The organism is Curtobacterium sp. MCBA15_008, from assembly GCF_001865065.1.
Taxonomy (GTDB): Bacteria; Actinomycetota; Actinomycetes; order Actinomycetales; family Microbacteriaceae; genus Curtobacterium.
Window position 1 is genome coordinate 33,256 of the sequence record NZ_MJGN01000022.1, and the last position, 55,161, is coordinate 88,416.

General features: G+C 69.4%; 65 protein-coding genes (1 of these 65 only partly in view). 5 read left to right on the top strand and 60 right to left on the bottom strand.

Annotated features, from left to right (window positions below; all coding sequences use genetic code 11):
* Window positions 1-39 precede the first annotated feature (39 nt).
* On the top strand, window positions 40-984 hold the full coding sequence (gene coaA, locus BIU96_RS10235) for a type I pantothenate kinase (protein WP_071292518.1): 945 nt from the start codon (window positions 40-42) through the stop codon (window positions 982-984).
* 119 nt (window positions 985-1,103) lie between these two features.
* On the opposite strand, the gene glmM is transcribed toward coaA, so the two are convergent.
* The 6 genes from glmM to truA form a co-directional block, all read right to left on the bottom strand.
* Window positions 1,104-2,477, bottom strand: coding sequence for a phosphoglucosamine mutase (gene glmM / locus BIU96_RS10240; protein ID WP_071292519.1), 1,374 nt, complete (start codon window positions 2,475-2,477; stop codon window positions 1,104-1,106).
* A gap of 22 nt (window positions 2,478-2,499) precedes the next feature.
* Window positions 2,500-2,985: a 30S ribosomal protein S9 gene (rpsI, locus tag BIU96_RS10245; protein WP_071292520.1), complete on the bottom strand. Its 486-nt coding sequence runs from the start codon at window positions 2,983-2,985 to the stop codon at window positions 2,500-2,502.
* A gap of 38 nt (window positions 2,986-3,023) precedes the next feature.
* Window positions 3,024-3,470: a 50S ribosomal protein L13 gene (gene rplM, locus BIU96_RS10250; RefSeq protein WP_071292521.1), complete on the bottom strand. Its 447-nt coding sequence runs from the start codon at window positions 3,468-3,470 to the stop codon at window positions 3,024-3,026.
* A gap of 238 nt (window positions 3,471-3,708) precedes the next feature.
* Window positions 3,709-6,411 (bottom strand): ExeM/NucH family extracellular endonuclease, encoded by a 2,703-nt coding sequence (locus BIU96_RS10255; protein ID WP_071292522.1) that lies wholly within the window; start codon window positions 6,409-6,411, stop codon window positions 3,709-3,711.
* A 212-nt stretch (window positions 6,412-6,623) separates the two neighbouring features.
* On the bottom strand, window positions 6,624-7,370 hold the full coding sequence (locus BIU96_RS10260; protein ID WP_071292523.1) for an MBL fold metallo-hydrolase: 747 nt from the start codon (window positions 7,368-7,370) through the stop codon (window positions 6,624-6,626).
* Window positions 7,367-8,272, bottom strand: coding sequence for a tRNA pseudouridine(38-40) synthase TruA (gene truA / locus BIU96_RS10265; RefSeq protein WP_071292524.1), 906 nt, complete (start codon window positions 8,270-8,272; stop codon window positions 7,367-7,369). The genes BIU96_RS10260 and truA overlap by 4 nt, the downstream gene beginning before the upstream one ends.
* A gap of 109 nt (window positions 8,273-8,381) precedes the next feature.
* On the opposite strand from truA, the gene BIU96_RS10270 reads away from it, so the two are divergent.
* Entirely contained in the window at window positions 8,382-9,371 is a 990-nt protein-coding gene (locus BIU96_RS10270; RefSeq protein WP_071292525.1) for an ATP-binding cassette domain-containing protein, read from the top strand.
* Window positions 9,368-10,201, top strand: a complete 834-nt coding sequence (locus BIU96_RS10275) for an ABC transporter permease (RefSeq protein WP_083402810.1) — start codon at window positions 9,368-9,370, stop codon at window positions 10,199-10,201. The genes BIU96_RS10270 and BIU96_RS10275 overlap by 4 nt, the downstream gene beginning before the upstream one ends.
* A gap of 15 nt (window positions 10,202-10,216) precedes the next feature.
* On the opposite strand, the gene BIU96_RS10280 is transcribed toward BIU96_RS10275, so the two are convergent.
* The 10 genes from BIU96_RS10280 to infA all read right to left on the bottom strand — a co-directional run bounded on the left by BIU96_RS10280 (window position 10,217) and on the right by infA (window position 18,954).
* Window positions 10,217-13,426 carry a BTAD domain-containing putative transcriptional regulator gene (locus tag BIU96_RS10280; protein WP_071292526.1) on the bottom strand — a complete coding sequence of 1,070 codons (3,210 nt, stop codon included), beginning with the start codon at window positions 13,424-13,426 and terminating at the stop codon, window positions 10,217-10,219.
* Between the two features lie 47 nt (window positions 13,427-13,473).
* Window positions 13,474-13,962: an SRPBCC family protein gene (locus tag BIU96_RS10285; protein ID WP_071292527.1), complete on the bottom strand. Its 489-nt coding sequence runs from the start codon at window positions 13,960-13,962 to the stop codon at window positions 13,474-13,476.
* A 1-nt stretch (window position 13,963) separates the two neighbouring features.
* Window positions 13,964-14,353 (bottom strand): helix-turn-helix transcriptional regulator, encoded by a 390-nt coding sequence (locus BIU96_RS10290; protein ID WP_071292528.1) that lies wholly within the window; start codon window positions 14,351-14,353, stop codon window positions 13,964-13,966.
* 39 nt (window positions 14,354-14,392) lie between these two features.
* Complete coding sequence (locus BIU96_RS10295; protein ID WP_071292529.1) at window positions 14,393-15,511, bottom strand: aromatic acid exporter family protein; 1,119 nt, start codon at window positions 15,509-15,511, stop codon at window positions 14,393-14,395.
* Window positions 15,512-15,719: 208 nt separating this feature from the next.
* Window positions 15,720-16,301 (bottom strand): 50S ribosomal protein L17, encoded by a 582-nt coding sequence (rplQ, locus tag BIU96_RS10300; protein ID WP_071292530.1) that lies wholly within the window; start codon window positions 16,299-16,301, stop codon window positions 15,720-15,722.
* Window positions 16,302-16,369: 68 nt separating this feature from the next.
* Entirely contained in the window at window positions 16,370-17,365 is a 996-nt protein-coding gene (locus BIU96_RS10305; protein WP_022906362.1) for a DNA-directed RNA polymerase subunit alpha, read from the bottom strand.
* Between the two features lie 205 nt (window positions 17,366-17,570).
* Window positions 17,571-17,969 carry a 30S ribosomal protein S11 gene (rpsK, locus tag BIU96_RS10310; protein WP_017885507.1) on the bottom strand — a complete coding sequence of 133 codons (399 nt, stop codon included), beginning with the start codon at window positions 17,967-17,969 and terminating at the stop codon, window positions 17,571-17,573.
* 9 nt (window positions 17,970-17,978) lie between these two features.
* Complete coding sequence (gene rpsM, locus BIU96_RS10315; protein WP_058728274.1) at window positions 17,979-18,353, bottom strand: 30S ribosomal protein S13; 375 nt, start codon at window positions 18,351-18,353, stop codon at window positions 17,979-17,981.
* Between the two features lie 192 nt (window positions 18,354-18,545).
* A complete protein-coding gene (gene rpmJ / locus BIU96_RS19005; protein ID WP_022903266.1) occupies window positions 18,546-18,662 on the bottom strand; it encodes a 50S ribosomal protein L36 in 117 nt (38 codons plus the stop codon).
* 70 nt (window positions 18,663-18,732) lie between these two features.
* Entirely contained in the window at window positions 18,733-18,954 is a 222-nt protein-coding gene (gene infA / locus BIU96_RS10320) for a translation initiation factor IF-1 (protein ID WP_017885509.1), read from the bottom strand.
* Window positions 18,955-19,257: 303 nt separating this feature from the next.
* Between infA and BIU96_RS10325 the strand changes: the two genes are divergently transcribed.
* The gene (locus BIU96_RS10325; RefSeq protein WP_071292531.1) at window positions 19,258-20,547 is read left to right on the top strand and encodes an LCP family protein; all 1,290 of its coding nucleotides are present in this window, start codon (window positions 19,258-19,260) and stop codon (window positions 20,545-20,547) included.
* A 105-nt stretch (window positions 20,548-20,652) separates the two neighbouring features.
* Here BIU96_RS10325 and map read toward each other — a convergent pair whose 3' ends face one another.
* The 9 genes from map to rpsH form a co-directional block, all read right to left on the bottom strand.
* Window positions 20,653-21,486, bottom strand: a complete 834-nt coding sequence (map, locus tag BIU96_RS10330; RefSeq protein ID WP_083402811.1) for a type I methionyl aminopeptidase — start codon at window positions 21,484-21,486, stop codon at window positions 20,653-20,655.
* A 4-nt stretch (window positions 21,487-21,490) separates the two neighbouring features.
* Window positions 21,491-22,081, bottom strand: a complete 591-nt coding sequence (locus BIU96_RS10335) for an adenylate kinase (protein WP_071292532.1) — start codon at window positions 22,079-22,081, stop codon at window positions 21,491-21,493.
* Window positions 22,078-23,400 carry a preprotein translocase subunit SecY gene (secY, locus tag BIU96_RS10340; protein WP_071292533.1) on the bottom strand — a complete coding sequence of 441 codons (1,323 nt, stop codon included), beginning with the start codon at window positions 23,398-23,400 and terminating at the stop codon, window positions 22,078-22,080. The genes BIU96_RS10335 and secY overlap by 4 nt, the downstream gene beginning before the upstream one ends.
* A 147-nt stretch (window positions 23,401-23,547) precedes the next feature.
* Window positions 23,548-24,012: a 50S ribosomal protein L15 gene (gene rplO, locus BIU96_RS10345; RefSeq protein WP_071292534.1), complete on the bottom strand. Its 465-nt coding sequence runs from the start codon at window positions 24,010-24,012 to the stop codon at window positions 23,548-23,550.
* Complete coding sequence (rpmD, locus tag BIU96_RS10350) at window positions 24,009-24,194, bottom strand: 50S ribosomal protein L30 (protein WP_022906355.1); 186 nt, start codon at window positions 24,192-24,194, stop codon at window positions 24,009-24,011. Before rpmD ends, rplO begins: the two co-directional genes overlap by 4 nt.
* A complete protein-coding gene (gene rpsE, locus BIU96_RS10355; protein WP_071292535.1) occupies window positions 24,194-25,039 on the bottom strand; it encodes a 30S ribosomal protein S5 in 846 nt (281 codons plus the stop codon). Before rpsE ends, rpmD begins: the two co-directional genes overlap by 1 nt.
* On the bottom strand, window positions 25,036-25,407 hold the full coding sequence (gene rplR, locus BIU96_RS10360) for a 50S ribosomal protein L18 (protein WP_071292536.1): 372 nt from the start codon (window positions 25,405-25,407) through the stop codon (window positions 25,036-25,038). Before rplR ends, rpsE begins: the two co-directional genes overlap by 4 nt.
* A 2-nt stretch (window positions 25,408-25,409) precedes the next feature.
* Window positions 25,410-25,946, bottom strand: a complete 537-nt coding sequence (gene rplF, locus BIU96_RS10365; RefSeq protein WP_071292537.1) for a 50S ribosomal protein L6 — start codon at window positions 25,944-25,946, stop codon at window positions 25,410-25,412.
* A 6-nt stretch (window positions 25,947-25,952) separates the two neighbouring features.
* Complete coding sequence (gene rpsH, locus BIU96_RS10370; RefSeq protein ID WP_071292538.1) at window positions 25,953-26,351, bottom strand: 30S ribosomal protein S8; 399 nt, start codon at window positions 26,349-26,351, stop codon at window positions 25,953-25,955.
* Here rpsH and BIU96_RS19830 point away from each other — a divergent pair.
* A complete protein-coding gene (locus BIU96_RS19830) occupies window positions 26,245-26,475 on the top strand; it encodes a hypothetical protein (protein WP_166645607.1) in 231 nt (76 codons plus the stop codon). The two genes, rpsH and BIU96_RS19830, sit on opposite strands and share 107 nt — an antisense overlap.
* Window positions 26,476-26,504: 29 nt before the next feature.
* Here BIU96_RS19830 and rplE read toward each other — a convergent pair whose 3' ends face one another.
* The 35 genes from rplE to BIU96_RS10545 all read right to left on the bottom strand — a co-directional run.
* Entirely contained in the window at window positions 26,505-27,095 is a 591-nt protein-coding gene (gene rplE, locus BIU96_RS10375; protein ID WP_071292539.1) for a 50S ribosomal protein L5, read from the bottom strand.
* Window positions 27,095-27,454 (bottom strand): 50S ribosomal protein L24, encoded by a 360-nt coding sequence (gene rplX, locus BIU96_RS10380; RefSeq protein ID WP_071292540.1) that lies wholly within the window; start codon window positions 27,452-27,454, stop codon window positions 27,095-27,097. The genes rplE and rplX overlap by 1 nt, the downstream gene beginning before the upstream one ends.
* Before the next feature lie 3 nt (window positions 27,455-27,457).
* On the bottom strand, window positions 27,458-27,826 hold the full coding sequence (gene rplN / locus BIU96_RS10385; RefSeq protein WP_071292541.1) for a 50S ribosomal protein L14: 369 nt from the start codon (window positions 27,824-27,826) through the stop codon (window positions 27,458-27,460).
* A 31-nt stretch (window positions 27,827-27,857) separates the two neighbouring features.
* On the bottom strand, window positions 27,858-28,142 hold the full coding sequence (gene rpsQ, locus BIU96_RS10390) for a 30S ribosomal protein S17 (RefSeq protein ID WP_022906348.1): 285 nt from the start codon (window positions 28,140-28,142) through the stop codon (window positions 27,858-27,860).
* Window positions 28,142-28,462, bottom strand: coding sequence for a 50S ribosomal protein L29 (gene rpmC, locus BIU96_RS20405; protein ID WP_071292542.1), 321 nt, complete (start codon window positions 28,460-28,462; stop codon window positions 28,142-28,144). The genes rpsQ and rpmC overlap by 1 nt, the downstream gene beginning before the upstream one ends.
* Window positions 28,462-28,881, bottom strand: a complete 420-nt coding sequence (gene rplP, locus BIU96_RS10400; protein WP_065960031.1) for a 50S ribosomal protein L16 — start codon at window positions 28,879-28,881, stop codon at window positions 28,462-28,464. Before rplP ends, rpmC begins: the two co-directional genes overlap by 1 nt.
* 2 nt (window positions 28,882-28,883) lie before the next feature.
* On the bottom strand, window positions 28,884-29,684 hold the full coding sequence (rpsC, locus tag BIU96_RS10405) for a 30S ribosomal protein S3 (protein ID WP_071292543.1): 801 nt from the start codon (window positions 29,682-29,684) through the stop codon (window positions 28,884-28,886).
* Window positions 29,684-30,076 (bottom strand): 50S ribosomal protein L22, encoded by a 393-nt coding sequence (gene rplV, locus BIU96_RS10410; RefSeq protein WP_022906344.1) that lies wholly within the window; start codon window positions 30,074-30,076, stop codon window positions 29,684-29,686. The genes rpsC and rplV overlap by 1 nt, the downstream gene beginning before the upstream one ends.
* A gap of 25 nt (window positions 30,077-30,101) precedes the next feature.
* Entirely contained in the window at window positions 30,102-30,383 is a 282-nt protein-coding gene (rpsS, locus tag BIU96_RS10415; protein WP_022906343.1) for a 30S ribosomal protein S19, read from the bottom strand.
* Window positions 30,384-30,394: 11 nt separating this feature from the next.
* A complete protein-coding gene (gene rplB / locus BIU96_RS10420) occupies window positions 30,395-31,234 on the bottom strand; it encodes a 50S ribosomal protein L2 (RefSeq protein ID WP_071292544.1) in 840 nt (279 codons plus the stop codon).
* Window positions 31,235-31,252: 18 nt separating this feature from the next.
* Entirely contained in the window at window positions 31,253-31,552 is a 300-nt protein-coding gene (gene rplW, locus BIU96_RS10425; protein ID WP_022903283.1) for a 50S ribosomal protein L23, read from the bottom strand.
* Window positions 31,549-32,208: a 50S ribosomal protein L4 gene (gene rplD, locus BIU96_RS10430; protein WP_071292545.1), complete on the bottom strand. Its 660-nt coding sequence runs from the start codon at window positions 32,206-32,208 to the stop codon at window positions 31,549-31,551. Before rplD ends, rplW begins: the two co-directional genes overlap by 4 nt.
* 2 nt (window positions 32,209-32,210) lie before the next feature.
* Window positions 32,211-32,867 carry a 50S ribosomal protein L3 gene (gene rplC, locus BIU96_RS10435; protein WP_071292546.1) on the bottom strand — a complete coding sequence of 219 codons (657 nt, stop codon included), beginning with the start codon at window positions 32,865-32,867 and terminating at the stop codon, window positions 32,211-32,213.
* 13 nt (window positions 32,868-32,880) lie between these two features.
* Complete coding sequence (gene rpsJ / locus BIU96_RS10440) at window positions 32,881-33,189, bottom strand: 30S ribosomal protein S10 (protein WP_022903286.1); 309 nt, start codon at window positions 33,187-33,189, stop codon at window positions 32,881-32,883.
* A 518-nt stretch (window positions 33,190-33,707) separates the two neighbouring features.
* Window positions 33,708-34,520: a DarT ssDNA thymidine ADP-ribosyltransferase family protein gene (locus BIU96_RS10445; RefSeq protein WP_071292547.1), complete on the bottom strand. Its 813-nt coding sequence runs from the start codon at window positions 34,518-34,520 to the stop codon at window positions 33,708-33,710.
* A gap of 81 nt (window positions 34,521-34,601) precedes the next feature.
* Window positions 34,602-35,579 carry a DNA topoisomerase IB gene (locus BIU96_RS10450; RefSeq protein ID WP_071292548.1) on the bottom strand — a complete coding sequence of 326 codons (978 nt, stop codon included), beginning with the start codon at window positions 35,577-35,579 and terminating at the stop codon, window positions 34,602-34,604.
* 311 nt (window positions 35,580-35,890) lie between these two features.
* Window positions 35,891-36,157: an Rv0909 family putative TA system antitoxin gene (locus BIU96_RS10455; RefSeq protein ID WP_071292549.1), complete on the bottom strand. Its 267-nt coding sequence runs from the start codon at window positions 36,155-36,157 to the stop codon at window positions 35,891-35,893.
* Window positions 36,158-36,333: 176 nt separating this feature from the next.
* The gene (tuf, locus tag BIU96_RS10460; protein WP_071292550.1) at window positions 36,334-37,521 is read right to left on the bottom strand and encodes an elongation factor Tu; all 1,188 of its coding nucleotides are present in this window, start codon (window positions 37,519-37,521) and stop codon (window positions 36,334-36,336) included.
* A 147-nt stretch (window positions 37,522-37,668) separates the two neighbouring features.
* Window positions 37,669-39,786: an elongation factor G gene (gene fusA / locus BIU96_RS10465; RefSeq protein WP_071292551.1), complete on the bottom strand. Its 2,118-nt coding sequence runs from the start codon at window positions 39,784-39,786 to the stop codon at window positions 37,669-37,671.
* A 101-nt stretch (window positions 39,787-39,887) separates the two neighbouring features.
* Window positions 39,888-40,358: a 30S ribosomal protein S7 gene (gene rpsG, locus BIU96_RS10470; RefSeq protein WP_056121395.1), complete on the bottom strand. Its 471-nt coding sequence runs from the start codon at window positions 40,356-40,358 to the stop codon at window positions 39,888-39,890.
* 4 nt (window positions 40,359-40,362) lie between these two features.
* Window positions 40,363-40,731 (bottom strand): 30S ribosomal protein S12, encoded by a 369-nt coding sequence (rpsL, locus tag BIU96_RS10475; protein ID WP_071292552.1) that lies wholly within the window; start codon window positions 40,729-40,731, stop codon window positions 40,363-40,365.
* 411 nt (window positions 40,732-41,142) lie between these two features.
* Entirely contained in the window at window positions 41,143-42,300 is a 1,158-nt protein-coding gene (locus BIU96_RS10480; protein WP_071292553.1) for a hypothetical protein, read from the bottom strand.
* A 38-nt stretch (window positions 42,301-42,338) separates the two neighbouring features.
* Window positions 42,339-42,806, bottom strand: coding sequence for a DUF6121 family protein (locus tag BIU96_RS10485; protein WP_071292554.1), 468 nt, complete (start codon window positions 42,804-42,806; stop codon window positions 42,339-42,341).
* 24 nt (window positions 42,807-42,830) lie between these two features.
* Window positions 42,831-43,511, bottom strand: coding sequence for a hypothetical protein (locus tag BIU96_RS10490; protein WP_139199956.1), 681 nt, complete (start codon window positions 43,509-43,511; stop codon window positions 42,831-42,833).
* A gap of 173 nt (window positions 43,512-43,684) precedes the next feature.
* Complete coding sequence (locus BIU96_RS10495) at window positions 43,685-44,434, bottom strand: hypothetical protein (RefSeq protein WP_071292556.1); 750 nt, start codon at window positions 44,432-44,434, stop codon at window positions 43,685-43,687.
* A complete protein-coding gene (locus BIU96_RS10500) occupies window positions 44,431-45,186 on the bottom strand; it encodes a hypothetical protein (RefSeq protein ID WP_083402812.1) in 756 nt (251 codons plus the stop codon). The genes BIU96_RS10495 and BIU96_RS10500 overlap by 4 nt, the downstream gene beginning before the upstream one ends.
* On the bottom strand, window positions 45,183-46,235 hold the full coding sequence (gene pilM / locus BIU96_RS10505; protein ID WP_071292557.1) for a type IV pilus assembly protein PilM: 1,053 nt from the start codon (window positions 46,233-46,235) through the stop codon (window positions 45,183-45,185). Before pilM ends, BIU96_RS10500 begins: the two co-directional genes overlap by 4 nt.
* A gap of 14 nt (window positions 46,236-46,249) precedes the next feature.
* On the bottom strand, window positions 46,250-47,083 hold the full coding sequence (locus tag BIU96_RS10510; RefSeq protein ID WP_071292558.1) for an A24 family peptidase: 834 nt from the start codon (window positions 47,081-47,083) through the stop codon (window positions 46,250-46,252).
* The gene (locus tag BIU96_RS10515) at window positions 47,080-48,894 is read right to left on the bottom strand and encodes a hypothetical protein (protein ID WP_071292559.1); all 1,815 of its coding nucleotides are present in this window, start codon (window positions 48,892-48,894) and stop codon (window positions 47,080-47,082) included. The genes BIU96_RS10510 and BIU96_RS10515 overlap by 4 nt, the downstream gene beginning before the upstream one ends.
* Before the next feature lie 2 nt (window positions 48,895-48,896).
* Complete coding sequence (locus BIU96_RS10520; RefSeq protein ID WP_139199957.1) at window positions 48,897-49,598, bottom strand: hypothetical protein; 702 nt, start codon at window positions 49,596-49,598, stop codon at window positions 48,897-48,899.
* The gene (locus BIU96_RS10525) at window positions 49,595-50,977 is read right to left on the bottom strand and encodes a prepilin-type N-terminal cleavage/methylation domain-containing protein (RefSeq protein WP_071292561.1); all 1,383 of its coding nucleotides are present in this window, start codon (window positions 50,975-50,977) and stop codon (window positions 49,595-49,597) included. The genes BIU96_RS10520 and BIU96_RS10525 overlap by 4 nt, the downstream gene beginning before the upstream one ends.
* Before the next feature lie 106 nt (window positions 50,978-51,083).
* On the bottom strand, window positions 51,084-51,521 hold the full coding sequence (locus BIU96_RS20495) for a type IV pilin protein (RefSeq protein WP_071292562.1): 438 nt from the start codon (window positions 51,519-51,521) through the stop codon (window positions 51,084-51,086).
* 195 nt (window positions 51,522-51,716) lie between these two features.
* Entirely contained in the window at window positions 51,717-52,940 is a 1,224-nt protein-coding gene (locus tag BIU96_RS10535; protein WP_083402814.1) for a type II secretion system F family protein, read from the bottom strand.
* The gene (locus tag BIU96_RS19010; protein ID WP_083402815.1) at window positions 52,940-54,601 is read right to left on the bottom strand and encodes a type IV pilus twitching motility protein PilT; all 1,662 of its coding nucleotides are present in this window, start codon (window positions 54,599-54,601) and stop codon (window positions 52,940-52,942) included. The genes BIU96_RS10535 and BIU96_RS19010 overlap by 1 nt, the downstream gene beginning before the upstream one ends.
* A 16-nt stretch (window positions 54,602-54,617) precedes the next feature.
* Window positions 54,618-55,161, bottom strand: partial view of a GspE/PulE family protein gene (locus BIU96_RS10545; protein WP_071292563.1) — the end only. It continues 1,127 nt past the right edge of the window; the window shows 544 of its 1,671 coding nt (coding positions 1,128-1,671); its start codon lies off the right edge, out of view; its stop codon occupies window positions 54,618-54,620.

Here is a 55,161-nt window from a genome sequence, read left to right on the forward strand (position 1 = left end):
CTCACGTGCACCGGGCCTCCCGTCTGTACGCTCGATCCCATGCCGTTCTCGGAAACCGCCGTCGCGCACCCGACCCCCTTCGTGGAGATCCCGCGTGGCGAGTGGTCGCAGCTCGCGCCGAAAGAGCACCTCTCCCTGACCGAGACCGAGATCGTGCAGCTGCGCGGTCTCGGCGACCGGTTGGACATGCAGGAGGTGCAGGAGGTCTACCTGCCGCTCTCCCGGCTGCTGACGCTGTACGCGGCCGGCGCGCGGGACCTGCACGCCGAGACGAGCCGGTTCCTCGGTGAGCGCGCCGGACGCACGCCGTTCGTGATCGGCGTCGCGGGCTCCGTCGCGGTCGGCAAGTCCACGGTCGCCCGTCTGCTGCGCGAGCTGACGAAGCGCTGGCCGGACACCCCCCGCGTGGAGCTCGTCACCACCGACGGCTTCCTGTACCCGAACGCCGAGCTCGAACGCCGCGGGATCATGGACCGCAAGGGCTTCCCGGAGTCGTACGACCGCCGCTCCCTGCTGCGCTTCGTGAGCCAGGTGAAGAGCGGCGCGACCGAGGTCCGCGCGCCGTACTACTCGCACCTGGTCTACGACATCGTGCCGGACGCCGAGATCGTGGTCCGGCAGCCGGACGTCCTCATCGTCGAGGGACTGAACGTGCTCGCCCCGCCCGTGCACGGACGACTGGCGCTGTCGGACCTGTTCGACTTCACGATCTACGTCGACGCGAAGACGAAGGACATCGAGGCCTGGTACGTCGACCGGTTCCTGGCTCTGCAGGAAGAGGCGTTCTCGAGCCCGGACTCGTTCTTCCACCGCTTCGCCTCGCTCTCCCGCGAGGACGCGGTGGAGACGGCGACCCAGGTGTGGCGGGCGATCAACGAGCCGAACCTCATCGAGAACGTGCTGCCGACGCGCTCCCGAGCGACCCTCGTGCTGAAGAAGGGCGCGAACCACAAGGTGAACTCGGTGCTGCTCCGCAAGATCTGACGCGGGCGCGGCCGTGCGCCACCGCAAAACGCAACGAAGGCGGTTGCCCGCAGAGGAATACCGCTGCGAGCAACCGCCGAGGTTGCGTTTTGCGAGGGAGAGGGAGCCGGCGCAGCCGCCTACGCGGCGTCGAGCGCCAAGCGCTCCTGCACGACGGCGGCGAGCTCCTCGGCGATGCGCTGGGCGTCGTCCTGCGAAGCCGCCTCGACCATGACCCGCACGACCGGCTCGGTGCCCGACGGACGGAGCAGCACGCGGCCGCTGTCCCCGAGCGCCTCGCTGGCGGCGGCGATGGCGTCCTGCACGCCCTGGTCGGCGAGCCCGTGCCGATCGACACCACGCACGTTGAGCAGCACCTGCGGGAACACCGTCATGCACGCGGCGAGCTCCTGCAGGGACTTGCCGGTGCGGGCCATCTCGGCGACGAGGTGCAGGCCCGTGAGGATGCCGTCACCAGTGGTCGCGAACTCGTTGAAGATGATGTGGCCGGACTGCTCGCCGCCGAGCGAGAAGTCGCCCTCGGTCATCTTCTCGAGCACGTAGCGGTCGCCCACGCCGGCCTCGATCACGGTGATGCCCGCGTCGGCCATGGCGCGCTTCAGCCCGAGGTTCGACATGACCGTCGCGACGAGCGTGTCGTCCTTCAGGCGCCCGCGCTCCTGCAGCGACAGCGCGAGGATCGCCATGATCTGGTCGCCGTCGATCGCGTTGCCCGCGGCGTCGACCGCGAGGCAGCGGTCCGCGTCGCCGTCGTGGGCGATGCCGACGTCCGCTCCGTGCTCGAGCACCGCGCGGGCGAGGTTGTCGATGTGGGTCGAACCGACGCCGTCGTTGATGTTCCAGCCGTCGGGGTCGGCGCCGATGAGCGTCACGCGAGCACCAGCGTTGACGAAGACCTCGGGCGAGACGCCGGCGGCGGCACCGTTCGCGCAGTCGAGTACGACGTGGAGCCCAGAGAGCCGGTGCGGCAACGTGCCGAGCAGGTGCACCACGTAGCGGTCCTCGGCGTCGGCGAACCGCGAGATGCGACCGACGTCGATGCCCGTGGGGGTGGGTGCCGAGTGGTCGTGCATGGCCGCTTCGATGCGGTCCTCGACCTCGTCCGGGAGCTTGCGGCCACCGGCGGCGAAGAACTTGATCCCGTTGTCGGGAGCGGGGTTGTGCGACGCGGAGATCATCACGCCGAAGTCGGCGTCGATGTCCGCGACGAGGAACGCCGCTGCGGGGGTCGGGATGACCCCGGCGTCGAGGACGTCGACGCCTGCGGAGGCGAGCCCGGCCGCGACCGCGGAGCCCAGGAACTCGCCGGAGACGCGCGGGTCGCGCGCGAGGACCGCGCGCGGGCGCGGTCGGCCGGACGCCCGGCGGGCGTCGGCGTGGTGTCCGTGTGTGAGAACGGCCGCGCTCGCCTGGGCAAGACCCAGTGCGAGCGCGGCCGTCAGCTCGCCGTTGGCGAGACCACGAACCCCGTCGGTACCGAACAGACGCGGCATTGCGATCTTCAGCCGGTGGCGACTAGCGCTTCGAGAACTGCGACGCCTTGCGGGCCTTCTTGAGACCGGCCTTCTTGCGCTCGATGACGCGAGCGTCACGGGTGAGGAAGCCGGCCCTCTTGAGGGTCGCGCGGTTGTTCTCGCGGTCGATCTCGTTCAGGGTGCGGGCGATGGCGAGGCGGAGCGCGCCGGCCTGACCCGAGGGGCCGCCACCGGTGATGCGGGCGACGACGTCGTACGAGCCGAGGAGCTCGAGCACCTTGAACGGGTCGTTGATGAGCTGCTGGTGCAGCTTGTTCGGGAAGTAGTCCTCGAGCGTGCGGCCGTTCACCACGAAGGTGCCGGAGCCCGGCACGAGGCGGACGCGCGCGATGGCCTCCTTGCGGCGCCCGACGGCACCGCCGGAGACGTTGAGGATCTGACGGGGAGCAGCCTCGGCAGCGGCGGGTGCGCTCTCCGTGGTGAAGCTCTCCGGGGTCTGGTCGAGGGAATCAGCGATCTGAGCCATGAGTTTTCTCTAGTCCTTGGAAGTCGTCGTGGCCGCTGTTACTGCGAGACCTGGTCGAAGGTGTACGTCTTGGGCTGCTGCGCGGCGTGGGGGTGCTCGGCACCCGCGTACACCTTGAGCTTCTTGAGCTGCTCGCGGCCCAGCGTGTTCTTCGGGAGCATGCCGCGGATCGCCTTCTCGACGGCGCGGGTGGGGTGCTTCTCGAGCATCTCCGGGTAGGAGGTCGCCGTGAGGCCGCCCGGGTAGCCCGAGTGGCGGTAGTAGACCTTCTTCGCGAGCTTGGAACCGGTCAGGGCGACCTTGTCCGCGTTCACGATGATGACGTAGTCACCCATGTCCATGTGCTGGGCGAAGGTGGCCTTGTGCTTGCCGCGGAGGAGTGCGGCGACGTGCGAGGCGAGACGGCCGAGGACGACGTCGGTCGCGTCGATGACGATCCAGTCGTGCTGGACGTCAGCCGGCTTCGGTGAGAACGTGCGAGTCACAGGAGTGCTGCTTTCGTGTCGAGGTGAGGAGTCCGTGAATCCCGCTCCGGTTGGGGTTCAGCGCGGCAGAAGCCGGTGGAACACCCAGGTGGAGGGCCCATCTGACTGTCTAGCGTGCGGGGCACGCAGACCAAGGTGAGAGCCTACCCGACGCGCGTCACGTCGGTCAAACGCGAGCGGACGGGAGGCGCGGTGCCGGCTGGCACCGCGCCTCCCGTCCGACGACTGGTCCGGTCCGTCAGCCGAACAGGCTGCGCAACCAGGCGATGAGCGCCGCGAGTGCGGCGAGCGCGTCCGCGATCGTGCCGCCGCCGTGTCCCGGCTCGCCGCCGTGCCCCGGACCGCCGCCGTGGCCCGGGTGCCCGCCGTCACCCGGGGTGGCGACGCCCGGCAGGTCGATGCCGACCAGGATCGGGTCGTGGTCGCTCGCACGGTAGACGTCGTCCTGGTACAGGTCCGTGACGTTGTAGTCGTAGCGGCTGTACTCCAGGCCGACGGACTCGACCGAGTTGATGTTCCAGATGTCCACGCCGGTCACGGTCTTCAGCGCCGCGGGCGAGGCGAACACGTGGTCGAGCGATCCGCTCAGGCCGCTGAACACGTACGACCACTCGGAGGCGTCCCTCGTCGGCCCGAGGTCGGTGTAGCCGGCCTGGTCGAGGACGGCCACGGGGTCCTCCTGGCTGTAGGCGTTGAAGTCGCCGAGCATGAAGACCTTGTCGGTGCCGGACTGCCGCTGCATCGCGGTCGAGAACGCGACGAGCGCCTTCGACTGCGCGACACGTGAGGCGTTCGAGGCGCCCTGCCCGTCGCCCTGGTCGGCCTCGGCACCCGTGCCGGAGCCCTTCGACTTGAAGTGGTTCGCGATCACCAGGAAAGTGTCCTTCGCGGACGGCTTCGACGGCTTCCCGTTCCCCTTCCCGGGCTTCGCGGTCACCGGGGCGAAGGCCTGCGCGAGCGGCTGGCGCGCGTTCGCGAACGCCGTCGAGTCGGTGAGGATCGTCGACCCGCCGACCGGCTGCACGCGGTCCTTCTTGTAGATGAGCGCGAGGCGGATGACGTCCTCGCTCGCGGGGAGCTTCGACGGCGACTTCGCGTACGCCCACGTGTCCTTGCCGGTCGCCTGGTTGAGCGCGGCGACGAGGGTGGCCACGGCGGCGTCGCGGTCCTGGCCGAAGCGGGCCGAGTTCTCGATCTCCTCGAGGGAGACGACGTCGGCGCCGAGACCGTTGATCGCCTTGACGATCTTCACCTGCTGGCGGGCGAGGTCGTCCGCGTTCGCCGCACCGCGGGCGTCGCAGCCGTCCCGCACCGTGACGGGGTCGCCGTCGCGGTCGGTGTAGTACGTGCAGCCGGTGAGCTGGTCGCCGGTCGTCGGGAAGTAGTTCAGGACGTTGAAGCCGGCGAGGCGGATGTCGCCGCCGACGTTCTCCGGAGCCGTGGTCCGCGCGTTCGAGAACGACGCGGGCAGCTCCGCCTTCGGGGTCGCCCCGGTGATCGGCGACGTCGGCTGGAACTTCCACGAGTCGTTCCGGTAGTCGAGCACGACGGGCTTCGCGAAGGTCGCGCTGGCCCCGACCGTGACCGGGCCCTGGGTGAGCCACGACACCGGGATCGACTGGTTCGCCGCGCTGAGGAAGTTCGTGCTCGCCCCGTCGTCGAGGACGACCTTGCGGGCCGCGTTGTCCGCCGTCACGGCCGCCGCCTCGGCGCTGCCCGGACGGGCGACCTCGGTCGGCTGCAGCAGGCGCTTCGTGCCGGACGCCAGCACGACCTCGCCGTACTGGTTCGTCGTGTAGTTGTCGGCGACCGTGTACGCACCCTGCGGCGCGACGAGCATGCTCTCGAGCGACTCCCGCTGCGCGTCGGTCCGCGGGAACGTCAGGGTGGCCGGCACGGGCTGGACCACACCGGCGGCGGGGAGCTTCGTCAGGCCGGCGGCGGTGGGCACCGTCAGCTCGGTCAGGCCGTTGAACTCGGAGACGGTGCCGGTCAGGCGCACCGCGTCGCCGATCGCCACACTGCCCGCGGTCGCCGCCGAGTACACGAAGACGGCGTCCGACGCGGTGTGCGTCGCGAGGTCGAGCGCTCCGCCGGTGCCGGCGGTCTGGACCGTGTAGCCGCTGAAGCCGCCGGTGGCGTAGACCGCCGTGACGACGCCGTCCGTGGTGACCGCCTTGCCGGCGTACGGCGAGTCCGCGCCGGTGCCCTGCAGCTGCGCGATCGTGACCGGCTCGGCCGGGGTGCCGGGGTCGGTCGGGTCGGTGGGGTCGGTCGGGTCCGTCGGCTGGCCGGTCTCGCCCGCGGCGTTCTCGGGCGTGATCGTGGACGTGACGGTGAAGTCCGCCGCGTTCGAGTCGGTGTCCGTGGTGCCCTGGCGGGTCAGGCCGTCGGGCACGGAGTTCGCCGTGCCCGACGTGGCCACCGCGGTCTCGAACGTGTTCGACGTGCCGTAGCCGAGCAGGTCGACGACGCCGGGGGTGCCGGTGCCGACCGCGCCCGGGGGCAGCGACAGCGCCGTCGCCTGGTCGGCGAGCACGAGGGTGCCGGTGGAGCCGGAGGGGTTCAGCCCCGTGACGGCGTCCGCTTCGGGCAGGGCCTCGCCGTTCGTGCCGTTCGAGCCCATCTGCACCAGGTACGTGCCGTGCGCCGGGACGGAGCCGCTCAGCTTGCCGACCGCGGGCGTACCGGTGCCGGTCGCGGCGCGGTACTGCACGGACCAGCCGTCGACACTGACGGCGGTGTCGGTCGGGTTGGCGAGTTCGACGAACTTGTTCGTGAAGGGCTGGTTCGCGCTGCCGCCCTTGAGGTAGGCCTCCTCGATGACGAGCCCGGTGCCGGCGGGGTTCGCACTCGCGGTGGTGACGGAGACGAGCGGGGCCGCGAGGAGCGCTGCGGCAGCGGTGGCGCACAGCAGAGTGCGCCCGACGGATCTGTGCATGCCCGCACGCTACCGAGCTGCGGCGCCGCTCAGGTTTCCGGCGGGTGAACGATCCGTTCCACCCCTGATCGGGGTGCGTGCGGGCATGGTCGTTCCGGGCGTCCCCGGTCGTTCCGGGCACACCTGGTCGTTCCGGGCGTACCTGGTCGTTCCTTCCGACCAGGTACGCCCGATTCCGCTTTCCATCGCGCGCGTTCTGGGAAGGAACGGCCTCAGGCGCTGACCGGCACCCACTCCGTACCGACACGGTGCACGGCCGGCCCGTGTCCCGGCAGCAGGATCTCGGGGATCGGCAGCGCCCGCGCCGAGTCGATCGCCCGCGACTGGTCCGCCGTGAAGAACGGCGTGATCATCCGCGGCCGCGGCGACCACGACGCCGGCTGCGTGTCGTGCCGACTCACGACCGCGTCCCCGGTGACGATCGCGTTCGCCGCCGGCAGCAGGTACGCCGTGGACCCGTCGGTGTGCCCCTCGGCGGGCAGCGGCGTGATCGCCCGACCGTCGAAGTCCGCGCCGGTGAAGGCCCGCGCCGTGGGCACGGTGGTCGGCCGGAGCGCATCGGACCGGATCGCCCGCGCGAGCCACCGGAGGACCCGCGGCGACGCCAGCCGTCCGCCGATCTCCGCCGGGGTCACCTGCTGCCGGACGGGACCGCGCACGTTGTCGAGCTCGTCGGCGTGCGCCAGGACCTCGACGTGCGGGTACCGCGCCAGGATGCCGGGGATCCCACCGACGTGGTCGACGTGCCCGTGGGTGACGTAGACGCGGCGCAGGTCGTCGAGGTCGTGCCCGGCGTACCGGACGGTGTCGAGCACGAGGTCGGTGTCGGCCGGGTAGCCCGCGTCGATGAGCGCGACCCCGTCTTCTTCCGCCAGGACCACCCAGTTCGACACGGGCCCCTCGACGAAGACCACACCGGGGGCGACGGAGACGACGGACCGGGGTTCGCGGGAGCTCATCCCTCGACGGTAGCGGAGGGTTCCTCCGCCACGCGCCGGGCGCGCGTCTGCTCGGCCCGAGCTGCGAGCTCGTCGTCGGCCGGGTACCCGACCTCGGTCAGGGTGAGCCCCTTCGCCGGCGCGGTCTTGAACGCACTCGTGCGGGTCTGCGCCGTGCGCAGCTCCTCGAGACGGTCCGGCCCGAAGCGCCCCTCCCCCACCGCGATGGTCGCCCCCACCATCGCCCGCACCATGGAGTGGCAGAAGGCGTCGGCCTGGAGGCGCGCCACCAGCACGCCGTCCGGCTCACGGTCCCAGCGGAACTCCTGCAACGTCCGGATCGTGGTCGCGCCCTCGCGCGGCTTGCAGAAGGTCGCGAAGTCGTGCAGCCCCAACAGCCGCAGCGCACCGCGCTCCATCGCCGCCGGGTCCAGCCGCGTCGGGTGCCACACCGTGTGCCCCCGCCGACGCGGATCGCGCCGGGCGTCGGCGTCCGCGATCCGGTACTCGTAGCGCCGCCAGAGCGGGGAGAACCGGGCGTCGAACCCGTCGGGCGCGACCGAGGCCCGGGTGATGACGACGTCCCCCTCGGGTGCCGCGATGCCGTTGACGCGCTTGACCAGTCCGTCGAGCGTGGTGCGCGGTGGCCCCTCCGGTGCGGAGCGACGCGGGCGGGTGAGCGCGCCCCACTGCTCCGCGCTGAGGTCGACGTGCGCCACCTGCCCGGTGGCGTGCACCCCGGCGTCGGTGCGTCCGGCGACGGTGAGCTGCGGGGGTTCGCCCCAGCGGGTGAAGACGGTGGCGAGGGCGCTCTCGAGCGCTCCCTGCACGGTGCGGAGCCCGGGCTGCCGGGCCCACCCGGAGAACGCGGCCCCGTCGTAGGCGACGTCGAGCCGCAGCCGGACGTGCTCGTGCTCACTCACACCACCACGGTAGCGATGTCAGTGCCGCGTCAGTGCCACGTGAGCGCCCGGCGGCACGATCGTCCTCGACATCGACGATCGCCGTCGAGTCACCAGGAAAGGATCCGCGATGACCACCACACCGCTCGCGGTCGAGGCCACCGGTCTCGTGAAGACCTTCGGGACGAACCGGGCAGTGGACGGTGTCGACCTCCGCGTGGAGGCCGGGACGGTCTACGGCGTGCTCGGCCCGAACGGCGCCGGCAAGACCACCACCATCTCGATGCTCGCGACCCTGCTCCGGCCGGACGGCGGCGAAGCCCGCGTGTTCGGGCACGACGTCCGCCACGAGGCGCAGGTCGTCCGGTCCCTGATCGGCGTCACCGGGCAGTACGCGAGCGTCGACGAGACGCTCAGCGCGACCGAGAACCTCGTCATCTTCGCGCGTCTGCTCGGCCTGAGCCGAGCCGACTCGAAGCGGAAGGCCGTCGAGCTGCTCGAGCGCTTCGGCCTGACCGAGGCCGCTTCCCGACCGCTGAAGAACTTCTCGGGTGGCATGCGCCGGCGTCTCGACCTGGCGGCGAGCCTCATCGCGCAGCCGCCGCTGATCTTCCTCGACGAGCCGACGACCGGGCTCGACCCCCGGACCCGGGCGCAGATGTGGGACACCATCCGCGAGCTCGTCGCGACCGGCTCGACCGTGCTCCTCACGACGCAGTACCTCGACGAAGCCGACCAGCTCGCCGACCGCATCGCCGTGATCGACCACGGTCGGGTGGTCGCCGAGGGCACGAGCGACGAGCTGAAGTCGAGCATCGGCTCGGCGTCGCTGCAGCTCCGGCTGACCGACGCGCTCCGCCTCGACGCCGCACGGGCGCTCGTCCGGAACACCCTCGGCGTCGACGCGGTGGCCAGCCCCGAGGGCTCTCGGTTGACCGCCCCGATGTCCGACCTGGACCGCGTCACCGACCTGCTGGTGTCGTTCCGCGAAGCCGGCATCTCCCTCGCCGAGATGAGCGTGCAGAAGCCGACGCTCGACGAGGTCTTCCTCACCATCACGGGTGCGCCGGCGACCGCAGACGAGCCCGCCGACGCCGACCTCGAATCGAGCATCGCATGACCACCATCACCCCCACCACGGGCACCTCCGCCCCGCGGATCACCCCGCGCCCCGGCATCGGCGGCTCCGGCCTCGGCGCCACGGTCCGGCAGTCCTTCACGATGGCGTACCGGGGCCTGGTGAAGGTCCGTCGGACGCCCGAGCAGCTGTTCGACGTGACCCTGATGCCGATCATCTTCACCGTGATGTTCACGTACATCTTCGGTGGGGCGATCGCCGGCGACATCGGCAGCTACCTGCCGATCATCATCCCCGGCATCCTCGTGCAGACGAACATCACGTCGTCGATCGTCACCGGTGTCCAGCTCCGCGAGGACATGGACAAGGGCGTCTTCGACCGCTTCAAGTCGTTGCCGATCGCCCGCATCGCGCCGCTCGCCGGGGCCCTGCTCGCCGACACCGTCCGGTACGCCATCGCGACGACGATCACCTTCGCCACCGGCTTCGCGATGGGGCTCCGTCCCGAGGGCGGCGTCGGCGCGGTGGTCCTCGCCGGGCTCCTCGTCGTCGTGGTCGCCTGGGCCGTCAGCTGGATCTTCGCCTACTTCGGCGTGATCGCCCGCACGGCCTCGAGCGTCTCCGGCATCTCGAACATGGTGCTGTTCCCGCTGACGTTCCTGTCGAACGCGTTCGTCCCCGCGGACACGCTGCCGGACTGGCTGCGCTGGTTCTCCGAGGTCAACCCGATCTCGCACCTGATCACCGCGGTCCGCGACCTCATCAACCACGGCACCGTCACGGGCGACCTCTGGATCAGCCTGCTCGGCGCTGCCGTGATCGTCGCGGTGTTCGCCCCGCTCACGGTGCGGGCGTACATGCGGAAGGCCTGACGGGCAGCGGGCCCGTCAGCGGGGTCCGAAGCGGAGTTCCTCGAGCAGGAGCCGCGCTCGCGAGACGGCCTCGGCCCGGTCCCACCCGGCCGAGGCCGTCTCGGCGTCGGCGAGCGCCGACTCCCCGACCGCGTCGGCGAGCAGGGGCCGCAGCCGGCTGTGCAGGAGCACCGCGAAGTCCTGCCGCGACCCGAACCGGGTGGCGAACGCCCAGCAGCGGGCCGCGTGCTCCGCGTCACCGGAGCGGGCAGCGGCGACCGCCAACCCGGCCAGCGTGGTGCCGATGACGGGCAGGTCCAGCCACCACGGGTGCAGGCGCAGCATCACGAGCGCCCCGACCCGGATGCGGCGAGCGACGTCCCGTTCGGCGGCCTGGAGGCGCGGTGCGGCTCCGCCGGTACGACTCGCCGCCGCCTCGTCGACCGCCGCGATCCGCGCGGCCCCGGCCATCACGGTCCAGTGCGGCGTCTGCTTCCGGAACGGCGCCACCCACTCCCACGCCGCGGTGTACTCCGCGGCGGCACGGTCGAGGTCGCCTTCGTACCGCAGGCACTCCGCCGAGATCGCGACGGCGAGCACCCCGATCTGCGAGCGGTCGCCGTCGAAGCCGCCACGCCCCTCCACGGGCCGTAGCCGCAGGTCGGCCGCGACGCCGCGAGCACGTTCGACGTCCCCGGTCGAGGCGGAACACAGTCCGACCGTCCAACCGATCTCGTACAGGTCGTCGTCGGCCCCGAAGCGCTCGAGCTGGTCGCGCGCCACGTCGGCGACCACGAGGGCGCCGGCGTGGTCGCCGGTCTGCGCGAGCAGCTGGGTCATGGTGACCGCGCCGGTGCCGGTGGTCCACGCGTCCCTCGTGGTCGCGGACAGTTCCTTGGCGCGGGTGGCGTAGCGGAGGGCCGCCGCGGTCTCGCCGTCGTTCTCGGCGAGCGGTGCGCTGAGCATGTTCGCCAGGCAGGCGACCCCGGGGTCCGGGTCGGAGCGCATCCGGGCGAGGAGCGCGGTGCCCTCGGCTGGTCGGCCGAGGGTGAGCAGCAGCGCGACCTGGGCGTCGAGCACCGGGAACCCGGTCGGCCCGACGCGACGCCGCAGGTGCCGGAGCACGGAGACCGCACGGGCGGTGACCCGTCGCCCCTCGAACGCGGCGGAGGCCCCGGCGACGAGGAGTCCGACCTCGGTCGCTGCGACGTCCTCGTCGGCCGGGGGCGTCCGGCGCAGCACGTCGACGACGTCGGGGGCGATGGCCACGACCTCGCCGTGGGCGCCGCGTAGCGTCCAGTACCCGCCGAGGGCCGCGAACACCTGCGCCGTCGCCGGGGCGTCCTCGGCGCGCAGGCTCCAGCGCAGCAGGGTCACCAGGTTGTCCGCTTCGCGGCGGACCTCGTGGAACCGGCGGAGCTGGTCCTCGCCGGTGATGGTGAAGAGGTTCCGGTCGGCGGTGAACGTCCGGGCCCAGCCGATCATGGCCGTGCGGACCGCCTCGGTCGCCCCGCGTTCGTCGAGGCGGGCGGCGCCGAACTCGCGGACGGTCTCGAGCAGGCGGTAGCGCACCGGCTCCCCCTCGTGCTCGACGAGCTGCACGAGGGACTGCTCGACGAGCTCGGCGAGGTCGTCGAGCGCGTCGTCCCGGCGATCGGGTGCCGCGACCGCTTCGACCGCGTCCACTGCGAGCCCGTCCGGGAAGAGCGCGAGGCGTGTGAGCAGGTCCTGCGCGCTCTCGTCGAGCAGCCGCCAGCTCCACTCGATGACGGCGAGCAGCGTGCGGTGCCGTTCCGGAGCGCTGCGGTCGCCGCCGCGCAGGAGCGCGAACCGGTCGTCCAGCCGCCGTTCGATCTCGGCGGTGCTCATGCCGCGGATCCGTGCCGCGGCGAGCTCGATCGCGAGCGGTGACCCGTCGAGCCGCGTGCAGATGCGCCGCACGGCGTCGACCGGCAGGACGGCTCCCGGGCGCGCGGCACGGGCACGCTCGGTGAACAGTCGGACCGCGGCGCCGTCGGCCTCGACCGGCAAGGGTGCGAGGGGCGCCACGGCCTCGCCGGCGATCGCGAGCGGTGCCCGCGACGTCGTGAGGATCCGGAGGTCCGGGGCGGCGGCGAGCAGGTCCGCGGCGAACCCGGCCACGGTGTCGACGAGGTGCTCGCAGTTGTCCAGCACGAGCAGCGTCGGGCCGTCGGCGAGCGCCCGGACGACGCGCCCCTGCAGGTCGGCGACCACGGCGTCACGCAGGGACCGTGCCGAGCGGAACTCGGCGATCCCGAGGAGCGCCCCGAGTGCCGGCACGACGTCCTCGGCGGCAAGCGGTGCGAGCTCGAACACGACGACCCCGCAGGCGGGCGGCACCTCGGCGGCGACGGCCTGCGCGAGACGTGTCTTCCCGAGGCCGCCCGCACCGAGGATCGTCACGAGCCGGTGCCGCGACAGCAGGTCGGCGACGGTGTCGAGGTCCTCCTGCCGACCGACGAGCGTGTTCGGTGCGGCGCGGAGGCCGATGCGGCGAGTACGTCCGGTGTCGGCGGCCGCACGCCGGAGCAGGTCGGCGTTGAGCCGCACGAGGTCCGCCGAGGGATCCGCTCCGAGCTCGTCGGCCAGGCGGTCGCGGTGCGCTGCGAAGGCCGCGAGCGCCTCGGCCGTCCGACCGGCTGCGACGAGGGCACGCATGGACCCGGCCACCGCGGCCTCGTCGAAGGGGTTCGCCCGCGCTTCCGTCGTCCAGACGTCGACGGCCTCGTCCGCCTGCCCGGCATCGAGCAGCGCGGTGCCGAGCGAACGCCGGAGCGCGCGCCGGGCTGCCGCTGCCCGTTCGGCGAGCGCGCCACCGAGGTCACCCTCGACGTCGTCACCAGGGGTCCCCCGCCAGAGGTCGAGGACGGCACGCACCGTCTCCGGGTCGGCGTGGTCGGCCGCGGCGCGTTCGGCGCGGGCGAGGTCGACGTCGTCGGGGTCGCACCCGAGCGCGTACCCGGTGCTGGTGGACACGACGACGCCGTCCGCGACGGTGCGGCGCAGCCGCGAGACGAGGGTCTGCAGCGCCGCCCGGGCACCGCGGGGCTGGTCCACCGGCCAGAGTTCGTCGATGAGCGCCTCGGTCGTGACGGCGTGCCCGCGGGCGAGCACGAGCGCGACGAGGAACGACCGTGCGAGGGCCCCCGGGACCGGCGTCGGCGCTCCCGACGGACCCGCGACCGTCACGGGTCCGAGGACGGCGATGCGGGGCTGCTCGGGCACGGTGCGAGTCTACGGACGGACGGTGCCCGATCCGCCCACGACCGGGGTCAGTCGCCCCGGTACCGCGACTGCAGCTCGGCGTACCGCGCGTCCCAGTCGAACGCGGCGACGCCGTCGTGGTCCCCGGCGAGGTCGAGCTCGAGCAGCTCGAGGTAGGTGTGCCACCCGGCGCCGTAGTCCCGGCTCCCGACGCCGGCGTGCTCGAGCCGGAGCGACGCACCGTCCGGCGCGGGTTCGACCGTGACGCCCACCGTCGTCTCGCCCTCGCCACGGGCCTGCCAGGTCGTCGTGAAGGAGCGCGGCGGGTCGCACACCGTGACGGTGCCCTCGGTGAAGGCGGTCCCGTCGTCGTACCGGGCGAGCCAGCGGCCGCCGAGCCGCAGGTCCCCCTCGTACGGCGCCATCCACCGCGAGAGGCGCTCGCGGTCGGTCACGGCGTCCCACAGGTCCTCGGGCGTGGTCGGGTAGGTCTGGGCGAAGCGGAGGAGGTACCCGCCGCCGGGTAGCTCGTCGATGGTGCCGTCGGTGGTGCGCATGTCATGACTCCTCGTCGTGTCGTGGTGCGGCTGGTCGTGGTGCGTCCGGTCGTGGGGCGCCGGGTCGGGATCCGCCGCGGCGCCCGCGTGCGATCTCGGTCCCGAGGGCGTCGAGCCGCTGCCGCCAGAGCGCGCGGTACCGTTCGACGGCGTGGTCGAGCTCCTCGACCGCGCGGGGTTCCAACCGGTACACGCGCGACGTCCCCCGCGGTGCGGCGGACGCGAACCCGGCCTCGCGCAGCACCCGCAGGTGTCGCGACACGGCCGGCTGCGAGATGCCGAACTCGTCGGCGATCACGTCCGTCAGTGCGCCGGCGGTGTGGTCGTCCTCGGCGAGGAGCTCCACCAACCGCCGCCGGACGGGGTCACCGAGGACGTCGAATGCGTGCACGGCACCACTCTATAACCGAGGTGTTATGAAGTCGAGGACTCAGCCCCGTGGACGTCCGAACGCCGACGGACCCGTCCGGGTGTCCAGGTCGTCGGTCGCGCGCCGCTCGGACTCGACGATGCCCCGCAGTGCGACGAGCGCCGCCGAGGTCACCGCCACGTGCGACGGGTTCTCCCGAGACGCGTCCAGCGCCCGCTCGACCTCCGCGATCGCCTCGTCGCCCTCTTCCTCGGGGCACTCGCCACGGATCACGCACGAGAGTCGCCGCATGGCCTTGGCGAGGGGTTCCGCGAACGCCGGGTCCGGCCGCCCGAGCCCCTCGGACACCGGACCGGAGCGTGCGACGAGCTCGGTGAGGTCCGTCGTGTACCAGGCCACCCGCTCGAGCGCGCGGAAGCGGGCACCGTCCTGCTGCAGCCGGGCCCGTGACCCGCGGAGTGCTCCCCGGGGGTTGAGCCGCCGGCTCTCGTGCGCGATCGACACCCGGGAGCGCACGTCGGCGATCGCGCGGTCGAGCCGGTCCTGCTGGTGGTCCCAGGCCTTCTCGTCGCGCTTGCCCTCCTCGAGGACGTTCGCGAGCCCCTCGAGGTGGTCGGCGAGGACCCCGTTGACCGCGTCGATGCGGTGCTCCGCGTCCCAGAAGTGCAACGGCGGGAAGACGAGGAAGTTCACGAGCAACCCGACGGTCACGCCGACGGCCATCTGCACGAGGTACCCGAGCGAGTACCCCTCCGCGTGCGCCCCGCCGACGAGCAGGACGAACAACGCCGCGGTGGACACCCACGAGCTGCCCTCGCCGAGCACGCGGAACCCGCCGACGAGCACACCGATGCCCACCGCCAGAGCGATCGCGAGGAACCCGGGGTCGCCCACCCACATCGTGAAGCCGGCGACGACGATGCCGAGCGCGATCCCGACCAGGGTCTGCACGCCGCTCCGGATGCCGGCGAACACCGTCGTCTGCATGGCCACGACCGCACCGAGCGGCGCGTAGTAGGGGTACTCCGCCGCGACTCCGGGCACGTGCCGAGCGATGAACCAGGCGATCACCGCCGCGGCTGCCGCCTTGGCGGCGTGCAGCAGGCGCGGCTGCGTGCCGGAGACCCGGCTCCACCGCCAGACCCGGGTACCGACCCCCGCGATGTGCTCGAACGGCATGTGTCCCTCTCGTCCTGTCGGCCGGTCACACTACGGCCGGTGGGCTGTCAGGACGGACGGAACCGCGTTCTCCGGACTGGTCCGATGACGGCCTGGAGGCGCGTGGCGGGCCCGCACCGCGCCTCCAGGCCGTCGTCCGGTCGCCCCCGGAACGACAGGACGCCCCCGCGACGTGCGTCGCAGGGGCGTCCCGTGGTGGTGCTGGGTCTTACTTGTCGTCCGACTTCGCGTCGTCGGACTTCGAAGCAGCGTCGTCCTCGACCTCGGCAGCAGCCTCGGTCTCGGTCTCCGTCTCGACCGGAGCGGACTCCTCCGTGGTCTCGGTCTCTTCGACCGGCGCCTCCTCGGTGGTCTCGTCCGCGGCCGGCTCCTCGACCGGGGCAGCAGCGGCCGGAGCCGTGGTGCGGGTCACCGGGGCGGGCGTGCCCGACACCGGCTCGAGGACGAGCTCGATCGACGCGAGGGGAGCGTTGTCGCCCTTGCGGAAGCCGAGCTTCGTGATGCGGGTGTAGCCACCCTGACGGTCGGCGACCTGCGGTGCGATCTCCGTGAACAGCGTGTGCACGACGGTCTTGTCGCGGAGGGCCGCGATGACCCGACGACGGGCGTGCAGGTCGCCGCGCTTCGCGAACGTGATGAGACGCTCGGCGACGGGACGGAGGCGCTTGGCCTTCGTCTCGGTGGTCGTGATGCGACCGTGCGTGAAGAGGGCGTTGGCGAGGTTGCTCAGGAGCAGGCGCTCGTGGGCGGGGCCGCCACCGAGGCGGGGGCCCTTGGTGGGCTTCGGCATGTCAGTTCTCCAGTGGTGAAAGAGTGGTGCGCGCTACGTCAGCGGCACGCGTGCGCGTGAGCGCGAGGTCAGTTGTTGGACTCGTCCTCGTCGTACCCGCTGTAGAAGTGGGCGCCGTCGAATCCGGGGACGGTGTCCTTGAGGGACAGGCCGAGCTCGGTGAGCTTGTCCTTGACCTCGTCCACCGACTTCTGACCGAAGTTGCGGATGTTCATGAGCTGCGTCTCCGACAGGGCGACGAGCTCGGACACCGTGTTGATGCCCTCCCGCTTGAGGCAGTTGTAGCTGCGGACCGACAGGTCGAGGTCCTCGATCGGGGTCTGCAGCTCGTTCGAGAGCACCGCGTCGACCGGCGCGGGGCCGATCTCGATGCCCTCGGCCGCCGTGTTGAGCTCGCGGGCGAGCCCGAACAGCTCGACGAGCGTCCGGCCGGCCGATGCGATGGCGTCACGCGGCGTGATGGCCGGCTTCGACTCGACGTCGACGACCAGGCGGTCGAAGTCCGTGCGCTCACCGGCACGCGTCGCCTCGACGCGGTAGGTGACCTTCAGGACGGGCGAGTAGATCGAGTCGATCGGGATCTGACCCGCTTCGGAGAACTCCGAGCGGTTCTGCGTCGCCGACACGTAGCCACGGCCACGCTCGATCGTGAGCTCGAGCTCGAAGCGCGCGGTGTCGTTCAGGGTCGCGATGACGAGGTCCGGGTTGTGGATCTCGACGCCGGCCGGAGCGGAGATGTCCGCTGCGGTGACCTGACCGGCACCCTGCTTGCGCAGGTACGCGGTGATCGGCTCGTCGTGCTCGCTGGAGACGACCAGGCTCTTGATGTTGAGGATGATCTCGGTGACGTCTTCCTTGACACCGGGAACGGTGCTGAACTCGTGGAGGACGCCGTCGATGCGGATGCTGGTGACAGCCGCGCCGGGGATCGAGGAGAGGAGCGTGCGGCGCAGCGAGTTGCCGAGGGTGTACCCGAAGCCCGGCTCGAGCGGCTCGATGACGAAGCGCGAGCGGAACTCGGAGATCGTTTCCTCGGTCAGGGTGGGGCGCTGTGCAATGAGCACTGTGGGATTCCTTTCGGCGGAGTGTCCGCTATATGACACTCGGCGGTACGACGGGGCCGACCGGGCCCCGACGGGTCTGTTGAGTTGTGATCACGCGCACCGGAGTGCGCGATCGAACGACCAGGAATGGCCGCGGGCCCCGCTCGCCCCGGAACGGACGGATCCGGTCAGGGGACGAGCAGGGCGCGGCCGGTTGCTCCTCGCGTCAGACGCGACGGCGCTTGGGCGGGCGGCACCCGTTGTGCGCCTGCGGCGTGACGTCGTTGATCGAGCCGACCTCGAGGCCAGCGGCCTGGAGGGAGCGGATCGCGGTCTCGCGGCCCGAACCCGGACCCTTCACGAAGACGTCGACCTTCTTGACGCCGTGCTCCTGCGCCTGACGCGCAGCGGACTCGGCGGCGAGCTGCGCCGCGAACGGCGTCGACTTGCGCGAACCCTTGAAGCCCACGGCACCCGAGGACGCCCAGCTGAGGACGGCACCCGACGGGTCGGTGATGCTGACGATCGTGTTGTTGAACGTGCTCTTGATGTGGGCCTGGCCCACTGCGACGTTCTTCTTCTCCTTGCGGCGCGGCTTGCGCGCGGCAGTCTTGGGGGTAGCCATCGGGGTCTCCTATCGAGCCTTCTTCTTGCCTGCCACGGTGCGCTTCGGTCCCTTGCGGGTACGCGCGTTGGTCTTGGTGCGCTGACCGCGCACTGGGAGACCACGACGGTGGCGAAGACCCTCGTAGCTACCGATCTCGACCTTGCGGCGGATGTCGGCGGCGACCTCACGGCGGAGGTCACCCTCCACCTTGAAGTTGCCCTCGATGAAGTCGCGGAGGGCGACGAGCTGGTCGTCGGTCAGGTCCTTGACGCGGATGTCACCGGAGATACCGGTCTCGGCGAGTGCCTGGACCGCGCGGGTACGGCCGACGCCGTAGATGTACGTGAGTGCGATCTCCACGCGCTTCTCGCGCGGGATGTCGACGCCTGCTAGACGTGCCATGTGATGGCTGCTCCTGTTGTCGATGGAGGTGTGGAGCAGTACCGGTGCTCGGGCCTCCGACCCGAGGTGTCCCCGCTCGCGCGGTTCTTGGTACTGCGTTCGATGTTGAGTTGTGGTTCCTGCGCAGGCCGCCCGAGGGCGATCCGCATCAGGCAGCCAGCCGGTCCCTGTCGGGCACCGGCTCACCCGGGACTAGCCTTGGCGCTGCTTGTGACGCGGGTTGCTCTTGCAGATCACCATGACTCGGCCCTTGCGGCGAATCACTCGGCAGTGCTCGCAGATGGGCTTGACGCTGGGGTTGACCTTCATTGTTGTTTCCTCGTGCTCGCTGGCTTCGTGCCCGGCAGGATTGCCGAGCCGTTCCTTTCCAGCTCGCGGATCACTTGTAGCGGTAGACGATCCGGCCGCGGGTCAGGTCGTACGGGCTCAGCTCCACGATCACGCGGTCCTCGGGGAGGATGCGGATGTAGTGCTGGCGCATCTTCCCGGAGATGTGCGCGAGGACCTTGTGTCCGTTGGTCAGCTCAACGCGGAACATCGCGTTGGGCAGAGCTTCGAGCACCGAGCCTTCGATCTCGATGACGCCGTCTTTCTTGGCCATAGCCTCACTGTCGCTTGGTTGGATTACCGGTGTGATCCCCGAGCCGGTCTGCGGGTCGGGCGCCACGCCAAGAAGGCATGGCACACCAAAGATCGATCTTATGTGATAGACCCAGGATTGCCAAGTGGAGACGGCGAAGTCCCCTCGTCTGGGGCTTCCCGAGCAGCTCCGACCGAGGCAGTCTGAGTCTTCCACAGTGCTTTGACGGCGCGTTCCGGGCCGCCGCCAGTCGCCGGCCCCTAGCGTGGCCGCGCAGCCTCGTCCGGCCGTCACCACCACGCCGGACCCCCGAACGGAGACCACGTGCCCGACGCCACCCGACGACCGCTCGCCCGCCACGGACGGCTCCCCCGCCGACGCGGGTGGACGACCGCGGCCTCGATCGTGGCGTCCGTGCTGGCCGTGGTCCTCGTCAGCGGCACGAGCGTCGCCGCCATCGCCGGCGCCCAGCTCGCGACCGCGCCGACGACCGTGCAGCTGAGCACCGACGACCAGAGCACCGCGCAGACCGCCGACATCACGGCCATCAAGGGCGGCGCGAACATCCTCCTCATCGGCAGTGACACCCGCGTCGGACAGTTCGACTCCGCCGACGACGTGCAGGGCGCCCGCAACGACGTCACGATGCTCATCCACATCTCGCAGGACCACCAACAGCTCACCGCGATCAGCTTCCCGCGTGACCTGATGGTGCCGATCCCGGCGTGCTCGAACCCCGAGACGGGCACCACGTACCCGGCCGCGACCTCGGCGCAGTTCAACACGGCCCTCGGCAACGGCGGCGTCTCGTGCGTCGTCGACACCGTCGAGAACCTGACCGGCCTGAGCATCCCCTACGCCGGCCTGATCACCTTCGACGGCGTGATCGAGATGTCGAACGCCCTCGGCGGCGTGGACGTCTGCGTCGCGGACCCGATCAACGACACCTTCACCGGGCTCCACCTGACGGCCGGGTCGCACAACCTCGAGGGCTCCGACGCACTGGCCTTCCTCCGCACCCGCCACGGCGTCGGTGACGGCAGCGACCTCGCCCGGATCAGCTCGCAGCAGGTCTTCCTGTCCGCGCTGCTCCGCAAGGTCACCGCGGACGGCACCCTGTCGAACCCGATCACGCTCTACAAGCTCGCCGGTGCGGCGCTGTCGAACATGACGCTCTCGGACGGCCTCGCGCAGACGCGCACGCTCGTCGGGCTGGCCGGGGCGCTCCGGGGGATGAGCACGGCGAACATGCTCTTCGTGCAGTACCCCGTCGCGGACGACCCGGCCGACCACGCGCGCGTGATCGTCGACCAGGAGGCCGCGCACACCCTCAACGTGGCGCTGCAGAACGACCAGAAGACCTCGCTGAGCGATTCGACCACCGGCCGAGCGTCGGAGGAGTCCCCGACCGGGACGAGCAGCGCGACCGCCGCCCCGTCCTCGTCCGCCGGGTCGCCGTCGACCGGGTCCTCGTCGGCGGGCTCCTCAACGGCGGGGTCCTCATCGGCGGGGACCGGTGCGAACGCACCGGCCGCGACGCCCACGTCGACGCCGCTCCCGTCGTCGATCACCGGGCAGAGCGCCTCCGAGCAGACCTGCTCCGTCGGCAACTGACCCCCGAGACTCGGGTGCGGGCCCGTGACCCGGCCGTGCGCACGGCTGGGCCGACGGGGCGGGCGCGAGCCGGACCTCCAGGCAGGGTGAGCCGGGAGGCGCGACCTACGGGATCGGGACCGGCGTCACACCCAGCGGGGCCAGGCCGGCCGCGCCGCCGTCTGCAGCGGTCAGCACCCAGATGCCGCCCGCGTGGACGGCGATGCTGTGCTCCCAGTGCGCGGCATCCGAACCGTCCAGCGTGCGGACGGTCCAGTCGTCGTCGTCGGTCGAGCTGTCGATCGTGCCGGCGGTGACCATCGGCTCGATCGCGACAACGAGGCCCGGCTTCACGGCCGGACCCGCGCCACGGACGCGGTAGTTGAACACCGGCGGGTCCTCGTGCATGGACCGGCCGATGCCGTGGCCGGTGAAGTCCTCGACGATGCCCCAGGCGCCGGTCTCGTCGATGGCGTCCTCGATGACGGCACCGACCTCGTGGAGGTGCTTCGCGTGCGCCAGCGCGGCGATGCCGTGCCAGAGCGCACGCTCCGTCGTGTCGCAGAGCGTCTGGCGCGCCGCGGTCAGCGGAGCGTCGCCGCCCGGCACGACCGTCGTGAACGCGCTGTCGCCGTTCCAGCCGTCGACCTCGGCACCGGCGTCGACCGACACGATGTCACCCGGCTGCAGCACGCGGTCGCCGGGGATGCCGTGCACGATTTCGTCGTTCACCGAGACGCAGAGCGTGTGGTGGTAGCCCGGGACGAGCTGGAAGTTCGGGATGCCGCCACCGTCACGGATGACGGTCTCGGCGATCGCGTCGAGCTCACCGGTCGTGATGCCGGGGCGGACGGCGCCGCGGACCGCGAGCAGGGCCTGCTCGGTCAGCAGGCCCGGCCGCACCATGGCGCGGAGCTCGTCCGGGGTCTTGTAGATCGAGGGCTTCCGGAGACGGACCACGCGGTCAGACGCCCGCGGTCAGCCCACGCGAGGACAGGGCCGTCTGGATGCGGTCGCCCACCTCGTCGATGCCGCCGAGACCGTCGACGTCCACCACGAGGCCACGCTCGGCGTAGGCGTTCACGATCGGTGCCGTCTGCTCCGTGTAGACCTGCTGACGACGACGGATGGTCTCCTCGTTGTCGTCGCTCCGGCCCTGCTCCTCGGCACGCTTCAGCAGCCGGCCCACGAGCTCGTCCTGGTCGGCCACGAGCTGGATGACGGCGTCGATCCCGGTGCCCTGCTCGGCGAGCAGCGCGTCGAGGTACTCGACCTGACCGACCGTGCGGGGGTACCCGTCGAGCAGGAACCCGCCCTGCGCGTCGGCCTCGTTCAGGCGCGATTTGACCAGCTCGTTCGTGAGGGAGTCGGGGACGTAGTCACCCGCGTCCATGATCGCCTTCGCCTGGACGCCGAGCGGGGTGCCCTCTGCGACGTTCTTGCGGAAGATGTCGCCCGTGGAGACGGCCGGGATCCCGAAGGACTCGGCGATGCGGCCGGCCTGGGTGCCCTTCCCCGCTCCGGGGGGTCCGACGATGATGAGACGTGCGCTCAACGGAGAAGCCCTTCGTAGTGACGTTGCTGCAGCTGCGAGTCGATCTGCTTCACGGTCTCGAGACCGACACCCACGATGATGAGGATGCTCGCGCCACCGAACGGGAAGTTCTGGTTCGCACCGAACAGCGCCAGTGCTGCCAGTGGGATGAGCGCGATGAGACCGAGGTAGAGCGAGCCGGGCAGCGTCACCCGGGTCAGGACGTAGTCGAGGTACTCGGCGGTGGGACGACCGGCACGGATGCCGGGGATGAACCCGCCGTACTTCTTCATGTTGTCGGCGACCTCTTCGGGGTTGAAGGTGATCGCGACGTAGAAGTACGTGAAGCCGACGATGAGCAGGAAGTACAGGACCATGTAGAACCAGTTGTCACCCGAGGTCAGGTTGGACTGGATCCAGGTCACCCACGCGGCCGGCTCGGTGCCGTCGGAGGGCTGGTTGAACTGCGCGACCAGGGCCGGCAGGTACAGCAGCGACGAGGCGAAGATGACGGGCACGACGCCGGCCATGTTCACCTTGATCGGGATGTACGTGTTGTTGCCGCCGTAGGTGCGACGCCCGACCATGCGCTTGGCGTACTGGACGGGGATGCGCCGCTGTGACTGCTCGACGAACACGACGGCCATCATGATGACCAGCCCGACGAGGATCACGAAGAGGAAGAGCTCGAACGACTGCGACTGCTCGATGGCCCAGAGCGCCGAGGGGAACTGCGCCGCGATCGACGTGAAGATGAGGAGCGACATGCCGTTGCCGATGCCGCGCTCGGTGACGAGCTCACCCATCCACATGATGAGGCCGGTGCCGGCGGTCAGCGTGACGACCATGAGCATGATCGCGTACCAGCTGTCGTTCGAGATGATCGACGAGCAGGAGGACGAGGCGTTGGTGCCGAACAGGGCGCCGGAGCGGGCGACCGTGATCAGGGTGGTGGACTGCAGCACGCCGAGCGCGATCGTGAGGTAGCGCGTGTACTGCGTCAGCTTGGCCTGACCGGACTGTCCCTCCTTGTAGAGGGCGTCGAAGTGCGGGATAACCACGCGCAGGAGCTGCACGATGATCGACGACGTGATGTACGGCATGATCCCGAGCGCGAAGACCGAGAGCTTCAGCAGTGCGCCGCCGGAGAAGAGGTTGATGAGGTCGTAGAGACCGCCGGACGACGAGGCGCTGGCGAGACAGGTCTGCACGGCCGAGTAGTCGACGAACGGTGCAGGGATGTACGACCCCAGGCGGAACAGCGCGATGATCGCGAGGGTGAAGCCGATCTTCTTGCGAAGATCTGGGGTGCGCATGATGCGCGCGACCGCTCTGAACACGAGGACTCCGAACTTCTGGGACCGGCGACCCGGACGAGGGCCGTCACCGGTGTGGTCGGCAGCGCCGACCTGGCCGGCGGACGCCGACCACTGTCAAGGAAACCGTAACGGCGGCCCGTGCGCAAACGCACGGGCCGCCGACGGGGGTTACTGGGAGACGGTGCCGCCAGCAGCCGCGATCTTCTCGGCGGCGGACGCCGAGACCTTGTCGACCGCGACCGTGAGCTTCACGCTGATGTCACCCTGACCGAGAACCTTGACCTTCTCGTTCTTGCGGACGGCGCCCTTGGCGACCAGGTCCGCGACGGTGACGTCGCCACCGTTCGGGTAGAGCTCCGCGATCTTGTCCAGGTTCACGACCTGGTACTCGACACGGAACGGGTTCTTGAACCCGCGGAGCTTCGGGGTGCGCATGTGCAGCGGCATCTGCCCACCCTCGAAGCCGACCTTGACCTGGTAACGAGCCTTCTGGCCCTTGGTACCACGGCCGGCGGTCTTGCCCTTCGAGCCCTCACCACGACCGACGCGGGTGCGTGCCTTCTTGGCACCCTCGGCGGGGCGGAGGTGGTGCAGCTTCAGCACCTGGACGCGCTCGTTCTTCTCGTCGCTCATGCGTCGACCTCCTCGACCTTCACGAGGTGCGCCACCGTTGCGACGTACCCGCGGTTCTGGGCGTTGTCCTCACGCAGGACCGTACGGCCGATGCGCTTGAGACCCAGGCTGCGGAGCGTGTCGCGCTGGTACTGCTTCTCGCTGATAACGGACTTCGTCTGCGTGATCTTCAGCATCGCCATCACGCACCTGCCTTCTCGGACGCGGCACGCAGAGCAGCGGCCTCGGCCTGGAGCAGACGGTCCGGGACGACCCGGTCGACGGGGAGACCGCGGCGGCTTGCGACCGCGCGGGGCTCCTCGAGCTGCTTCAGCGCCGTGACGGTCGCGTGCACGATGTTGATCGTGTTCGACGAGCCGAGCGACTTGCTCAGGACGTCGTGGATGCCGGCGCACTCGAGGACGGCGCGGACCGGACCACCGGCGATGACACCGGTACCGGCAGCGGCCGGACGGAGGAGCACGACACCGGCAGCGGCCTCGCCCTGCACCGGGTGCGGGATCGTGTTGCCGACGCGGGGGACGCGGAAGAAGTTCTTCTTCGCTTCCTCGACACCCTTCGAGATGGCGGTCGGGACCTCGCGGGCCTTGCCGTAGCCGACACCAACGAGACCGTTGCCGTCACCGACGACGACGAGCGCGGTGAAGCTGAAGCGACGACCACCCTTGACGACCTTGGAGACGCGGTTGATGGTCACGACGCGCTCGAGGAACTGGCTGTCGCCACCCCGCCCGTTGCGGTCGTTGCCACGGCCGCCACCCTGCTGACGGTCGCGTCCGCCACCACGGCGGCCACGGTTGTCAGCGGAGTCGCGGTTGTTCGATGCCGAACCCGCAGCGGTCTCGACGGGACGCTCGACGACGGGGACCTCGGGCTCCTTGGCCGCGGGGGCCTCGGTGCTCGTGGCCTCGGCGTCGGTCGCCTCAGCAGCCTCGGTCGACTCGGTGGTCGCCGTGGCCTCGGTGGGCTCGACGGCCTCGGTCGCTTCGACGTTGGCGTCTTCGTTCGTGTTCGCGATGTCGCTCACAGGTTCAGCCCTCCTTCACGGGCACCATCGGCGATCGCGGCGACGCGACCGGCGTACTTGCTACCACCGCGGTCGAAGACCACGGCCTCGACGCCGGCTGCCTTCGCGCGCTCGGCGAGGAGCTCGCCGACGCGACGGGCCTTGGCCGTCTTGTCGCCGTCGAACGAGCGGAGGTCGGCCTCCATCGTCGACGCGCTGGCCAGCGTGTGGCCCTTCGCGTCGTCGATGACCTGGACGAACACGTGCCGCGACGAGCGGGTGACGGCGAGACGCGGACGCACCTCGGTGCCGGTGATCTTCTTGCGGAGACGGTTGTGACGGCGCGCCTTGGCGGCCGACTTGCTCTTGCCTCGGATTCCGATGGCCATGATCACTTACCTGACTTTCCGGCCTTGCGGCGCACGATCTCGCCCGCGTAGCGGACACCCTTGCCCTTGTAGGGCTCGGGCTTGCGCAGCTTGCGGATGTTTGCAGCGACCTCGCCGACCGACTGCTTGTCGATGCCGATGACGGTGAGCTTGTTGTTGCCCTCGACGGTGAAGCTGATGCCCGCCGGCGGCTCGACCGTGATCGGGTGGGAGTACCCGAGCGCGAACTCGACGTTGCTGCCCTTCGCCTGCACGCGGTAACCGGTGCCGACGACCTCGAGGCCCTTGGTGTAGCCCTGGGTCACGCCGACGATGTTGTTCGCGATGAGGGTGCGGGTCAGGCCGTGCAGCGCACGCGAGCTGCGCTCGTCGTCCGGACGGGTGACGAGGACCTGGTTCTCCTCGACCTTGGCCTGGATGGGCTCGGCGACGACGAGCGCGAGCTCGCCCTTCGGGCCCTTGACCGCGACGTTCTGGCCGTCGATGGAGACGGTCACGCCAGCGGGGATGTCAATGGGAAGACGTCCGATTCGAGACATGTTCGATCACCACACGTAGGCGAGGACTTCCCCACCCACGCCCTTCTGCTCGGCTTCGCGGTCGGTGAGCAGTCCCGACGAGGTCGAGAGGATCGCCACGCCGAGGCCACCGAGGACCTGGGGGATCTCCGTCGACTTCGCGTACACCCGGAGACCGGGCTTCGAGACGCGCTTGATGCCGGCGATCGAGCGCTCGCGCTCGGGGCCGTACTTCAGGTCGATCGTGAGGGTCTGCCCGACGCGGGCGTCCTCGACCTTCCACTCGCTGATGTAACCCTCGCGCTTGAGGATCTCAGCGATGTTCTTCTTCAACTTGGAGCTGGGAAGCGAGACGTCGTCGTGGTGCGCCGAGTTCGCGTTCCGCAATCTGGTCAGCATGTCTGCGACCGGATCGGTCATCGTCATGATGGTCGTCCATTCTTCGCCTGGTTTCGACACCCGTTCCACGAATGCCGACCTGAGCGATCGGGTGATCCGGGGGCGATTCCCCTGGATCGGTGTGTTCGTGCGTGCGGGCCGGAGGACGTGAATCCTCCGGCCCGCACCGCCCGAAGTATCTTAGACCGTCTGCTCGGCAGAACGGAACGGGAACCCGAGCTGGCGGAGCAGCGCGCGGCCCTCGTCGTCCGTCTTCGCGGTGGTCACGACGGTGATGTCGAAGCCACGCACGCGGTCGATGCGGTCCTGGTCGATCTCGTGGAACACGGACTGCTCCGTGAGACCGAACGTGTAGTTGCCGTTGCCGTCGAACTGCTTGTCGCTGAGCCCGCGGAAGTCGCGGATGCGGGGCAGTGCGAGCGTCACCAGGCGGTCGATGAACTCCCACGCGCGGTCACCGCGGAGGGTGACGTGCGCGCCGATGGCCTGACCCTCGCGCAGCTTGAACTGTGCGATGGACTTGCGGGCCTTCGTGACCTGGGGCTTCTGACCCGTGATCGCCGTGAGGTCCTTGATGGCCCCCTCGATGATCTTCGAGTCACGAGCCGCCTCGCCGACGCCGGTGTTCACGACGACCTTGACCAGGCCGGGGACCTGGTTGACGTTCGCGTACCCGAACTGCTCGGTGAGGGCAGCCTTGATCTCGTTCTTGTACTTCTGCTTGAGGCGCGGGTCGACCTTGGTCGCCGGCGCGGCAGTCGTGTCGGTCATCAGAGCTTCTCACCCGACTTCTTGGCGTAGCGGACGCGGACGGTCTTCTTGACGCCGTCCTTCTCCACCTCTTCGGTGCGGAAACCGACGCGGGTCGGCTTCTTGGTCTTCGGGTCGACGATGGCGACGTTCGAGACGTGGATCGGGGCCTCGTGCTGCTCGATGCCACCGGTCTTCGAACCGCGCTGGGTCTGGCCGACGCGGACGTGCTTCGTCACGAAGTTCACGCCCTCGACGACGACGCGCTCCTTGTCGCGGAGCACCTCGATGACCTTGCCCTGCTTGCCGCGGTCGCCGCCACGCTCCTGCGTGGCGCCCGCGATGACCTCGACGAGGTCACCCTTCTTGATGTTCGCCATGGCTTACAGCACCTCCGGCGCGAGCGAGATGATCTTCATGAACTTCTTGTCACGGAGCTCGCGACCGACCGGACCGAAGATGCGCGTACCGCGCGGGTCGCCGTCGGCCTTGAGGATCACTGCCGCGTTCTCGTCGAACTTGATGTAGGAGCCGTCCTGACGACGGACTTCCTTCTTGGTGCGAACGATGACCGCCTTGACGACGTCACCCTTCTTCACGTTGCCGCCGGGGATGGCGTCCTTCACCGTGGCGACGATGACGTCACCGAGACCGGCGTAGCGACGACCCGAGCCACCGAGCACGCGGATGGTCAAGATCTCCTTGGCACCCGTGTTGTCGGCGACCTTGAGGCGGGATTCCTGCTGAATCACTGCTGTCTCCTATTCCGAAGCAGGCCGAGGCCTACTTGGCCTTCTCGAGGATCTCGACCAGGCGCCAGCGCTTGGAAGCGCTGAGGGGACGGGTCTCGCTGATCACGACGAGGTCGCCGACACCAGCGGTGCCGAGCTCGTCGTGGGCCTTCACCTTGGACGTGCGACGGATGATCTTGCCGTAGAGCGCGTGCTTCACGCGGTCCTCGACCTCGACCACGATGGTCTTGTCCATCTTGTCGCTCGTGACGTAGCCACGACGCGTCTTGCGGTAGCCGCGAGCGGAGGCGGCGGAGGTCTTCTCTTCGTTCGCCATTACTTCTCCTCGGCGGTCTCGGCCTCGGTCGACTCAGCCGGCTTCTCAGCCTTCTTGGTCGTCTTCTTGGCCTTGGTGGCGGTCTCGACGGGCGCGGGAGTGGCACGGATGCCGAGCTCGCGCTCGCGGAGGACGGTGTAGATACGGGCGATGTCGCGCTTGACGGCACGGAGACGACCGTGGCTCTCCAGCTGGCCGGTGGCCGACTGGAAACGGAGGTTGAAGAGTTCCTCCTTGGCCTTCTTCAGCTCGTCAGCAAGACGCTCGTTCTCGAACGTGTCGAGCTCCGTCGGACGGAGCTCCTTGGAACCGATCGCCATTATGCGTCGCCCTCCTCGCGCTTGATGATGCGTGCCTTGAGGGGCAGCTTGTGGATTGCACGAGTCAGCGCCTCACGGGCGATGTCCTCGCTGACGCCGGAGAGCTCGAAGAGCACGCGACCCGGCTTGACGTTGGCGACCCACCACTCGGGCGAGCCCTTACCGGAACCCATGCGGGTCTCAGCCGGCTTCTTGGTGAGCGGACGGTCCGGGTAGATGTTGATCCACACCTTGCCGCCACGCTTGATGTGACGCGTCATGGCGATACGAGCGGACTCGATCTGACGGTTGGTCACGTAAGCGGGGGTGAGCGCCTGGATGCCGTAGTCACCGAACGACACCTTGGTGCCACCGGTGGCCTGGCCCGAACGCTTCGGGTGGTGCTGCTTACGGTGCTTGACTCGACGGGGAATAAGCATTGTTACGCCTCAACTCCTGCGCCGGCCGGCGCGTCCTGCGGGGCCTGCTGCTGGCGTCCACCGCGGTCGCCGCCACGGCGGTCGCCGCGCTCGCCGCCACGGGGGCCGCCACGACGCTCGGGGCGCGACGAACGCTGGTTCGCCTGCTCGCGAGCGAGCTCCTTGTTCGTGATGTCGCCCTTGTAGATCCAGACCTTCACGCCGATGCGGCCGAACGTGGTCCGGGCCTCGTAGAAGCCGTAGTCGATGTTCGCGCGGAGCGTGTGCAGGGGCACGCGGCCCTCGCGGTAAAACTCCGAACGCGACATCTCGGCGCCGCCGAGACGACCCGACACCTGGATGCGGACACCCTTGGCGCCGGCGCGCTGTGCACCCTGCAGGCCCTTGCGCATGGCGCGACGGAACGCGACACGGGCGGAGAGCTGCTCGGCGATGCCCTGCGCGACGAGCTGGGCCTCGGTCTCGGGGTTCTTGACCTCGAGGATGTTGAGCTGGATCTGCTTCTTGGTGAGCTTCTCGAGCTCGCCACGGACGCGCTCCGCCTCGGCGCCGCGGCGACCGATGACGATGCCCGGACGCGCGGTGTGGATGTCCACGCGGACACGGTCACGGGTGCGCTCGAGCTCGATGCGAGCGACGCCGGCACGGTCGAGGGTCTTCTTCAGGTACTCGCGCACCTTGATGTCCTCGGCCACGTAGTCGGCGTAGCGCTGACCCGGCTTCGTGCTGTCGGTGAACCAGTGCGAGACGTGGTCCGTCGTGATCCCGAGACGGAAGCCGTACGGGTTGACCTTCTGGCCCATTACTTGCTCGCCTTCTTGCTCGTCGCCGCAGCCTCGACCTCATCCGGCGTCGCGAGGACGACCGTGATGTGCGAGGTGCGCTTGTTGATGCGGAAGGCGCGGCCCTGGGCACGCGGCTGGAACCGCTTCAGGGTCGTGCCCTCGTCGACGAAGACGCGGCTCACGTAGAGGTCGCGCTCGTCGAGGAAGCTGTTCGTCGAGTCCGCCTTCACCCGGGCGTTCGCGATCGCCGAGGCGACCAGCTTGTACACGGGCTCCGAAGCGCCCTGGGGGGCGAACTTCAGGATGGCGAGCGCCTCGTGGGCCTGCTTGCCGCGGATCAGCTCGATGACGCGACGGGCCTTCTGAGGCGTGACGCGGATGTGTCGCACGCGTGCGATCGACTCCACCATTTCGTTCCTCCTCTGCGTCGCCGCGTTAGCGGCGACGGCCCTTCTTGTCGTCCTTCACGTGACCACGGAAGGTGCGGGTCGGCGCGAACTCGCCGAGCTTGTGACCGACCATCGACTCGGTGACGAACACCGGGATGTGCTTGCGGCCGTCGTGCACGGCGATCGTGTGCCCGAGCATGTTCGGGATGATCATCGAGCGACGCGACCAGGTACGGATCACGTTCTTGGTGTTGGCCTCGTTCTGCGTGACGACCTTGCGGAGCAGGTGCTCGTCGACGAAGGGGCCCTTCTTCAGACTGCGTGGCATCTTCTGAACTCCTACTTGCGCTTCTTGCCGGCGTTACGGCGACGGACGATGAGCTTGTCGCTCGGCTTGTTCGACTTCCGCGTGCGACCCTCGGACTGGCCCCAGGGGCTGACCGGGTGACGACCACCGGACGTCTTGCCCTCGCCACCGCCGTGCGGGTGGTCGACCGGGTTCATCGCGACACCACGGACGGTCGGGCGGACGCCCTTCCAGCGCATGCGGCCGGCCTTGCCCCAGTTGATGTTCGACTGCTCGGCGTTGCCGACCTCGCCGATCGTGGCGCGGCAGCGGGCGTCGACGTTGCGGACCTCGCCCGACGGCAGACGGAGCTGCGCGTAGGGGCCGTCCTTGGCGACGAGACGCACCGAGGCGCCGGCGGAGCGGGCCATCTTGGCGCCGCCACCGGGGCGGAGCTCGATGGCGTGGATGACCGTACCGACGGGGATGTTGCGCAGCGGCAGGTTGTTGCCGGGCTTGATGTCGGCGCCGGGGCCCTGCTCGATGACGTCGCCCTGCTTGAGCTTGTTCGGCGCGATGATGTACCGCTTCGTGCCGTCCACGTAGTGCAGGAGCGCAATGCGCGCAGTGCGGTTCGGGTCGTACTCGATGTGAGCGACCTTGGCGTCCACGCCGTCCTTGTCGTGACGACGGAAGTCGATCACGCGGTACTGGCGCTTGTGGCCACCACCGATGTGACGGGTGGTGATGCGGCCGGAGCTGTTGCGTCCACCGGTCTTCGGCAGCGGACGAAGCAGCGACTTCTCCGGCGTCGAACGGGTGATCTCAGCGAAGTCGGCGACCGACGAGCCGCGACGACCGGGGGTCGTCGGCTTGTAGTTACGAATAGCCATGATTTATCCCTCTGGTCCTCAGCCGACAGCCGTGAAGATGTCGATCGAACCGGACTTGAGCGTCACGATGGCGCGCTTGGTGTCCTTGCGCTTGCCCATGCCGAAACGCGTGCGACGGGTCTTGCCCGGACGGTTCAGCGTGTTGATGCTCGCGACCTTGACGTCGAAGATCTTCTCGATGGCGAGCTTGATCTCGGTCTTGTTCGAACGGGGGTCCACGATGAACGTGTACTTGCCCTGGTCGATCAGGCCGTAGCTCTTCTCCGAGACGACCGGCGAGATGATGATGTCGCGCGGGTCCTTGTTGAAGCCGCTCATGCGGAGATCTCCTTCGCGGTCTTCGACGCGATGAAGGCGTCGAGTGCGCTCTTGCTGAAGACGAGCGCGTCGGCCTTGAGCACGTCGTAGGCGTTGAGCTGGCCGTACGAGAGCGCGTGGACGTTCGGCAGGTTGCGGATCGACTTGAGCGTCAGCTCGTCGTCCGACTCGAGCACGACGAGCACGTGCTTGACGGGCGCGACCTTCTCGAGCAGCGTGCGCGCGGTCTTGGTCGACGGGACCTCGGCTGCGACGAAGCCGTCGACAGCGGAGATGCGGCCACCGCGGGCGCGGTCCGAGAGCGAGCCGAGCAGAGCAGCGGCGATCATCTTCTTCGGGGTGCGCTGCGAGTAGTCGCGCGGGGTCGGTCCGTGGACGACGCCACCGCCGGTGTGCTCCGGAGCGCGGACCGAACCCTGACGGGCGCGGCCGGTGCCCTTCTGCTTGAACGGCTTGCGACCGGCACCGCGGACTTCGCCGCGGTTCTTGGTCTTGTGGGTGCCCTGACGCGCGGCTGCGAGCTGCGCGGTGACGACCTGGTGGATCAGCGGGACGTTGGTCTCGACGTCGAAGAGCTCGGCGGGGAGCTCGACGGTGCCGGACTTGGCGCCCGATGCGTCGAGGACGTCGATCGTGGTTGCGGTCGTGGTGGCCATGATCACTTACCCTTCACGGCGGTGCGGACGAAGACGGAGCGACCGCGGGCACCGGGGACCGCGCCCTTGACGAGCAGCAGACCCTTCTCGGCGTCGACGGCGTGCACCGTGAGGTTGAGGACGGTGACGCGCTCGCCACCCATGCGACCGGCCATGCGCATGCCCTTGAAGACACGCGACGGGGTCGACGAAGCACCGATGGAACCGGGCTTGCGGTGGTTGCGGTGGGCACCGTGCGAAGCGGAGACGCCGGCGAAGCCGTGGCGCTTCATGACACCGGCGAAGCCCTTGCCCTTGGAGGTACCGACGACGTCGACCTTCTGGCCCGCCGTGAACGTGCTGTCCACGGTGAGCTCCTGGCCGAGCGTGTACTCAGCGGAGTCGTTGGTACGGATCTCGGTGAGGGTGCGACGCGGGGTCACGCCAGCGGCCTCGAAGTGGCCAGCGGCCGGCTTGTTGACCTTGCGCGGGTCGATCGCGCCGGCGGCGATCTGGATCGCCTCGTAGCCGTCGCGCTCGGCGTTGCGGATCTGGGTGACCACGTTCGGGCCGACCTCGATCACGGTGACGGGGATGAACTTGTTGTTCTCGTCCCACACCTGGGTCATCCCGAGCTTCTTGCCGAGGAGGCCCTTGACGGACTTGGTTGAATTCGCCATCAGTCCAGCCCCCTTACAGCTTGATCTCGATGTTGACGTCTGCCGGCAGGTCGAGTCGCATGAGCGAGTCCACGGCCTTCGGCGTCGGGTCGACGATGTCGATTACCCGCTTGTGCGTGCGCTTCTCGAAGTGCTCGCGCGAGTCCTTGTACTTGTGAGGAGAACGGATCACGGTGACCACGTTCTTCTCGGTGGGGAGCGGCACCGGGCCGACCACGGTCGCACCGGCACGGGTCACCGTGTCGACGATCTTCCGGGCCGACGTGTCGATGACCTCGTGGTCGTACGACTTGAGCCGGATGCGGATCTTCTGTCCCGCCATGTGTCTCTTTGTCCTCTCTGCGCCGCGCACCCTCGGGCCGCCTGACGCCGCCTGCGTCGTGCATTCCTGCACGACTTGGCTGTTTTCCTGAACCAACCGGCCGCATCCGCTGGGGATGACCGCTGTTCTCCTGTCAACCGCGCGGGGCGGCGTGGGCCGTCCAGCGTGGGCATGTCGCTTCCCCCACGTCCGGACACAGCTGTGGCCGGGCGCTCACGAGGGACTCGATCGTGTTCTGCTGCCTGCGGCCCAACCCAGCCCTGCTGAACAGAGGGGTTGTGCACTGCCAGAGCAGTGATCCTGCGCACGCGAAGCGCGCGGAATTCGGAACCGGACAAGTCTCGCATAGGCACCGCCATCCGTGCAACCCGGGCGTGTCGCGATTTCATGGCGTGTCGCGGCCGGCTCACTCCCCCGGATCCACGGGGATCACGGGCCTGGAGGCGCGGCTCGGCCCCGACACGCGACATGCCCTCCGGAGACGGTCCGGAGGGCATGTCGTGGTGCGGTCGTGCGCGCTACTCGGCGACGACCGGCGGGACGAACCACGGGGGGAAGACCGCGACCCGGGGAGCATGGCCACCGTGGTCCTGCAGCACCGCCTTGACGGTCTGTCGGACGCGGTCGTTCGGTACGCCGATCACCGCGACGGCGGAGAACGGCACGCTCGGCCCGGCGAGGAGCTCGAGGCCGAGCATCTCCGGGTCGGTGAAGTCCGTGCGGCGGATGAGGTTCGTCGCGGCCTCGGGACCGACGGCGAAGCGGACGTCGTCGGCGTCGGCGTCCTGGTCGGCGACGATCACCGACGCACCGAAGGCCGAGACGGGCACGACGAGCATGATGTACTCGGTCGCCTTGGTCCGGCGTGCCGCGTCGGACCAGCGCTCGCCCTCGGCGCCGGTGCGGAGTTCGTCCCAGCGGGTGGCGTCGGGCGAGAGGGTGAAGGGCACGTGCCCGGCGACGGACGAACCGTCCGGGGCGGTGGCCTCGGCACGCGCCGCACGCGCGGTGGCCGACGCGACGTCGACGACCGGGGTGACGGCGTCGGACGCCAGGATGGCTCCGGACCCGACGATGTCGTCGAGGTTGTCCACGTGGGTCACGTGGTGGGCCCGGAGCGACGCGAAGTCACGCGCCTCGGGGAGGTCGGGGACCGGGGACCGCAGCGAGGACGCGGGGGTCGCGGCCTGGCCGGGGACGCTCCGGAGGGAGGTGGTGATCCGGGTCCGCCGGGGGGTCGGGGCGGTGGGGATCTCCGACGCCGCACGATGGCGCGGGGCGCAGATGTCGCAGAGCTCGGTCTCGAATCCGTGGATGCACTCGTCTGTCACGACTGGTGGGGGTCCTTCCGTGCCCGTGTGGGGGTGGTCGGGCACGAGGTCCAACGGTACGTCATCCCGGCGTGTTCCGCGTCACTGCCGGTAGAGGAGGGCCCGGACCTCGGACTCCGCGGCGTGCAGACGACCGGGGTCGATGGTCTCGCCGTGGTCGTACGCGTCGAGCAACCGCGGGTCGATGTAGCTCTGCCGGCACACCGTCGGGGTGTTCCCGAGCTCCTCGCTCGCGACCTTCACGGCGTGCGAGACCGCCTTCTTCCGCTTCGCCTCGGACGGCAGCGGCCCGGTCTTGGCCAGGTCGACGGCCGCGGCCACGGTGCCGTGCAGGGTCCGGAAGTCCTTCGCGGTGAACTCCTCGCCGGCGCGCTCCTTGACGTAGGCGTTGATGTCCTCGGCGGAGAGCGGTTCCCACTCGGCACCGCGGCGTTCGCGGAAGGAGAGCAGCCGGGCGTTCGGCCCGCGCCGCTTCATCCCGACGATGACCGAGGCGAGGTCCGGGTCGTGGATGGACGAGGACCACTCCTGACCGCTCTTGCCGGGGAAGTCGAGCTCGATGTCGTCGCCGGAGACGTGGGCGTGCGCGCAGAGGAGCGTGGAGAGCCCGCGGCTGCCGTGCTCCGTGGCGTACCGCTCCGACCCGACCCGCAGGGAGCCCTGGTCGAGCATCCGGAACGCGGCCGCCAGCGCGCGCTGCCGGTCCGGCTCCGGTCGGCGGAGGTCCTGCGTGACCATCCGGCGGGCGGACGGCAGCGACTCGGCGAGCGCGAGGGCACGGTCGTACTTGATCCGGTCCATCCGCTCGCGCCAGCCCGGGTGGTACATGTACTGCCGTCGGCCGGCGCCGTCGATGCCGGTGGCCAGGATGTGGCCGTTCTCGTAGGGCGAGATCCAGACGTCGTCCCACGCGGGCGGGATGACGAAGTCCTCGAGCCGCTGCCGGATCTCGGGGTCGGTGACGGTCTTGCCGTCCGGGTCGCGGTACGAGAACCCGCGGCCACTGCGGACGCGGTGGTAGCCGCGACCGTTGGTCGCGGAGCGGCGGAGGCGTGTCACGTCGTCGATGCAACACGCGCGTGCCTGTGACCGGGCCAGGTCACGGCCTGGAGGCGCGGTGCAGGCCCGCACCGCGCCTCCAGGCCGTCAGGTGGTCACGCTCGACCGCGTCGGCGCGCGACCAGCAGGATCGCCCCGGCGGCCATCGCGAGCCGTCCGGTCAGCGTGCGACGGTCAGTCGGCTGGACGCCCGCGTACGCGATCGCCGTCAGCATCTCGTGCCGTGATCGCCGGAGCGAGCGCTCCGGCGGGCAGGGTGCCGCCCACGGCTTCTGAGACGGTCGTCGGAGCGGCGCCCCGGGTGGCGAGCATCAGGCCGTGCCGGCGCCGTCGTTCCCGATCTTGTCGTCGAGGTCCTTCGCGGTCTTGTCGATCTGATCGTCGAACTTGCCGCCGGTGACCTTCTTGATGCCGTCGGCCAGGCCGTGGATGATCTTGTCGGAGACCTCCTCGGCCTTGTCGCTCTTGACGGCCTCCTCGATCTTGTCCCGGTTCTCGTCGACGAAGGCCTTCGCCTTGTCGGTGACCTCTTGCGCCTTCTCGGAGACGTTCTTCTGGATGTCGTCGAAGCCGGCCATGGTGCCTCCCTGTCCGGCCGGGCGAACCGGCCGTTCGATGGCCGGACGTCCCGACCGCTTGGCCGCCATCGTGCCCGCCCACGGGCGTCTTGTCCGCCGAACGCGGGAGAACTCCTGGCAAACGGAAAGCGGGGCCGGACCCGAAGGCCCGACCCCGCTGTCGCAGGTACCCGGAGTTACTTGGTGATCTCTTCGACCGTACCGGCGCCGACCGTACGACCACCCTCACGGATGGCGAAGCGGAGGCCCGGCTCCATGGCGATCGGCTGGATGAGCTCGACGGTCATGGAGACGGTGTCGCCGGGCATGACCATCTCGGTGCCCTCGGGCAGCGTGATGACGCCGGTGACGTCCGTGGTGCGGAAGTAGAACTGCGGGCGGTAGTTCGCGTAGAACGGGTTGTGACGCCCACCCTCGTCCTTGGTCAGGATGTACGCGTTCGCCTTGAAGTCCGTGTGCGGCGTGACCGAACCGGGCTTGACGACGACCTGGCCGCGCTCCACGTCCTCGCGCTTGAGGCCACGGATGAGCAGACCGGTGTTGTCACCAGCCTCGGCCTTGTCGAGCAGCTTGCGGAACATCTCGATGCCCGTGACCGTGGTCTTCTGCGTCGGGCGGATGCCGACGATCTCGACCTCGGAGTTCAGGTCGAGCGTGCCACGCTCGACACGACCGGTGACGACGGTGCCACGACCGGTGATCGTGAAGACGTCCTCGATCGGCATCAGGAAGGGCTGGTCGGTGGCGCGCACCGGGTCCGGAACGGACTCGTCGACGGCGGCCATGAGGTCCTGGACGGACTTGACCCACTTCTCGTCGCCCTCGAGCGCCTTGAGCGCCGAGACCTGCACGACGGGCGCGTCCTCGTCGAACTCCTGCGAGCCGAGCAGCTCGCGGACCTCGAGCTCGACGAGCTCCAGGATCTCCTCGTCGTCCACCATGTCGGACTTGTTCAGCGCGACGACGATGTACGGGACGCCGACCTGGCGAGCGAGCAGCACGTGCTCACGCGTCTGGGGCATCGGGCCGTCGGTGGCGGCGACCACGAGGATCGCGCCGTCCATCTGCGCCGCACCCGTGATCATGTTCTTCACGTAGTCGGCGTGACCCGGAGCGTCGACGTGCGCGTAGTGACGCTTCTCGGTCTGGTACTCGACGTGCGAGATGTTGATCGTGATACCGCGGTCGCGCTCCTCGGGAGCGCTGTCGATCTGCGCGAAGTCACGGGCCTCGTTGAGGTCCGGGTACTGGTCGTGCAGAACCTTGGTGATCGCCGCCGTGAGCGTCGTCTTGCCGTGGTCGACGTGACCGATGGTTCCGATGTTGACGTGCGGCTTGGTGCGCTCGAACTTGGCCTTGGCCACTGGGGTCCTCCTCAGGACTCGGAAGCGACACCCCCGACCGGCCCGTGTTGGGCGCGGGATCGTTGGTGCGCGGTGTGTGTCTTTACTTTACTTGGTGACGAGGGGCCCGTCGCCGGGCTCCCTCGCCTGTGGAGAAACGCTGGAGCGTTACTCCCCCGCGTTCTTCGCGATGATCTCCTCGGCGACCTTGGCCGGGACCTGGCTGTAGGTCTCGAAGGTCATCGAGTAGACGGCACGACCAGAGGTCTTCGACCGCAGGTCGCCGACGTAGCCGAACATCTCGGACAGCGGCACGCTCGCGCGGACCACCTTGACGCCGGACGCGTCCTCCATCGAGGCGATCTGGCCACGACGGGAGTTCAGGTCACCGATGACGTCGCCCATGTACTCCTCGGGCGTACGGACCTCGACGGCCATGATCGGCTCGAGGATCGCCGGACCGGCCTTGCGAGCCGCTTCCTTGTAGGCGATCGAACCGGCGATCTTGAACGCCATCTCGGACGAGTCGACGTCGTGCGCCGCGCCGTCCTTGAGGGTGGCCTTCACGCCGACCGTCGGGTAGCCCGCGAGGATGCCGACCTGCATGGCGTCCTGGATGCCGGCGTCGACCGACGGGATGTACTCGCGCGGGACACGGCCACCGGAGGTCGCGTTGACGAACTCGTAGACCTTCTCGCTCGTGACCTCCATCGGCTCGAGCGCGATCTGCACCTTCGCGAACTGACCGGAGCCACCGGTCTGCTTCTTGTGGGTGTAGTCGTAGCGCTCGACGACCTTGGTCAGCGTCTCACGGTAGGCCACCTGGGGCTTGCCGACGCTGGCCTCGACGTGGAACTCGCGCTTCATGCGGTCGACGAGGATGTCGAGGTGGAGCTCGCCCATGCCCTTGATCGTCGTCTGACCGGTCTCGGCGTTGAGCTCGACGCGGAACGTCGGGTCCTCTTCGGCGAGCTTCTGGATGGCCGTGGAGAGCTTCTCCTGGTCGGCCTTCGTGTTCGGCTCGATCGCGACCTCGATGACCGGCTCCGGGAACGTCATCGACTCGAGGACGACCTGGTTCGCCGGGTCGCACAGGGTGTCACCGGTGGTGGTGTCCTTGAGGCCGATGACCGCGTAGATGTGGCCAGCGGTCACGTTGGCGACCGGGTTCTCCTTGTTGGAGTGCATCTGGAAGATCTTCCCGATGCGCTCCTTCTTGCCCTTGGTCGAGTTGATGACCTGGGCACCGGACTCGATCGAGCCGGAGTAGACGCGGACGTACGTCAGACGACCGAAGAAGGGGTGCACCGCGACCTTGAACGCGAGGGCCGAGAACGGCTCCGTGGCGTCGGGCTTGCGGATGATCTCCTTCTCCTCGTCCTTGACGTCGTGGCCGATCATCGGCGGCACGTCGAGCGGGGACGGGAGGTAGTCGATGACGGCGTCGAGCATCGGCTGGACACCGCGGTTCTTGAACGCGGAACCGCACAGCACCGGGTAGAGCTCGCTGCTGACGGTGAGCTTGCGGATCGCAGCCTTGATCTCGGCCACCGAGAAGTCGGTGTCGCCCTCGAGGTAGCGGTTCAGCAGCTCGTCGTCGGCCTCGGCCACGCGCTCGATGAGCTTCTCGCGGTACTCGGCGGCGCGGTCGGCGAGGTCGGCCGGGATCTCCTCGATCTCGTACTTCGCACCCATCGCGACGTCACCCTTGGCGTCGCCGCGCCAGGTGAGCGCACGCATCTGGACGAGGTCGACGACGCCTTCGAACGAGCTCTCGGAGCCGATCGGCAGCTGGAGCACGAGGGGCTCCGCGCCGAGGCGGTTCACGATGGTGTCGACGGTGTAGTAGAAGTCGGCGCCCAGCTTGTCCATCTTGTTGACGAAGCAGATGCGCGGGACGTCGTACTTGTCAGCCTGACGCCACACGGTCTCGGACTGGGGCTCGACGCCCTCCTTGCCGTCGAAGACGGCGACCGCACCGTCGAGGACGCGGAGCGAGCGCTCCACCTCGACCGTGAAGTCCACGTGACCGGGGGTGTCGATGATGTTGATCTGGTTGTTGTCCCAGAAGCAGGTCGTCGCGGCCGACGTGATCGTGATGCCGCGCTCCTGCTCCTGCGCCATCCAGTCCATCGTGGCAGCGCCGTCGTGGACCTCACCGATCTTGTGCGTGATGCCCGTGTAGAACAGGATGCGCTCGGTCGTCGTGGTCTTGCCGGCATCGATGTGCGCCATGATGCCGATGTTGCGGACCTTGTTCAGGTCGGTGAGCACGTCCTGTGCCACAGGGTTCCTCCGGAAGAGTTGTAGGAGAGGTTGGCGGCCGGCCGGGCGCCGGGGTTCTTCACCACCGGCGCCCGGACGGTGCCGGGACTACCAGGCCGGACTTACCAGCGGTAGTGGGCGAAGGCCTTGTTCGACTCGGCCATCTTGTGCGTGTCCTCGCGGCGCTTGACCGCGGCACCGAGACCGTTCGACGCGTCGAGGATCTCGTTCATGAGACGCTCGGTCATCGTCTTCTCGCGACGGGCCTTGGCGTACGAGGTGAGCCAGCGGAGCGCGAGGGTGTTCGCGCGGTGCGGCTTGACCTCGACCGGCACCTGGTAGGTCGAGCCACCGACGCGGCGGCTGCGGACCTCGAGGGTCGGACGGACGTTGTCGAGCGCCTTCTTGAGCGTCACGACGGCGTCCTGCTGGTTCTTGGCGGTGACCCCTTCGAGTGCGTCGTAGACGATGCGCTCGGCGAGGCCCTTCTTGCCGTCCAGCAGGATCTTGTTCACGAGCTGGGAGACGATCGGTGCGCCGTAGACGGGGTCTGCGACGACGGGACGCTTGGGGGCGGGACCCTTACGAGGCATTGGCTCAACCCTTCTTCGCGCCGTAGCGGCTACGTGCCTGCTTACGGTTCTTCACGGCCTGCGTGTCGAGCGCGCCGCGGATGATCTTGTAGCGGACACCGGGGAGGTCCTTCACACGACCGCCACGGACGAGCACCATCGAGTGCTCCTGGAGGTTGTGGCCCTCACCGGGGATGTAGGCCGTGACCTCGGTACCGTTCGAGAGCTTCACACGAGCGACCTTGCGCAGTGCCGAGTTCGGCTTCTTGGGGGTGGTGGTGTAGACGCGGGTGCACACACCACGCTGCTGGGGGTTCGCCTTCAGTGCCGGCGCCTTGGTCTTGGTGACCTTCGGCGAACGACCCTTGCGAACGAGCTGCTGAATAGTAGGCAACTGTTCTCCTGGTCCTGCTCGTGCTCTCTGGCCGACGCGGTCCGCCGGCTTCCTCGTCCCACGCTGATCACCGCCTGACGGCGGACGACGAGTGGGGGACGGATTCCGGCCGACCGAGGGTCGTACCGGTTTTTTCGGGCGCGCCTTAGGGCGCACACCGAGAAGAGACTACCCGCGTCACACAGCGAAATCAATCCGGGCGCGTCGCCCTGGAGGCCCGTGGTGACCGCCCTGGGCGAACACCCGCCGTGCGGGTGCGCACCCTGCGCGCGGGGCGCTACGCCGAGACGGCTCCGCGCGTCGGTGCAGCCTGCCAGTCGCGCGACCGGGCGGTGACCACTCGGGCGGGCGAGGTGCGTGGCGGGGTCGAGCCGCGCCTCCAGGCCGGGTGATCCGCCGGGTGGCGGACGGTCAGGATCCCGTGTCGGTCGAACCGTTGCCGATCGCCGACCGGAACGTGGCGCCCTGGTCGGTGAAGCCGGTGATGTACCCGCTCGCGTTGACGTTCATCGGACCGGCCGAAGCCGTCCCGACGCCACCCGGACCGGAGATGTCCGCGGTGAACGTGGCGCGGCCGAACGTCGTCGTCGTCACGAGCCAGCCGGACGAGACCCAGCCGCCGACCGAGACGGCCGGACGGGTCTCGAGGGTCCACTTCTGGTTCGTGTAGGTGTAGGCGGGGTCCTCGCCGTAGGCGTAGAAACTGCAGCCCTTCGGCGACGCGTCGGTCGAGGCGATGCAGCCGTTCACCCAGGCGTCCACCGCGGCCTTGGCCGACTGCTCGCCCGCTGCCGTCAGCTTCGTCGTCATCGACACCGGCGTCGAGACCTCGCCACCGAAGCCCGCGACCGTCGCCTTCGAACCGTCCGCCTCGAACCACTTGCCGCCGTCGAGTGCGACCTCGTACGTGCCGGGCAGCGCGGGGAGCTCGGCCGTGCCGTCCTTCGCGGTCGTGACCGACTGGCCGGCGACGGTCACCTTCGCACCCGACGGCCCGCGGACACTGACGTCCACCGTGCCGAGCTTCGGCGCCTGGAGTTCCCAGACCGGGAACACACCCCACTCGGTGCCGGTCTTGTCGAGCGTGAACGTCGTCGAGACGTCGCGGCCGTCCTGCTTGAGGTAGGCGGTGACCGTCGCGGTGTCGCCGTCGTCGCGGGTGGCCGCGATCCGGTACCCCGTGACGCGCCCGGTCGCCTTCTTGTACGCCGCTTCTGTGAGGAGGACGTCGTCCTTGTCGTGCTCGATGCCGGCCGCCTGCAGCGCGTCGTCGACCTTGCCGGCCGTCAGGTCGTCGAGGAACGCCCGCACCGGACGGTCCGCCGAGTGCGAGGCCGTACCGACCGAGTAGCCGACGATCCCCGCGACGGCGAGCAGCACGATCGCCGTGCCGCCGGCGATGATGCCGATGAGGGCGCCGCGGCGGAGCTTGCGGCGAGGGCGGGGTGCCGGTGCCGCGGCGGACGCCGGTGCCGAGTGCGCTGCGTCCAGCGGTGCCCCGGGCGTACCGCTGATCGTGTCGACGGTCGGGACGGCTCCCCAGCCGTCGGGCTCGTGCTGGTCGGTCATCGGTCCCCCGTCGTGGTGCTGGTGTCGCTGCCGGAATCCTACCGCCGGGCTCCGTCATCGCTCGTGCTCGTGGTCGTCGTCGGGGCCCCCGGGGTCTTCGCCTGGTGTCGCGCCGTCGCGATGCCGCCGACCACGCAGAGCAGGACCACCACCACGGAGCCCACGACGAACGGGCCGAGGGCGTAGCCCGCCGGGAAGACCAGCAGCTCGGTGAGGTCCGACCGGACCAGGGCGTAGCCGACCGCCCCGACGCCGAGCATCACGAGGTACGCGGTCGCCGCCGCGACGAGGCCGGTGACGCCGGGGTTGCCGTCACGGGCACCGACCGCAGTCGCGAGGAAGACCACGGTCGCACCGCCGAGCACCATCGCCGGCCCGAGGTACGGGGTGGCGTCGGGCTGCGAGATGACCTCGACGTCGGCGAGCAGGGCTTCGAAGCCCGTCACCGCGATGACGAGCGCGATGAAGAGCACCGACGTCATCGTCGCGATCAACCACCGGGACATGCGGCGATCGTATCGCTGGGAGCGTCAGGCGCGGGTGGAGTCCGCGCGGCGCGGCTCGTCGGCGTGGTCGTCGTCCTCGGCGCGTGCCGCTCGGTCCTGGCGGTCGGCCTGGCCCTGGGCTGCAGCGACGAGGGCGAGGGCGATCGTTGCGGTGATGACGGGGATGGACTCGGTCATCGGGGCGGCGGCGGTCGTCGCTTCCGCCGTTGCTCCGGTCGTCGCGTCTGCCGTGTCGGCCGTCGCGTCGGCCGTCGCGTCTGCCGTGTCGGCCGTCGCATCCGTCGCGTGGGCCACTGCCTGGAGGCCCGGGGCCGCGTCCGCCTCGCCGGCCACGTCCGGCTCGTGGTCGCGCAGCGCCGGCCCGACGATGGGCAGGACCGCGGTCGTCGCCGGCGGCTCGGTGTGCAGGACCGGCTGCTCGGAGTCGATCGGCGCGCCGTGCTCGGCGGCGCGCTTCGCCACGCGGCGGGCCTTCGCCATCTTCACCAGGACGACCACCGCGACGATCGCCCAGATGCCGTTCACGATCGTCGACGGGATCGCGTGGTGCGCCGCGACGTTGACCGCGACCGCGAGGCCTCCGACGAGGTTGAACAGTTGGTAGACGGGGCCGTTCGGCAGCTTGCCCGTCGAGAAGAGAATGTAACCTGCTAGGACGGTTACGGCTCCGAACCAGCCGAGGAACTCCACGATTCCGTACAACACGCGCGACTCCGGGCACGACGAGGAACGGCCGATTCGAGCCGACCGTTCGAGAGGGGTGTGAGCAGCCGCGAGTGCGGCGTCAGGAGCATCGTACGCACAGCGACAGGCGTCGCGGAAGAGGGTTCGGCGTGGCGTGGGGGACCCCAGTCGGAGGGGTGTTCCGCGGGGGTGGATCAGCCGTTGGTGGGGGTGCTGCTCGTCGCCTTCTGACCGGCGTCCGAGAGCACGTAGACCGAGCCGCTGAAGGTCCAGGAAGGCGTCTCGGCGACGCCCCCCGAGTCCGCGGACGCCGCGGTCTCGATGGACGACGAGATCGAGTCGATCAGGAACAATCGCGGATTCGCCTGCACGCCCTTCACGAAGGCCAGTGCCTGGGCGAACTCACCCTTCACCGACACCGAGACCGGGATGACGGAGAAGTTCAGGGCGGTGATGGCGCTGTCCGTCACCGTCACCGGCGCCGCCGGCACGGCGGGAGTCGACGCGGTTGCGGTCGCACTCGGTGTCGGCGTCGCCGTGGCTGCGCTGGACGCCTCGGCGCTCGCTGCCTCTCCCGATCCCGCAGCGGTGGCTGGAGGGGCGTACGCCTGCGCGTCACCGAGGGTCATCGTCGACACCTTGACGCCGGTGGCGGTCGCGGTGGCGTTCAGCTGGCTAATGAAGGTCGACGCGCTCGCCGACGAGGGGACGGAGGCGCGGAGGGCTGCGAGTTCCGCCTGCATCTTGGGCAGGGACTTCGCCTGCTCGCGGAGCCGACCGAGTTCCGTCCGCGTCGTGCTGTTGCCCGCCTCGACGCTCGCGCGGTCCGCCTTGGCGGCCGTCGCCCGGTCGAGCTGCGGCTGGACGCCGAGGAAGAACCCTCCGGCAGCGATCGCGAGTGCGGCAACGGCCGCGAGGAGGAGCATCAGGCGGTTGCGGCTCATGACTTGCCCTTCGGGTCGTACTTGCCGTCGAATGCGCGCTCATCGAGGTGGATCGTCATGTCGACCGTGTAGACGTTCGTCGACGCATCGAGCGTCACCGAGTTCGCGTTCGCGTCGACGAAGGCCGGGATGCGCTTCACCGAGTCGAGCCAAGCAGGGACCGACGGGAGCGTCGGACTCGCAGCGTCGATGGTCAGGGTCGCGACGCGCTGGCCCTGGAGCGGCGTGGTGGGCTGCGCGTACGCCTCCAGCGGCGTCGCGGAGTCGATCTGCACGCCGGTGATGGTGACCCCCGGCGGGAGGGAGTCCTGCACACGTTGCAGGGTCGCCTGCCAGTCGATCTCGGTCGATCCCCCGACGGACTGGGCAGATCGGAGAAGATCCGACTGGCTCTCGATGCTCCGCACGTCCCGGAACTGCTGCTGCTGGACGAGCAGTGCGTCGGTCTCCTGCTGAGCCTGAGCGAGCTGCGCGTCCGCCTCCATCGCACTCGCCGACGCGAGCGCGATGACCGCGCCCACGGCCACGGCCACGACGACCACGCCGAGCCATGCCCGACGCACGCCGGCGCGCTGCCGACGGTCCACGAGCACTTCGGTCGGGAGGAGATCGACGCGCGGCAGACCGCCGATCACGAGCGTGGTCGCAGCGGACCGTCCCTGTCGCTTGGTGCGCTGGGCGGTCTCCGCCGCGATGCGCGTCTCGGTCGATCCGGCAGTCCGGCGCTTCGACGGTTCGAGGAGTTTCGTCATGCTGCACTGCTCCCGGTGGCCAGACCCCAGGCGGCGGCGATGGACAGCCCCCGCGTCGTGATGTCCTCGCGGCGGATCGACCGGCTCGCTGCAGCGTCCGCGAACGCATCGCCGATGCGCACCGTGGTTCCGGTCTGCGCTTGCAATGCCTCGGCGAACCCCGGCAGCTGGGCGCCGCCGCCGGCGAGGACGATGCTGGCGACGGTCGTGCCCGGGCGGGTCCCGACGAAGTAGTTGACGGTGTTGCGGAGGCTCATGAGCAGCTCGTTGCTGAGCTCACGGATGGTCGCGGCCGCGCGGAGGTCGTCCGGCGTCTGAGCACGCGTCCCGAGCCCGATCCAACGCTTGACCGCTTCGGCCTGCTCGACCGGGATCTCGAGCGCCGTGGACAGCGCAACGGTGAGGTCGTCCCCGCCCGACGGCACGATGCGGACGAACTGCGGGACGCCGTTCTCCGCGATGACGATGGTCGTGGTGTTCGCTCCGACCTCGGCGAGCGCGTGCGTTCCCGGGAACCGAGACGCCGGGAGGTAGACCCGAGTGAGCGCGAACGGGATGAGATCCACGCCCACGGGGTTGAGCCCGGCCAGCTGCACCGCGCGCACGTTCGCCAGGACCGCGTCCTTGATGGCGGCGATGAGGAGGCCGGTGACGAGGGGACCTTCCGGGCCGACTTCTTCCGAGACCGGGTAGAAGTCCAGGATCGCGTCCCCGACCGGCACCGGCAGCATGTCCTGTACCTGGAACGGGAGCGACTCCCGGATCTGCGCCAACGGCGCCTTGGGCACTGTCAGGTCACGGGACAGCACTCGCTGGTTCCCCATGCCGAGCACGACGTCCTTCGAGCGGAAGCGTCCGATGCGCCAGAGCTCCTTGAGGCTGGCTGCGATCGTGTTCGGTTCGAGGACCTCGCCGCGCTTGGTCGCCCCGGACGGCAGGGGGACCTCGGCCACGCGCTGGATCACGGGCTCCGGCTTGTCGGGGTTCGCGACCTCGACACCGCGGATGGTCTCACCGCCGATGTCGATGCCGACGACGCTCTTCGCCATGTGCAAGTCCTTCCTCAAACCAGTCCGATGATCCGCAGGTACCCGTCGAGCAGCGGCTGGCCGAAGAACACACCGAGCCAGGCGCCGCCGAGCATCCAGGGGCCGAACGGGATACCGGAGCCGCGCTTCGCGCGTCCGACCACGATGAGGCCGATGGCGAAGGTACCTCCGAGCACGAACGCGCCGAAAGCTCCCACTGCGAGGGGTCCCCATCCGAGGTACGCGAGCACCAGCCCCAGGACGCCGGCGAGCTTGACGTCCCCGAGACCCATGCCGCCGGGCACCGCGATGGCGAGCGCCAGGTACGCCCCACCGAGGACGACCAAGCCGATCCCGGCACGCAGCACCGCACCCCAGTCACCCGAGAGGGCTGCGGCGACCACGAGGAGCACCGCGATGACCGGGTACGCCGGGAGGACCACGGAGTTGGGGAGGCGGTGCACCTCGAGGTCGATAAGCGCCAGGGCGACCGAGATCGCCATCAGGTAGAGCATCGCGACGAGTTCGATCGTCGCGACGGCAGCCGACCGTCCGTCCGTCGCGCCGGCGAGCGGTGGGCCGAAGCGGAGGACGACCAGGGCGAACAGCAGCGCCGTGGCGAGTTCGACCAGGGGGTACCGCACCGAGATCGGTGCAGCGCAGTCTCGGCAGCGCCCTCGCAGGGCGATCCACGACAGGACGGGCACGTTGTCGCGGGCGCGGATTGCATGATCACACCGAGGACAGGCGCTCGACGGCGCGACGACGGACAGTCCGGCGGGGACCCGGTGGACGACCACGTTCAGGAACGAGCCGACCGCCAGGCCGATCACGGCTCCGAACGACAGGATCACGAGCGCGCCGGTCATCGCGGGCTCCCGTTCGCGTCGTACGCGGGACGCACCTCGATCTGGGACGTCACCTTGTACGTCGTGACGACCGGTTGGGGGAAGAACGGGGGCGTGTAGCTCGCCAGACTCGAGTCGTAGCCGTACGACTTGAGGTACCCGTTGGAGCCCTTGCCGACCGCTCCGCGGTACCGCTGCGCGATCGACCCGTTCACCGTGAGGGTTCCGCGGTCGCCGCCGTAGGCGTAGTTCTGGACGGTGAAGGTCCCCTGGTTCGACAGGATCGCGCCCGAGACGGTGCGGTTGTCCGGCAGGAAGGGGTAATTGGTCCCCCTGCTGTTGACGTAGATCGGGTTCCAGACCAGGACTGCCTCTTGACCGACGATGCCGAGCACCGTCGACGCGGCACGGCCGGCGGTGTACTGGAGGTCACCGGTGATGTAGACGTAGTTCTCGGCATCGAGCGTGATCGAGGCGTCGACCTTCCCGGAGACGAAGAGGTCGCCGTTGGTGCAACCGTAGGCAGTCGCGAAGGGGACCGGTCCGCCCTGGGCGTTCCTGGGGATGGACTCGCTGTACGTGCCGGACAGCCCTGAGACCGATCCGGTGTACGGGAAGCCGAGACCGTTGTCGGTCACCGAGGGGCTCTTCATGCACGCGGACAGCGCGGTGGCCGTCGTGTACTTGGACCAGTAGTAGTTCGGGTTCGTCGTGCTCCCGCTGCCGGCCGAAGCCGGTTCGTCCTGCACGTAGATGAGGTTGTTCGCCAGGAGGCTCGTGCTCAGGGTGGCGCCCGCGCCTCGGAGGTCCGAGATCGCTCCGCACTTCGCTGGTGCGGAACCGTACGGCGACGACTTCTGCAGGTTGGTGGCGAGGGTGAGGGGCGACCGCACGGTCATCTTCCCATTGCCGAGGAACGTGATCTGGGTGGGCCCGGTGTAGAGGCAGCCCGTGCCCTGCGAGGTCCCGGTGACGGCCGCGTCGTCGGAGTACATCCGGTCCCGACCCGCACTGATCGTGGACGGCGGGGTGTACGAGCCGACGATCTCAGGTTGGTAGCCGCTGTAGTACTGGAACGCCGGCGTCCTGGTCGGGCTGCACACCCGGTTGCTCCATCCCTGCGCCGACTGGACGGTGCTCTTGAAGGTCCCGCCGCAGATCAGGAGCATGTCGTTCGACCGGATGGGCCCGTTCAGCACGTCGCCGTCCTGGAACTGGATCTTGCTGCACGCGGTGTCGCCGTTCGTCGGACGCGCACTGTAGTCGGCGTTCTGGTAGACGTTCGTGCAGTCCTCACCGGTGATGGCCGGGTCGCCGGACTCGTAGTCGGTCCAGTAGAGGTAGCTCGAGAACCCGTCCGGCTTGACGTTGGCCACGAGGCTCCTGGTCGTGCTGCCGGCCTTGCCGGTCACCTGGACTCGGACGATGCCCTGCTGGCCGTAGATGCTGTTGTCGACGGCGTACCGGTAGAACGTGCCGCCACCGGCGCCGGCCGAGTCCGGGACGGCGACCCAGCTCGTGAACGCCGAGTTGCCGCCCGTGCTGTTCGGGAACGTGTCCCCGCTGCTGAACGCCTGGCTCGCGTCACCGTACTTCGTGGCGTAGTTGTTGTCGGCGTTCACCCGGGACTGGTAGTCGGCGAGTCCCGCGTAGGCCGCCGCCATCGCGTTCGCGTAGTCGCGATCCGAGCTCGTCTTCGTTGCGCCGGTCGTCGCGATCCCCATCATGGTGGCCGCGAGGATCAGGACGACCATCCCGATGCCGAGCACGGCGACGAGCGCGACACCCCGGTCGTCGTCCTTCGACCGGAGGAGGGAGAGGATTCGGTGCACGATCAGCTCCGGAGGTTCGGCATGCCCACCGTGCTGGTGAGCGAGACGTTGTTGGCGGCGGTCGGTCTGGTCGAGTCGCGCTCCCCCACGGTGAGGGCGACCGTCACCGAGGCGACGGTCTGCAGCTGTGCGGCGCTGAGGACACTGGCACCGGCACCGATCGGAGCTCCGGCCGCGTCACGGTAGGTGAACAGCGTGGTCGGGACGACGGACGAAGCGAGCGTGAGCGTCGAGGTCGGCCGGTCGGTCAAGGTCGCGGTCGAGGCGCGCGGGAAGTCGTAGTAGCTCTTCGTCACGTCGGTCGGGGTGCCGTTCCACTTCGTCTCGGTGATCGTCCCCTTTGCGGGGTCGAGCGTGAACTGCACCTCGACCGGTTGCACGTCCACGGCCGAGTTGAGGTTGATGTAGGCGAAGAAGCGAGCCGACGTGGGCGACGCGTACTGGAACGCGTACTGCGTGTCGACCCCGCTCGACACCGGGTTGTTCGATGCGACTCGGAGCATGCGCTGCATCTCCCGCATGGCCGTCGACGCGACTCGGGTGTTCGAGTCCACGCCGGTGGCCGTCGTGGACGCGCGGGAGACCGAGGCGAAGAACGCACCGACCATGGCGAGCAACAGGACGGTCACGCTGAGCGCGACGATCAGCTCGGCGAGTGAGACCCCGCGTTCGTCCGCGTGGAGCCGCCGCAGGAGTCGCATCACGGCGCACGCCTCGGGTCGAGCATGACCTTGTTCGATGCGGTCGTCACGCCCGTCGCCGTGGTGACGTTCGGTGTCCCACTCGCGAAGGCGATGCTGATGACACCACCCAGGATCGACGTGACGGTGCCCGACCGCAGCGTGTACGTGCCGTACGGCAGCGCGATGGTCGCGGTCCCGCCGACGGGCAGGCCGGTGAACGTGTAACTGGTCGTGGTCGCGCATCCGGGGTCGCCGGAGTTGGCGTTCGGCGTGGTCGTCGTGGCGGTCAGGGCGTTGTCGAGCTTGCCTGCCAACTTGACCGTCAGGATCTGCACGGGCGCCTTGACCGCGTTCGTACCGGCGAGGGGCTGCGCAGCGCTGCGCGGGGTCACGGCACTTCCGTTCGCGGTGGTCCAGTTCTCCGGATCGACGCTCGAGCAGGACGCAGGGGTGCCCGGCACGGCCTTGTACCCGTCGGCGTACGGGAAGACCTGGGTGGTGGTCCCGGCGGCGTACGGGCCGTAGTCCGCCGTCTTCCGCCGCAGCGACACCGGGGTGCTGGTCGGCGATGTGAAGGTCGCGGCGCCGGCATTCGGGTCCGTCCACTGAGGGGCGATCGTCAGTGCCGTGTCGTAGTTGAAGTTCGCCGCGGACGTCTGGTTCGCGGTCACGGTGACCGTGGTCGAGGGCCTCGTCGTCTGGGCACCGAGCGACCCGGAGGACGTGCCGTCGTCGATGTTGCCGGACTTCGCGAGGGCGACGTCGTAGCGTCCCGGCTTGACGTTGACGGCGTACGAGCAGCCCGTCGAATCGGTCTGCGGGATCGTGGACGTGATCGCCGAAGCGCCGTTCGGACTGGCGTTCGGGCCGATCGAGACACTGACACCCGGGTTGCCGCTCCCGTCGACGCGCGACACCGAGACGATGATCGTGCCGAGGTTCGCGGCCGTCACGGACGACGTCGGCGCCACCATGCTGTTCATCGAGATCGACTGCGCCTCCCCGCGGCCACCGGCGGTCCAGCTCACGGTCATGGACACGCGCTTGTAGGCGAGGGGTCCGCCACCGGCTCCACACGCGTTCGCGGTTCCAGCGGTCGGTACCCACCGCGCTGTCTGCTGCACGGAGTAGTCGACCTCGCCGACCCGCACAGGCTTCGTCTCGTCGACCACTCCGAACAGGTTGGTCGAGGTGCGGGCCCTGTCGATCGCGTCCTGCGCGAGGCCGATCGCGACCTCGCGTGACCGGGAGCCGTGGGCCAGGTAGAGCGAACTGGCGATGCCCATCGCCACGCCGGCCGCGATCATGGCGAACACCGTCATGGCGACGAGGACCTCGATGATCGAGAAGCCCTCGTCACGATCACGTGCGTCGCTGATCAGCGCCGAGAGTCGCAGCACGACAGCACCTCCGGGAAGCAGTGGACGGGGAGAGACAGGAAGACGGGCGGACCGGACTCGCGTCGAGCCGGGTCCGCCCGTCAGGTCTCAGGTCTGAGGTCTCAGGTCAGGAGACGGCCGGGCAGGCGCCGTCCTTCGCGCCACCGTCCTGGTCGACGTAGAACTGCTTGGTCGAGTTGCTCGTGACCTGGATGCAGAACGTGCCGGCGGTGACGTTCGAACGAACGAGCGACGGGGTGACGCCCTTGCCCGACTCGTACGTCCCGCTCGGGCTGTACCCGTTCAGGCTGGAGAGGTTTGCCGGGAAGGTGTTGTTCGCCGTGTACGCGGCGATGACCGCCGTCTTGGCGTTCTGGATGTCCGACTTCGCGGAGGCGTCCTTCGCGTTGTTCTGCACGCTCAGGTAGACCGGGATGGCGATCGCGGCGAGGATGCCGATGATGATGACGACGACGAGGAGTTCGATGAGCGTGAAGCCCTTCTCCTTGTCCTCGAGGAGACCCTTGCGGCGAGCGTCGAGCTTGCCCATGAGAGCGAAGTACATGGTGATTCCGTTCTTTCGGGAATGTGATGGATTGCGTTCGGGGCTTGCTCTGCCGCCGCGGTCAAGCGTATTCAGCGCAAAATCCGCGCATAATCCCGAGAACGGGGGTGATCCGGGGTGTGAAATGCCCCCAGTACCGGGGGTGGTAAAAGGCGAACCACCCCCGTGGAGGGGGTGGTTCGCGACAGCCGGCGTCTACTTGACGAGGGAGGTGATCTGGAAGATCGGGAGGTACAGCGCCACGATCATGCCGCCGACGACCACACCGAGGAACGCGATGAGGAGCGGTTCGATGAGTGACGTGAGCGCCTCGGTCGTCGATTCCACCTCGCTGTCGTAGAACGCGGAGATCTTCTCGAGCATGATCTCCAGAGAGCCGGCATCCTCACCCACCGCGACCATTTGCGAGACCATCGTCGGGAATACCGATTCCCGCGCAAGTGGGACCGCGATCGATTCCCCTTTTCGGACCGATTCCGAAACTCGTTGGATTGCCTTTTCCACGACGAAGTTGTTCGACACCTCGCCCGCGATCTCCAACGCCTGCAGGATGGGTACGCCCGCTCCGATCATGTCGGAGAGGTTCCGCGCGAACCTCGCGATCACGATCTTCCGGTTGAGCTGCCCGAAGACGGGCAGCCGGAGTTTGACCGGATCGATGACGGCGCGGACGCGGTCGGTGTTCTTGTTCGCCCGCCACCAGAACCAGAACACGACGATCGCGACGGCGAGGACCGGTCCGACGTAGACCATGGCGTGCGACGCGTACACCAGCATCATCGTGGGCAACGGCAGCTGACCACCGAGGGACGAGAACATCTTCTGGAAGATCGGCACGATGAACACGAGCATGATCACGACGGCGACCAGGGACATGCACAACACGACCACCGGGTACGTCATCGCCGACTTGATCGTCGCGCGGAGCTTGTGCTCCTTCTCGAAGTTCGTCGCGATCGAGTCCATCGCCTGATCGAGGAACCCGCCCGTCTCCCCCGCCCGGATCATGTTGATCATGATCGGCGGGAAGTCCACCGGGTACTTCGCCACGGCGTCCGAGAACGAGACACCACGCTCGACGTCGTCCCGGACCTTGCCCAGGATGTCCTTGAGCTTCTTGTTCTCCGTCTGGTCGGACAGGATCGACAGCGCCCGGAGCAGCGAGAGCCCGGACGACAGCATGGTCGAGGCCTGCCGCGACATGATCGCCAGGTCCTTGAGCCCCACGCCCTTCTCGAACCCGGGGATCTTGATCTCGGTCTGCAGCCCCGTGCCGGCCTTCGCCTCGGTGATGGCGATCGGCGAGACGCCCATCCCCCGCAACCGCTGGACGACGGCTCCTTCGGAGGACGCGTCGAGCCGCCCCTTCACGAGCTTGCCGGCGCCGTCGCGCCCTCGGTAGTCGTAGGCGAGCGACATCAGTGGCCTCCTGAGTACTTGTCGCCGAAGTCGATCTCGGACGCGGCGATGGCCGCGGCGGAGGAGTCGGACGGCGATTCGACGCGCTGCACGAGCCGGTCGAAGCCCTCGAGGTCGTGCACCTTCTCGAGCGCGGCCTTCCGCGTGATGGTGCCGACGTTGACGAGTTCGGCGAGGTCCTGGTCCATCGTGTGCATGCCCATGTCGCGCCCGGCCTGCATGGCCGAGGTGATCTGGTAGGTCTTGCCCTCGCGCACGAGGTTCCCGATGGCCGGGGTGGTCTTCATGATCTCGGTGGCGACGACGCGGCCGGAGCCGTTGGCCTTCGGCACGAGGGTCTGGCAGACGACGCCTTCGAGCGTGGAGGCGAGCTGCGTGCGGATCTGTCCCTGCTGGTGCGGCGGGAAGACGTCGATGACGCGGTCGATCGTGCCCGGAGCGCTCTGCGTGTGCAGGGTCGCGAACACGAGGTGGCCGGTCTCGGCGGCGGTGAGGGCGACGGAGATGGTCTCGAGGTCGCGGAGCTCACCGATCAGGATGACGTCCGGGTCCTGACGGAGCACGTGCTTCAGGGCGGCGGCGAAGGAGTGCGTGTCCGCACCCACCTCTCGCTGGTTGATGATCGCCTTCTTGTGGTCGTGCATGAACTCGATCGGGTCCTCGACCGTCACGATGTGGTCGGCACGGGTCTCGTTGACCAGGTCGATGAGCGCGGCGAGGGTGGTCGACTTGCCGGAGCCGGTCGGTCCGGTGACGAGCACCAGTCCGCGGGGCAGCTTGGCGAACTCCCCCACGTACTCGGGGATGCCGAGTTCCTTGAGGGTCTTGATCTTGGTGGGGATGATGCGGAACGCCGCGCCCCAGTTGCCGCGCTGCTGGTAGTAGTTCACGCGGAAGCGGTACTCCGGCGACAGCGAGTACGCGAAGTCGAGCTCCTGCTCGTGGTCGAACTGGCCGGCCTGCTCGACGGACAGCAGCGTCTTGAGCGCGGCGATCACCTTGTTGCGGGCCCACGGACCGCCGGGGACGGCGGGCCGGAGCGACCCGTCGACGCGCACGGTGGGGGCGGCGTCCGCGGTGAGGTGCAGGTCGGACGCGCCCTGGTAGACCACCTGCGCGAGCGCGGTGATGAGGTCGGGGTCCGCGACTTCGCGCGCGTGGCGCGTGAAGTTGATCTCGGCCTGACCGTCGGGTGCGGGCGCGTAGGTGGGTGCGTGGACGGCCTGGAGGACCGTGGTCGGGTCCGCGGGCACGACCGGCAGGTGCTGGGTCGCGGCGTCGGCGTACCCGTAGGACGCCGTCGACGGCGGGACGGCTGCGGGCGGCGTCGCGGGCGCGGCGTGCGGCTGCGCGACCGGCACGGCGACGGGGTCGCCGGTCGGGACGGGCCACGTCGCGGCCGGAGCCTGGACCGGGGCCGGGGCCGGGGCCGGGGCCGACGGCGACGGCCACGCGGCCGTGTCGCTCGACAGGTCGTGGACCGGACCGGCCGGGGCGGTGGTGACCCGTGCCTCCAGGCCGGGCGAGGTCGGCTGCTGCGCCGCGGCGGCCGCGAGCCGCGCAGCACGACGGCCACCGACCTCGGTGCCCGGCCGGCCGGGGTGCCAGCCCGCGACGGGCTCGTCCCCGGGCACGGAGATGTCGTAGACGGAGTCAGTCATCGTTCCACTCCCACGCCTACGCGACCACGCGCAGGATCTCGTCGATGCTCGTCATGCCGAGCTTGACCTTCTCCCACCCGTCCTGGCGGAGGGTGAGCATGCCCTGCTGCTGGGCGACGCGGCTGATCTCGGCGCTCGAGGCCCGCGAGACCGCGAGGCGTTCGATCTCCTCGGTCACGGTCATGACCTCGTGCAGGGCGATGCGGCCGCGGTACCCGGTGTTCGAGCAGACGGCACAGCCGACGGGGCCGAAGAACTCGGACACGGCCGCGTCCTCGGACGCCACGAAACCGAGCGCCACGAGCTGTGCCGGCGTGTACTGCGCGGGCGCCTTGCAGCGGTCGCAGAGCCGCCGGGCCAGACGCTGGGCGACGACCGAGTCGAGCGCGGACCCGACGAGGAACGGCTCGATGTCCATCTCGGTCAACCGGGTGATCGCCGAGGGGGCGTCGTTCGTGTGCAGGGTCGAGAGCACGAGGTGGCCGGTGAGCGACGCCTCGATCGCGATCTGCGCGGTCTCGTGGTCCCGGATCTCACCGAGGAGCACCACGTCCGGGTCG

Coding starts and splice junctions, on each gene's coding strand:
- BIU96_RS10495 (WP_071292556.1), bottom strand. CDS start 44,434: ATGAGCCGCAACCGCCTGATGCTCCTCCTCGCGGCCGTTGCCGCACTC.
- rplP (WP_065960031.1), bottom strand. CDS start 28,881: ATGCTTATTCCCCGTCGAGTCAAGCACCGTAAGCAGCACCACCCGAAG.
- rplR (WP_071292536.1), bottom strand. CDS start 25,407: ATGGCCATCGGAATCCGAGGCAAGAGCAAGTCGGCCGCCAAGGCGCGC.
- rpsM (WP_058728274.1), bottom strand. CDS start 18,353: ATGGCACGTCTAGCAGGCGTCGACATCCCGCGCGAGAAGCGCGTGGAG.
- rplC (WP_071292546.1), bottom strand. CDS start 32,867: ATGGCGAATTCAACCAAGTCCGTCAAGGGCCTCCTCGGCAAGAAGCTC.
- rplB (WP_071292544.1), bottom strand. CDS start 31,234: ATGGCTATTCGTAACTACAAGCCGACGACCCCCGGTCGTCGCGGCTCG.
- rpsK (WP_017885507.1), bottom strand. CDS start 17,969: ATGGCTACCCCCAAGACTGCCGCGCGCAAGCCGCGCCGCAAGGAGAAG.
- rpsG (WP_056121395.1), bottom strand. CDS start 40,358: ATGCCTCGTAAGGGTCCCGCCCCCAAGCGTCCCGTCGTCGCAGACCCC.
- pilM (WP_071292557.1), bottom strand. CDS start 46,235: ATGGCGAAGAGCGTCGTCGGCATCGACATCGGCGGTGAGACCATCCGC.
- rpsH (WP_071292538.1), bottom strand. CDS start 26,351: ATGACGATGACCGATCCGGTCGCAGACATGCTGACCAGATTGCGGAAC.
- rplD (WP_071292545.1), bottom strand. CDS start 32,208: ATGGCCACCACGACCGCAACCACGATCGACGTCCTCGACGCATCGGGC.
- BIU96_RS10275 (WP_083402810.1), top strand. CDS start 9,368: ATGACCACCATCACCCCCACCACGGGCACCTCCGCCCCGCGGATCACC.
- BIU96_RS10510 (WP_071292558.1), bottom strand. CDS start 47,083: ATGACCGGCGCGCTCGTGATCCTGTCGTTCGGAGCCGTGATCGGCCTG.
- rplQ (WP_071292530.1), bottom strand. CDS start 16,301: ATGCCGAAGCCCACCAAGGGCCCCCGCCTCGGTGGCGGCCCCGCCCAC.
- BIU96_RS10535 (WP_083402814.1), bottom strand. CDS start 52,940: ATGTCGCTCGCCTACGACTACCGAGGGCGCGACGGCGCCGGCAAGCTC.
- rpsQ (WP_022906348.1), bottom strand. CDS start 28,142: ATGGCGAACGAAGAGAAGACCTCCGCCGCCTCCGCTCGCGGCTACCGC.
- rpsS (WP_022906343.1), bottom strand. CDS start 30,383: ATGCCACGCAGTCTGAAGAAGGGCCCCTTCGTCGACGAGCACCTGCTC.
- rpsC (WP_071292543.1), bottom strand. CDS start 29,684: ATGGGCCAGAAGGTCAACCCGTACGGCTTCCGTCTCGGGATCACGACG.
- BIU96_RS10295 (WP_071292529.1), bottom strand. CDS start 15,511: ATGCCGTTCGAGCACATCGCGGGGGTCGGTACCCGGGTCTGGCGGTGG.
- rplV (WP_022906344.1), bottom strand. CDS start 30,076: ATGGTGGAGTCGATCGCACGCGTGCGACACATCCGCGTCACGCCTCAG.
- BIU96_RS19010 (WP_083402815.1), bottom strand. CDS start 54,601: ATGACTGACTCCGTCTACGACATCTCCGTGCCCGGGGACGAGCCCGTC.
- BIU96_RS10260 (WP_071292523.1), bottom strand. CDS start 7,370: ATGAGCTCCCGCGAACCCCGGTCCGTCGTCTCCGTCGCCCCCGGTGTG.
- BIU96_RS20495 (WP_071292562.1), bottom strand. CDS start 51,521: ATGTACTTCGCTCTCATGGGCAAGCTCGACGCTCGCCGCAAGGGTCTC.
- rplW (WP_022903283.1), bottom strand. CDS start 31,552: ATGAGCGGCTTCAACAAGGACCCGCGCGACATCATCATCTCGCCGGTC.
- rpsJ (WP_022903286.1), bottom strand. CDS start 33,189: ATGGCGGGACAGAAGATCCGCATCCGGCTCAAGTCGTACGACCACGAG.
- BIU96_RS10285 (WP_071292527.1), bottom strand. CDS start 13,962: ATGCGCACCACCGACGGCACCATCGACGAGCTACCCGGCGGCGGGTAC.
- coaA (WP_071292518.1), top strand. CDS start 40: ATGCCGTTCTCGGAAACCGCCGTCGCGCACCCGACCCCCTTCGTGGAG.
- BIU96_RS10255 (WP_071292522.1), bottom strand. CDS start 6,411: ATGCACAGATCCGTCGGGCGCACTCTGCTGTGCGCCACCGCTGCCGCA.
- BIU96_RS19830 (WP_166645607.1), top strand. CDS start 26,245: ATGTTCTTCTTCAACTTGGAGCTGGGAAGCGAGACGTCGTCGTGGTGC.
- rplF (WP_071292537.1), bottom strand. CDS start 25,946: ATGTCTCGAATCGGACGTCTTCCCATTGACATCCCCGCTGGCGTGACC.
- rpmJ (WP_022903266.1), bottom strand. CDS start 18,662: ATGAAGGTCAACCCCAGCGTCAAGCCCATCTGCGAGCACTGCCGAGTG.
- infA (WP_017885509.1), bottom strand. CDS start 18,954: ATGGCCAAGAAAGACGGCGTCATCGAGATCGAAGGCTCGGTGCTCGAA.
- rpmD (WP_022906355.1), bottom strand. CDS start 24,194: ATGGCGATGCTGAAGATCACGCAGACGAAGTCCGTTATCAGCGAGAAG.
- rplO (WP_071292534.1), bottom strand. CDS start 24,012: ATGAGCGACGAGAAGAACGAGCGCGTCCAGGTGCTGAAGCTGCACCAC.
- BIU96_RS10455 (WP_071292549.1), bottom strand. CDS start 36,157: ATGGCCGGCTTCGACGACATCCAGAAGAACGTCTCCGAGAAGGCGCAA.
- BIU96_RS10270 (WP_071292525.1), top strand. CDS start 8,382: ATGACCACCACACCGCTCGCGGTCGAGGCCACCGGTCTCGTGAAGACC.
- rpmC (WP_071292542.1), bottom strand. CDS start 28,462: ATGGCGATCGGTTCCAAGGAGCTCCGTCCGACGGAGCTCGACACGTTC.
- rpsI (WP_071292520.1), bottom strand. CDS start 2,985: ATGGCTCAGATCGCTGATTCCCTCGACCAGACCCCGGAGAGCTTCACC.
- rplE (WP_071292539.1), bottom strand. CDS start 27,095: ATGACCGACACGACTGCCGCGCCGGCGACCAAGGTCGACCCGCGCCTC.
- BIU96_RS10480 (WP_071292553.1), bottom strand. CDS start 42,300: ATGACCGACCAGCACGAGCCCGACGGCTGGGGAGCCGTCCCGACCGTC.
- BIU96_RS10500 (WP_083402812.1), bottom strand. CDS start 45,186: ATGACGAAACTCCTCGAACCGTCGAAGCGCCGGACTGCCGGATCGACC.
- glmM (WP_071292519.1), bottom strand. CDS start 2,477: ATGCCGCGTCTGTTCGGTACCGACGGGGTTCGTGGTCTCGCCAACGGC.
- BIU96_RS10485 (WP_071292554.1), bottom strand. CDS start 42,806: ATGTCCCGGTGGTTGATCGCGACGATGACGTCGGTGCTCTTCATCGCG.
- rplX (WP_071292540.1), bottom strand. CDS start 27,454: ATGGCGAACATCAAGAAGGGTGACCTCGTCGAGGTCATCGCGGGCGCC.